48 protein-coding genes and 1 CRISPR repeat array (1 of these 49 running past the window's edge) are annotated in these 57,671 nt (G+C 61.9%); of the genes, 27 read left to right on the forward strand and 21 right to left on the reverse strand.

The window, feature by feature from the left end:
• The first annotated feature begins 32 nt into the window (after window positions 1-32).
• Window positions 33-1,101: a CRISPR direct-repeat array (repeat unit 29 nt; unit sequence GGGAACATCCCCGCTCGCGCGGGGCAGAC).
• Window positions 1,102-1,145: 44 nt separating this feature from the next.
• From cas2e to cas3, 8 genes are read right to left on the reverse strand one after another with little or no spacing between them, the layout of a single operon-like run.
• Window positions 1,146-1,496 (reverse strand): type I-E CRISPR-associated endoribonuclease Cas2e, encoded by a 351-nt coding sequence (cas2e, locus tag GOEFS_RS19175; protein WP_007319608.1) that lies wholly within the window; start codon window positions 1,494-1,496, stop codon window positions 1,146-1,148.
• Window positions 1,490-2,461 (reverse strand): type I-E CRISPR-associated endonuclease Cas1e, encoded by a 972-nt coding sequence (cas1e, locus tag GOEFS_RS19180; RefSeq protein ID WP_007319609.1) that lies wholly within the window; start codon window positions 2,459-2,461, stop codon window positions 1,490-1,492. Before cas1e ends, cas2e begins: the two co-directional genes overlap by 7 nt.
• Before the next feature lies 1 nt (window position 2,462).
• Window positions 2,463-3,083, reverse strand: coding sequence for a type I-E CRISPR-associated protein Cas6/Cse3/CasE (gene cas6e / locus GOEFS_RS19185; protein WP_245549911.1), 621 nt, complete (start codon window positions 3,081-3,083; stop codon window positions 2,463-2,465).
• Window positions 3,084-3,127: 44 nt separating this feature from the next.
• Window positions 3,128-3,823, reverse strand: a complete 696-nt coding sequence (gene cas5e, locus GOEFS_RS19190; RefSeq protein ID WP_007319611.1) for a type I-E CRISPR-associated protein Cas5/CasD — start codon at window positions 3,821-3,823, stop codon at window positions 3,128-3,130.
• Complete coding sequence (gene cas7e, locus GOEFS_RS19195) at window positions 3,820-4,923, reverse strand: type I-E CRISPR-associated protein Cas7/Cse4/CasC (protein ID WP_007319612.1); 1,104 nt, start codon at window positions 4,921-4,923, stop codon at window positions 3,820-3,822. Before cas7e ends, cas5e begins: the two co-directional genes overlap by 4 nt.
• A gap of 9 nt (window positions 4,924-4,932) precedes the next feature.
• Complete coding sequence (casB, locus tag GOEFS_RS19200; protein ID WP_007319613.1) at window positions 4,933-5,598, reverse strand: type I-E CRISPR-associated protein Cse2/CasB; 666 nt, start codon at window positions 5,596-5,598, stop codon at window positions 4,933-4,935.
• Window positions 5,595-7,223, reverse strand: a complete 1,629-nt coding sequence (casA, locus tag GOEFS_RS19205; protein WP_007319614.1) for a type I-E CRISPR-associated protein Cse1/CasA — start codon at window positions 7,221-7,223, stop codon at window positions 5,595-5,597. The genes casB and casA overlap by 4 nt, the downstream gene beginning before the upstream one ends.
• Window positions 7,220-9,997 carry a CRISPR-associated helicase Cas3' gene (gene cas3 / locus GOEFS_RS19210; RefSeq protein ID WP_138918076.1) on the reverse strand — a complete coding sequence of 926 codons (2,778 nt, stop codon included), beginning with the start codon at window positions 9,995-9,997 and terminating at the stop codon, window positions 7,220-7,222. Before cas3 ends, casA begins: the two co-directional genes overlap by 4 nt.
• 616 nt (window positions 9,998-10,613) lie before the next feature.
• On the opposite strand from cas3, the gene GOEFS_RS23530 reads away from it, so the two are divergent.
• Window positions 10,614-10,784, forward strand: coding sequence for a hypothetical protein (locus GOEFS_RS23530; protein WP_007319617.1), 171 nt, complete (start codon window positions 10,614-10,616; stop codon window positions 10,782-10,784).
• On the opposite strand, the gene GOEFS_RS19215 is transcribed toward GOEFS_RS23530, so the two are convergent.
• Window positions 10,781-11,956, reverse strand: a complete 1,176-nt coding sequence (locus tag GOEFS_RS19215; RefSeq protein ID WP_007319618.1) for a glycoside hydrolase family 76 protein — start codon at window positions 11,954-11,956, stop codon at window positions 10,781-10,783. The two genes, GOEFS_RS23530 and GOEFS_RS19215, sit on opposite strands and share 4 nt — an antisense overlap.
• Window positions 11,957-12,217: 261 nt before the next feature.
• Between GOEFS_RS19215 and rplJ the strand changes: the two genes are divergently transcribed.
• The 16 genes from rplJ to GOEFS_RS19295 all read left to right on the forward strand — a co-directional run bounded on the left by rplJ (window position 12,218) and on the right by GOEFS_RS19295 (window position 35,010).
• Window positions 12,218-12,745, forward strand: coding sequence for a 50S ribosomal protein L10 (gene rplJ, locus GOEFS_RS19220; RefSeq protein WP_007319619.1), 528 nt, complete (start codon window positions 12,218-12,220; stop codon window positions 12,743-12,745).
• 115 nt (window positions 12,746-12,860) lie between these two features.
• Window positions 12,861-13,247 (forward strand): 50S ribosomal protein L7/L12, encoded by a 387-nt coding sequence (gene rplL, locus GOEFS_RS19225; RefSeq protein WP_007319620.1) that lies wholly within the window; start codon window positions 12,861-12,863, stop codon window positions 13,245-13,247.
• 374 nt (window positions 13,248-13,621) lie between these two features.
• Window positions 13,622-14,890 (forward strand): ABC transporter ATP-binding protein, encoded by a 1,269-nt coding sequence (locus GOEFS_RS19230; protein WP_040525637.1) that lies wholly within the window; start codon window positions 13,622-13,624, stop codon window positions 14,888-14,890.
• Entirely contained in the window at window positions 14,887-15,693 is an 807-nt protein-coding gene (locus GOEFS_RS19235; protein ID WP_007319622.1) for an MlaE family ABC transporter permease, read from the forward strand. Before GOEFS_RS19230 ends, GOEFS_RS19235 begins: the two co-directional genes overlap by 4 nt.
• Window positions 15,694-15,698: 5 nt before the next feature.
• Window positions 15,699-16,571 (forward strand): MlaE family ABC transporter permease, encoded by an 873-nt coding sequence (locus GOEFS_RS19240; RefSeq protein WP_007319623.1) that lies wholly within the window; start codon window positions 15,699-15,701, stop codon window positions 16,569-16,571.
• A 3-nt stretch (window positions 16,572-16,574) separates the two neighbouring features.
• Entirely contained in the window at window positions 16,575-17,909 is a 1,335-nt protein-coding gene (locus GOEFS_RS19245) for an MCE family protein (protein ID WP_007319624.1), read from the forward strand.
• Window positions 17,906-18,991 (forward strand): MCE family protein, encoded by a 1,086-nt coding sequence (locus tag GOEFS_RS19250; protein ID WP_007319625.1) that lies wholly within the window; start codon window positions 17,906-17,908, stop codon window positions 18,989-18,991. The genes GOEFS_RS19245 and GOEFS_RS19250 overlap by 4 nt, the downstream gene beginning before the upstream one ends.
• A 2-nt stretch (window positions 18,992-18,993) precedes the next feature.
• The gene (locus tag GOEFS_RS19255) at window positions 18,994-20,151 is read left to right on the forward strand and encodes an MlaD family protein (RefSeq protein WP_007319626.1); all 1,158 of its coding nucleotides are present in this window, start codon (window positions 18,994-18,996) and stop codon (window positions 20,149-20,151) included.
• Window positions 20,151-21,491 carry an MCE family protein gene (locus GOEFS_RS19260; RefSeq protein WP_007319627.1) on the forward strand — a complete coding sequence of 447 codons (1,341 nt, stop codon included), beginning with the start codon at window positions 20,151-20,153 and terminating at the stop codon, window positions 21,489-21,491. The genes GOEFS_RS19255 and GOEFS_RS19260 overlap by 1 nt, the downstream gene beginning before the upstream one ends.
• The gene (locus GOEFS_RS19265) at window positions 21,491-22,813 is read left to right on the forward strand and encodes an MCE family protein (RefSeq protein ID WP_007319628.1); all 1,323 of its coding nucleotides are present in this window, start codon (window positions 21,491-21,493) and stop codon (window positions 22,811-22,813) included. Before GOEFS_RS19260 ends, GOEFS_RS19265 begins: the two co-directional genes overlap by 1 nt.
• The gene (locus tag GOEFS_RS19270; RefSeq protein ID WP_040525651.1) at window positions 22,813-24,057 is read left to right on the forward strand and encodes an MCE family protein; all 1,245 of its coding nucleotides are present in this window, start codon (window positions 22,813-22,815) and stop codon (window positions 24,055-24,057) included. Before GOEFS_RS19265 ends, GOEFS_RS19270 begins: the two co-directional genes overlap by 1 nt.
• A gap of 145 nt (window positions 24,058-24,202) precedes the next feature.
• Window positions 24,203-24,877, forward strand: coding sequence for a hypothetical protein (locus GOEFS_RS19275; RefSeq protein ID WP_007319630.1), 675 nt, complete (start codon window positions 24,203-24,205; stop codon window positions 24,875-24,877).
• Window positions 24,877-25,959, forward strand: coding sequence for a hypothetical protein (locus tag GOEFS_RS22645; protein WP_007319631.1), 1,083 nt, complete (start codon window positions 24,877-24,879; stop codon window positions 25,957-25,959). The genes GOEFS_RS19275 and GOEFS_RS22645 overlap by 1 nt, the downstream gene beginning before the upstream one ends.
• 344 nt (window positions 25,960-26,303) lie before the next feature.
• Window positions 26,304-29,795 carry a DNA-directed RNA polymerase subunit beta gene (rpoB, locus tag GOEFS_RS19285; RefSeq protein WP_007319632.1) on the forward strand — a complete coding sequence of 1,164 codons (3,492 nt, stop codon included), beginning with the start codon at window positions 26,304-26,306 and terminating at the stop codon, window positions 29,793-29,795.
• A 78-nt stretch (window positions 29,796-29,873) separates the two neighbouring features.
• Window positions 29,874-33,830, forward strand: coding sequence for a DNA-directed RNA polymerase subunit beta' (locus GOEFS_RS19290; protein WP_007319633.1), 3,957 nt, complete (start codon window positions 29,874-29,876; stop codon window positions 33,828-33,830).
• A 145-nt stretch (window positions 33,831-33,975) separates the two neighbouring features.
• Entirely contained in the window at window positions 33,976-35,010 is a 1,035-nt protein-coding gene (locus GOEFS_RS19295; protein ID WP_007319634.1) for a hypothetical protein, read from the forward strand.
• 114 nt (window positions 35,011-35,124) lie between these two features.
• Here GOEFS_RS19295 and GOEFS_RS19300 read toward each other — a convergent pair whose 3' ends face one another.
• The 8 genes from GOEFS_RS19300 to GOEFS_RS19335 all read right to left on the reverse strand — a co-directional run bounded on the left by GOEFS_RS19300 (window position 35,125) and on the right by GOEFS_RS19335 (window position 44,867).
• Complete coding sequence (locus GOEFS_RS19300; protein ID WP_007319635.1) at window positions 35,125-36,180, reverse strand: threonine aldolase family protein; 1,056 nt, start codon at window positions 36,178-36,180, stop codon at window positions 35,125-35,127.
• Window positions 36,177-38,267, reverse strand: coding sequence for a DUF6421 family protein (locus GOEFS_RS19305; RefSeq protein WP_007319636.1), 2,091 nt, complete (start codon window positions 38,265-38,267; stop codon window positions 36,177-36,179). The genes GOEFS_RS19300 and GOEFS_RS19305 overlap by 4 nt, the downstream gene beginning before the upstream one ends.
• A 167-nt stretch (window positions 38,268-38,434) precedes the next feature.
• Window positions 38,435-39,658, reverse strand: coding sequence for an MFS transporter (locus GOEFS_RS19310; RefSeq protein ID WP_007319637.1), 1,224 nt, complete (start codon window positions 39,656-39,658; stop codon window positions 38,435-38,437).
• Window positions 39,655-40,986, reverse strand: a complete 1,332-nt coding sequence (locus GOEFS_RS19315) for an LLM class flavin-dependent oxidoreductase (protein WP_007319638.1) — start codon at window positions 40,984-40,986, stop codon at window positions 39,655-39,657. Before GOEFS_RS19315 ends, GOEFS_RS19310 begins: the two co-directional genes overlap by 4 nt.
• Window positions 40,987-41,127: 141 nt before the next feature.
• Window positions 41,128-42,018 (reverse strand): ABC transporter permease, encoded by an 891-nt coding sequence (locus GOEFS_RS19320; protein ID WP_007319639.1) that lies wholly within the window; start codon window positions 42,016-42,018, stop codon window positions 41,128-41,130.
• Entirely contained in the window at window positions 42,011-42,835 is an 825-nt protein-coding gene (locus tag GOEFS_RS19325; RefSeq protein WP_007319640.1) for an ABC transporter ATP-binding protein, read from the reverse strand. Before GOEFS_RS19325 ends, GOEFS_RS19320 begins: the two co-directional genes overlap by 8 nt.
• The gene (locus GOEFS_RS19330) at window positions 42,832-43,905 is read right to left on the reverse strand and encodes an ABC transporter substrate-binding protein (protein ID WP_007319641.1); all 1,074 of its coding nucleotides are present in this window, start codon (window positions 43,903-43,905) and stop codon (window positions 42,832-42,834) included. Before GOEFS_RS19330 ends, GOEFS_RS19325 begins: the two co-directional genes overlap by 4 nt.
• Before the next feature lie 191 nt (window positions 43,906-44,096).
• A complete protein-coding gene (locus GOEFS_RS19335) occupies window positions 44,097-44,867 on the reverse strand; it encodes an IclR family transcriptional regulator (protein WP_007319642.1) in 771 nt (256 codons plus the stop codon).
• 225 nt (window positions 44,868-45,092) lie between these two features.
• On the opposite strand from GOEFS_RS19335, the gene GOEFS_RS19340 reads away from it, so the two are divergent.
• From GOEFS_RS19340 to GOEFS_RS19350, 3 genes are all read left to right on the forward strand, one after another.
• Entirely contained in the window at window positions 45,093-46,022 is a 930-nt protein-coding gene (locus GOEFS_RS19340) for a TauD/TfdA dioxygenase family protein (protein ID WP_007319643.1), read from the forward strand.
• A 164-nt stretch (window positions 46,023-46,186) separates the two neighbouring features.
• Complete coding sequence (locus tag GOEFS_RS19345; RefSeq protein ID WP_007319644.1) at window positions 46,187-47,815, forward strand: acyl-CoA synthetase; 1,629 nt, start codon at window positions 46,187-46,189, stop codon at window positions 47,813-47,815.
• A 63-nt stretch (window positions 47,816-47,878) separates the two neighbouring features.
• Window positions 47,879-48,388, forward strand: coding sequence for a nitroreductase family deazaflavin-dependent oxidoreductase (locus GOEFS_RS19350; protein WP_007319645.1), 510 nt, complete (start codon window positions 47,879-47,881; stop codon window positions 48,386-48,388).
• Window positions 48,389-48,629: 241 nt separating this feature from the next.
• On the opposite strand, the gene GOEFS_RS19355 is transcribed toward GOEFS_RS19350, so the two are convergent.
• Window positions 48,630-49,007, reverse strand: a complete 378-nt coding sequence (locus tag GOEFS_RS19355; protein WP_007319646.1) for a VOC family protein — start codon at window positions 49,005-49,007, stop codon at window positions 48,630-48,632.
• A gap of 231 nt (window positions 49,008-49,238) precedes the next feature.
• Here GOEFS_RS19355 and GOEFS_RS19360 point away from each other — a divergent pair, with 231 nt between their 5' ends.
• From GOEFS_RS19360 to GOEFS_RS19385, 6 genes are all read left to right on the forward strand, one after another.
• Window positions 49,239-50,105, forward strand: coding sequence for a putative endonuclease domain-containing protein (locus tag GOEFS_RS19360; protein WP_040525638.1), 867 nt, complete (start codon window positions 49,239-49,241; stop codon window positions 50,103-50,105).
• A 127-nt stretch (window positions 50,106-50,232) separates the two neighbouring features.
• Window positions 50,233-51,021: a DUF427 domain-containing protein gene (locus tag GOEFS_RS19365; RefSeq protein ID WP_007319648.1), complete on the forward strand. Its 789-nt coding sequence runs from the start codon at window positions 50,233-50,235 to the stop codon at window positions 51,019-51,021.
• Between the two features lie 25 nt (window positions 51,022-51,046).
• On the forward strand, window positions 51,047-52,129 hold the full coding sequence (locus tag GOEFS_RS19370; protein ID WP_007319649.1) for a DNA polymerase IV: 1,083 nt from the start codon (window positions 51,047-51,049) through the stop codon (window positions 52,127-52,129).
• Complete coding sequence (locus tag GOEFS_RS19375; protein WP_007319650.1) at window positions 52,126-53,082, forward strand: esterase/lipase family protein; 957 nt, start codon at window positions 52,126-52,128, stop codon at window positions 53,080-53,082. Before GOEFS_RS19370 ends, GOEFS_RS19375 begins: the two co-directional genes overlap by 4 nt.
• An 82-nt stretch (window positions 53,083-53,164) precedes the next feature.
• Window positions 53,165-53,602 carry an ATP-binding protein gene (locus GOEFS_RS19380; protein WP_138918077.1) on the forward strand — a complete coding sequence of 146 codons (438 nt, stop codon included), beginning with the start codon at window positions 53,165-53,167 and terminating at the stop codon, window positions 53,600-53,602.
• Window positions 53,603-53,609: 7 nt separating this feature from the next.
• Window positions 53,610-54,401, forward strand: coding sequence for an RNA polymerase sigma factor SigF (locus GOEFS_RS19385; protein ID WP_040525640.1), 792 nt, complete (start codon window positions 53,610-53,612; stop codon window positions 54,399-54,401).
• A 50-nt stretch (window positions 54,402-54,451) separates the two neighbouring features.
• On the opposite strand, the gene dps is transcribed toward GOEFS_RS19385, so the two are convergent.
• The 3 genes from dps to GOEFS_RS19400 all read right to left on the reverse strand — a co-directional run bounded on the left by dps (window position 54,452) and on the right by GOEFS_RS19400 (window position 57,147).
• Complete coding sequence (gene dps / locus GOEFS_RS19390; protein ID WP_007319653.1) at window positions 54,452-54,988, reverse strand: DNA starvation/stationary phase protection protein Dps; 537 nt, start codon at window positions 54,986-54,988, stop codon at window positions 54,452-54,454.
• A gap of 43 nt (window positions 54,989-55,031) precedes the next feature.
• The gene (locus GOEFS_RS19395; RefSeq protein ID WP_007319654.1) at window positions 55,032-55,640 is read right to left on the reverse strand and encodes a flavodoxin family protein; all 609 of its coding nucleotides are present in this window, start codon (window positions 55,638-55,640) and stop codon (window positions 55,032-55,034) included.
• Between the two features lie 193 nt (window positions 55,641-55,833).
• Window positions 55,834-57,147, reverse strand: coding sequence for a glycosyltransferase (locus GOEFS_RS19400; protein WP_050949975.1), 1,314 nt, complete (start codon window positions 57,145-57,147; stop codon window positions 55,834-55,836).
• Window positions 57,148-57,262: 115 nt separating this feature from the next.
• Between GOEFS_RS19400 and GOEFS_RS19405 the strand changes: the two genes are divergently transcribed.
• Window positions 57,263-57,671: the 5' portion of a ChaB family protein gene (locus GOEFS_RS19405; RefSeq protein ID WP_007319656.1), read on the forward strand. The gene runs 11 nt beyond the window's last position; only the first 409 of its 420 coding nucleotides appear in the window; it begins with the start codon at window positions 57,263-57,265; its stop codon lies beyond the right edge, outside the window.

A 57,671-nucleotide genomic window follows, 5' to 3' on the forward strand; every position in this document is an offset into this window, starting at 1 on the left:
ACTTTCTCCAACAGTTGAAGATCGCCGCCATGGGGAACATCCCCGCTCGCGCGGGGGCAGACCGATTCGGCGATCTTCGTCGGCTTGCTCTGACACGGAACATCCCCGCTCGCGCGGGGCAGACCTTCGTGTGACACGATTTGCAGATCACGAATGGGGAACATCCCCGCTCGCGCGGGGCAGACAAACCAGGCGAGCATCCCATGACACCGACGCGAGGAACATCCCCGCTCGCGCGGGGCAGACGACGACGTGCCCGACGAGTACATCGCGAAGGTGGGAACATCCCCGCTCGCGCGGGGCAGACACCTGCATGGACCCAACCCTGAGCGCTGGCCTGGGAACATCCCCGCTCGCGCGGGGCAGACTAGGGGAAATTTGGGCCGGGGTCGGTGTGGTCGGGGAACATCCCCGCTCGCGCGGGGCAGACAGCGGTTGAATCGGGCGTTAGAGTTGGATGATGGGAACATCCCCGCTCGCGCGGGGCAGACACTGACGCCCCCCTGCCGCTCATTCCTCCGCTCGGAACATCCCCGCTCGCGCGGGGCAGACCGGGGCTGTCCGCGGGATTTCTTGGCGACGTCGGGAACATCCCCGCTCGCGCGGGGCAGACCATCATGAGCGGCCATCACTGCCCAGGCTGCGGGGAACATCCCCGCTCGCGCGGGGCAGACAACTGCGGCACGCAGCGGCGGTACTCGACGAGGGGAACATCCCCGCTCGCGCGGGGCAGACTCTCACTCGTCGCGGGCGCCGAGGCATGGAACGGGAACATCCCCGCTCGCGCGGGGCAGACATTTCGTAGCTGTCCGCCTTCGACCAACTGCTGGGAACATCCCCGCTCGCGCGGGGCAGACGACGTCGGCGCACCGCACCACCGCGAGAGGCTGGGAACATCCCCGCTCGCGCGGGGCAGACCCGTCTCGACACAGGATCGCCAGCTCTTGATGGGGAACATCCCCGCTCGCGCGGGGCAGACTATGACTCGGGCGGTATGGCTACCGGGTTGGGGGGAACATCCCCGCTCGCGCGGGGCAGACCCATGTTGGCACCCTTGGCGGATGCCTCCGCTGGGAACATCCCCGCTCGCGCGGGGCAGACACTAACTGACCAGGAATGTTAGCGAGCGTATTCGCGTTCTGGAACTACTTTCGCCGCCGCGCGCGTCGCATCTTCGACGCATTGCTCCATCCGCTGCGAACTCGGTCCCGCGTCACCGCATTGTTGCTCGGACGTCGCATCAGCATGATGCCATCGAAGTCGACTGGCTCCCACTCGTGCCGATGCGTGCGGAAGGCCAATCGCTGTTCGCCTTGAGTGCTGTGAATCATGATCGCCTTGCCGTCCTTGACCAACTCGACTACCTGTAGCCACAGCAGATCACGTACCCGGGCCGGAATGTGCCCGACGTAGACACCGGGGCTTACCTCAAGAAGCCACCGCGTCAAATGCCCCCGCAGCTTTGCCGGACACGCCGTCAAAACGATGACTACCACGGGACCTCATCCTCGTAGTTCGTGCCGCTGGCGACTGCCGATCCTGACTCATCCCAAAGCTCGATCACGTCTGCGTCGGGCAACTCGTCACCGACGGTCGAATCACCAGGCAACAGCAATGAGTGGAGATCACGTACGCATCTGGTGAGTATCGCGCCGGATTTGATCACGTCACGCACGGCTCGCCGCGTCACCCCGCCGATGTCATCATCGGGTACTTCACCGTCGAGTACGCGGGCCGCGACGTCGAATGCGACCGGGATCGTCACCTCGGCTTTGTAAAGATCGGCGATGTCGTACACCAGCGATCTGTCGTGGCCGGTGTGCACAAAGCCGAGTCCAGGACTACAGCCCAGCGCTACGACCACTGCGTGAACCACCCCGTACAGACATGTGTGCGCGGCAGACAACGCCTGATTGATTGCGTCGGAACCTGCGAAATCGTCCGGGTTGTAGTCGCGACGTTTCCACTCGACGTCCGTGCGGTCAGAGTGTTCCCGATAGAGCCGACGAACACGGGCGCCCTCTCGCCCACGAAGCTGGTGCATTGAGCAGTGGGACACGTCTTCGTCGGGAAACCGCATCGCATACATCTGCCGGGCAACCGCAATACGCTCACGTGAGTTTGAAACGGCCCGCGCCTGCGCATCAAGCAGTCTCGTAGTTCGCCCCAGCGGCCGCCCGTGGGCGTAGTAGCGGACGCCGTGCTCGCCCACCCACACCGCTGTCGAACCCGAGTCCGCCATCAACACCATTGCCTGATGTGTCACGCGAGTACCTGGCCCGAGCAACAATGCGCCGAGCGTGGCCGCTGGAATGTGGACCACGCCGTCCTCGGTGGTCGCCGTGACAGCGCTATCGTCGCGTCCGATCGTGGCCCGTTCCACGTAGACGAAGGAGAATCGGTCTTGGGCTCGCACCAGCTCGCTTGGTCTGCTTGGGCGGGTGCCTGGAATCTCTTTCATCTCATGAGGCGTTGACCGGGAGCAAAGTGAGTAGGCCGCATCCGTATCCTTTGCCGCGACCGATTCCGTGACATAGGGCGCGGCGCAACGCATTTGGATCGGTGACTTTCAATTCTCCGTCGAATCGAACCGTCGTGAGCCTTACCTCCGAACTCTGTCGACGGAACTGTTCGACGCCGCGTTCACTCAGTTCCAGCGCCAGCGCGTCCGGGTCAGCGCTCGACGTGACGACCTCAAAACCGTTTGTCACTCCCTTATCGACGAGCCATTGACGTTGGTGCGCCACGGTCTGGTGACCGACTACCCGCTTCCCCTTGTCGTCGGTCAGGGTGCGAGTCGGATTGCCGGTTATGCGAAAGGCGTACGAGGAGTCGGCTTCGACTGATTCCAGGAACGCCGTGTAATCCCTTGTCGCCCATTGGTTTCTCGTTGTCCAGCCGGCCTGCTCGGCCAGATGTTGCAAACAAGGCTCCGCGGGACTCACGATAAGTAGGTTGACCTCTTCCTGGTCTCGATCGATCCGCCAGAGCGTCCGGCCGTCCTCGCCCTCAGTCGGTGTGCCGGGCGCGAACGACGACATCACCGCGGCGTGCATCGCATGGCGGCTGGTCAGTAGTTTCATCGCTCCTCGCCGCCGCCGGTTGAGCGCGATTCTCGACATATACATCAGCTACCTCCCAGCGCGGACAACCAGTCGTAGCCTTTGGACTCAGACTCTGGGTTAGGGACTTGCACGATGTCGTGGACGACGTTGCGCCAGGTGTACTTCCGGTCCGTCGGATCGAAACTCGCCGGAGTGTCGCGGATCGTTTCCTGAGTCGGCTCGCCAGGAAGTGCATCTCGCACGATAGGCAGACTCACTCGCCGAGCCTGCTTTGTCCGGTGATAGCTGGATGCGATCCACGGCGCTTCCTTAAGTGCTTGGGGCAGAGCAATATTCGTGATCGAGGTCTGCACCGGCCCCGAGGGCGGGCATGAACGCCGCCCTAGATACAGTGGGAACGTTGGGCGCCGCAATGCCTGCGCAACCCCCGAAACTAGTTCGTCCTCTCCTTCGACGGCCGCCACGAATTTCGCGTCCGCCAGGTAGTAGCGAACTGACAAGGGCTTGGATTTACCTGTGCGCCAATCGATTGCGGTCTGGAAGTCGCGAGTCAATTCGCCAGGTTGGTCGGTCCGGACGCCGAACGTAAGTCCCAGGAGATCTTCGATCGGGTCGATGCGACGACGTCCCAGAGCTGCTGCCAGCAGTCCGAGCACTCCGCTTTTGGTGGGCTCAGGTCGAGTCTTACGCTCGGTAAACCGACTGGAATCACCCCAAGACTGCATTGGCGCCGCCAGGTTGATCAACAGCGTCGTCATACCGCGGCCCCGGCCCGAGAGCGTACCTGATTGCCAAGAGTCGCAACGAGTTCAGTGAGCGTTGTACGGGTACCAAGGTCACTTGCATTGGCGTCGTCAGTCGCGATCACGAACGCGGTCACCGGGGGAGTGAAGGTTTCGTGAATCACCTGTGCTTTAGCGATGATTCGAGACGCCGCTTGGGCGATTCGGTCTCCGGCATCATCGACGGCTGACTCGAAAGCCCCGGACAGGTTTATCGGCTGGTCATCGCGTACGGTGACGAGTACGAATTCAGGAAGAGTTCGATTGGCAAAGGTGTTTTGCTTACCCGTGGGCATCGACGTGATGAAGGAACGGGTAAACGCTTCGACGGCACGGGCGGCAGCTTCAACGTCTCCCAAGTTCTTCTCCAGCGCCGAAACATTCACTGTCGCATAGCGATACAGTGTCGAAGCGTTGAACTCGACCGTTCCGATCATGCCGGCGCCAGCATTGTCATCGGGTGCTTTGTCATCTACGGCGGTGAAATAGTCAAACTCGGGCACAACCGAGTGCACGCCGATCGCGTGAGCGACTTGTGCGGCCGCATCGACCTTCAGGTCAGGTGAATCGGCCACCATTCTTCCGAACAAGGCCAAGTCGATCGAATTGCCCTTGGTAAGAACAGCTTTCGCATCCTTCTTCTCGGGCTTTCCCTCGGAGCTGATTGCAAGTTCGGCAAGTGCATCGATCTGGGGATTACTCAGGAAAAGAAGAGCTCCCGTCTTCTGATAATCCTCGGACTCCTTGTCGTTCCGGGCTTTGTTCCTCTCAACCTTCATGCCGGCTGCGGTGAGCGTTGCGACCGCATATTCTTCTGCGGATTCCTTCAGCGAGTTATCGGCATCAATGATTCGGGCTTTGATCTGGTCCACGATCCGAAGTGAACGCACTCCAAGGTCAGACGCGTCGAGATGATTCTCGAAGTCGCGGCGGATAGCGCGCTTCCACGCTTGACTGGACACGCGGGCGCGGCGTTTGCCGCCAAAGACAGTCGTCTTGGGACTGCCGTCCTCGTCGCGATTGATGTTGGCTGGAGGCACGGTTTGGATGGCGTGGAAATCGATGAAGAGACTCATGGGTATGTCCTAACTGTTGTCAGAGTTGGTGTTTGGTGGAGTGGAATCGGAAGATTCGGGTGGTTTTGGAACACGACTGAAGTCGCGTGACCACTTAAGGCGAACGCCGGAGCGTAGGTCGGAGTTCTGCCACCGGTTCAGGTCGTCGGCGAGTTGGCCATAGTCGAGAGGAATGGAGCTAGCACGCAACTGTCCGATGAGCGATCGCAGATGCCGGATGATTTCGTCGAAGTTGTCGGCGGTCACCAAGGCGTTGAATCGGCGTACCGTCGCATCGCTGGGACTCGACTCGCCAACTGGCTGTGCGAGTTGGCGTATCGAGCGTCCAAGGGAGAACTTCCATCCCAGTTTGTGCATGTGATTGTCGCGTGACTGCTGGTGGATGGCGAATAGGCAGATTGCTGAGTATGCTGCGGTCTCAATGGGATTCGGCCACGGTTGGTCGGGTTGGTTTGGGAAGCCGTCGAAGACGATTCGCCACACAACGGGATCACCACCTGGCGGGGCGTCGAGGCTGCGACGCAGCCTGGCGAGATCGGCTACGGGCTTAGCTCGGTTGGCAATTGCTCCGCTTTGCAGTGTCCCCGCCAATTTCGCCACATGGATGGAGAGCTTCGACTGGGCTGTCTCAGCAGGGGTGTTGGCGGGTTCAGCGGATTCGGTGGTAGTAGTCACCGGGCCTCCTTCTGTGGTGGTTGCGGGTCGAGTTGATCGAGTTGATCGGGGTCTATCGCGGTGTCGCCGAGAGCGTCATGCAGGTTCTTTAGGAACCAGAGGGATGCCGAGCCCGCAGATACGGTGCGGCCCTTTACTTCTCGAACAGCAAGCGCTGAGGGAGTTGCATTTTCGACGAGTTGGCTTGCGGCATTGGAGATCTGGGTGCGGATCACTTCGGTCCACACGACGAGACGTTCTTCGGCGTTATCGTCGGTAACGCTAGGCAGCCACACGCGAAACAGTTGGCCCATGATGGTGTACGCCTGCTCACGCGCGATGCTCCGGGCAGGCTCAAGATCGCCGCCAGAAGCGAGCGCGATGTCGCCGCCGAGCGATCCCAGGGCCCGCGCGACATTGTCGGCTCTCGTCAAAGCGTCTTCGACATACTGGCGGGTTGGACTGTCGGGACGAGCGAGTGTCGGGTGGAAGGTAAGTCCGTCGGAGAACAGCTCAGCGTAGACGCTGTTCTGTGCTCCGTACTGGATTCCAGTGGCACGCAGATTGACGGCATACCCCGAAATAGTCTGAAACACTGAGCGATTGGCGAGGGCATCTAAGGAACTCGACGGCAGCAACTGCGGATCGCCGTCTTTGGTCTTATCCCCGCGTCCGCCGTCGGGGAGGATTGTGCTCAGCGATCGCCAAAGAAGCCGTGCCGGATCGTGTTCTCGCGCCATATAGATCGGCGATCCGCGCTTCTTCGTTTGGGGTTCGCTAAAACGCCAGCCCGACATCGGTTCGGAGGTGCGCTGACGCCAGTACGGAACGGGGTCGCCATTGCTGATCAATACGTCTGACACCGCATTGTTATTGGTGTGCAAGCGAATTCGGCGGATCGGCCAGGTGAACAAGCCAATCGGTCCTTCAGGCTCAACACCCTCGCGGACGGCGGGTGTCAACGGTTCGTGCTCCCAAATCGGCCGATCGTCCGGAGTCTCGTTCTCGGGCGGCGCGAAGTTGTGAATCAAAGTCTCTCGGATTGTCCTACCTTCGATGGTCAGCCCGCCAAGCCAACCGCACCAGCCGATCCCGATTGGGTAGCCTTTGCCCCCTTTCGCTCTGGCGTCGCCAACAGCGCCGGGCTTGATCCCGCTGATGTCGAAGGCATGGCAGTGAATTAACCACCGTGCGGCCTCAGCAGGAGAAAGCGATTCGATGTGCTGCTGCATCGTGAAGAGCGCTCCCTCGCCGGGCGACCCCGCGACAAGGGCTGTTAAGCCCGACGTCTTGCCCGATGCGGTCGCAAGATCAGGGACTTGCATAAACGGCTGTTTGTCATCGAATAACTCGAAGCGATGCCGCCACGTATCGAGATAGTGATCGATCTCGTCAAGGGGAAGCGAGTCCGCGTTCCAGAGTTCCGCGATGTCAATGTCGTCGTAGGTCTCATCGCGAAGCCACAGGACTCGGTAGAACACCGCCAGCGCGATGCGTAACACCGCGAAATCTTGCGTGGGGAGGTCGCCGGCGATCCGAGTGAGGTCGTCGGCGCGGCGGAAGAACTCGCGCAATGAGACGGTCGCCGGCTCGTCGTCAGCGGTGCGGACGTCGATCCACGGATCGTCCACGAGATTGAATTTCATTGTGCCTCCGCGTAATCGACGACGAGACCAAGTTCGATGTCGTAATTGATGGAATGTCCTGCGATGACGGCGTTTCCGTTCGGATCTAAGATGAGCGGGAGCATCCCGCGTAACCACCGCGACTGTTGCCAACAGTCGATGCCGCCCCCCTCCAATTCTTCGATGATCGCGTCGCCTTGTGGCCCACGCCCAAGGTACGACGGGAGTCTGACAACTTCGCGGGCAAGCTTGCGGGCGAACTGGTTGTCGACGGCTGGGCCGAGGTTGACGTCGGTCTCCGAGTCGATCTCCGACCATGGAGATGGAAGGAGGCGACCGGTCGGACTGCGTTGGATCACGACTACCTCGATACTGTCTTCGCTGTCGCGGACTCGCGCGGCGCCCTGCTCCCCGCCGTTGGCCCCGACTTGCGCGAAACCGGTGAGCGGCCCCTTCTTGGGCCGTGGAAGTGCGAATTCGCTGGCGCACCTTCTACGTTCGTTCTCATCTCCGCGTCGGGAAGCTTCTGCAGCGGACCAAGCGCTCTCCCACCCCGGGGGCGGGGACAGGGCCTCGTCGTAGGCAGAGGTGACCAATGGCGCGACGTCGGCTGGCGATCGCAGCGGCCCCACCGCGTCGCGATGACGGTCGAGGACTGCGATGGCACGCAACAGGGCGGCCGCGCCGTAAACGAGTGCGCATCCACGATCGAGACGCGGGGCCGAATCTGCCGATCGTTCGAAGCCGGTCAGAATCAGCCTGGGCTCGCGAAGAGCTGGCGCGCGTTCCTCCGCTGGGCGGCTATGTCGGTGCAGACGGCCGGCACGCTGGATGATGAGGTCGACAGGTGCGATGTCGGTGAACATGATGTCGAAGTCGAGATCGAGGGATTGTTCGATGACCTGAGTGGCGACCACGACCAGACGCGTTGTGCTGGAACGAGTTACGGATGGTCCGAGCCGATCACGAAGGGTCGTCTCAAGGCGCAGCCGGTGCGGCAGAACGAAGCGAGAGTGCAATAGGACTACCTCGACGTCGCTGCCCGCCGCGACCCACAACTCTCGGTAAACCGCCTGCGCGCGAGTAACGGTATTGCACACGACGGCAGCATGTCCGCCGTCGACAATCGCAGTTAACACTGAGGCGACGACTTCGGTTGGGCCACCCGATAATTCATCGACGGTGACCGACGAGGCGCGGCTCGACGCCGGAAATTCGAAGTGGCGAGCGCCGTCGTGGCTGGTGTGGGTCAATAGAGGATAGGCGAGGGTGGTGAGTTCGGTTGAACGTCTCTTCCTTCCCTTGTTGTAGGCGTCGACCAGCGATCGTCGATGTGCTGGCGGAAGTGTTGCGGTCAACGCGATTACGGGAACGCCGAACGCGCCAAGCCAGGTAAGAACGGACTTCAGATATTCCGCCATAAACTCATCGGCCGCGTGCACTTCGTCGATGATGACGACCTTGCCGGCCAGTCCAAGTTGGCGCAGCACAACATGTTTCGCCTGCAGGGCGGCCAGCAGGACTTGGTCAATGGTGCAGAGGACGATGCTGGACATCGTCGCCATCTTGCCGCGACCAGATAGCCACCAGTGCGCGATGGCTTCGCCAGCACAGGTGTCGTCGCCGCTCTCGTAGACGTGACTTGAGCGGGGAATTTCGGCGAACTCGTCGTTGAATTCGGCTGCGCCGTGGACCAATGCGACCGAGGTGTCGCCGGAATCCAACGTCGTCGACAACCATTTCTTGGTCGTCGTGAAGATCGCGTCGGAAGTCGCTCGGGTTGGCAACGCGAACACCATGCCGCCCAAGCCGAATCGATGTGCGAGGATCTCGGCTGCAACCAGCGCAGCGGCGGTCTTTCCCTCTCCGGTAGGGGACTCCACAACGATGAACTCGGGCTGATCGATACTCCACGCGAGGTCGGTGAGGGCTGATTGCATCGGTCGTGGATTGTCGATCTCAAAACGCGTGCGGAAGTGATCGGCGGTAGCCGTCGGGGGCGTAGGACTCCAGATACCAGGCAGCGCAAGATCTTCCATCGCCTGACGTACTCGATCGGCCTGTGATCCAATTCGCCGAAAAGTGAAGAAGTCAACGTTGGATGCGATCCAATCGCCCATGATGACGAGTCCGGTAATCGCGATGGCTGACGGTTGTGTAAGTGGTAGGTGGGCAAGCAGCTCGAAGTCGTCTGCGCTCAATCCGGCTAGATCGGCGCAGTAGTCGGCGAGTTCGAATTGAACTGTCCGCCAAGCGCTGTCGCCCCAGAGTCGGTCGGCGGGTGGTTTGAGATCTGCGGCCGACGCGTACCGGCCGTGATGCCCGCCCGGGATTGCGGCGAACGAATGAGCAGTCGGCAAATTATGGTCGAAACGCTCGGTGAGCCAAGCGCTCAAGATAAGCTCCGAAACAACAGAGTGGGGAAGTCCACGTCGCTCGGAGGGGGTGATCGAGTCGCTGATCGGCAGACCCGTAGAACAAATTTTCTCCATGAGAGTTCGGGTGCCGTGCGCGTGGTTGAAAACAGGCGATGCTTTGCCCAAGTCGTGGGCGGCGGCCAGCCAGGTCACCATTCGGCGTGTCAACGCGATATCTCCACCGACGTCGACGGCAACTCGCTCCTGCAGATGTGGTGCGCAGAGGTGATCCCACAACCATTCGGTGACCCCGGCCGCGTCTGCCATGTGCTGGTGCAGCGGCATCGAATCGTCTTCGCTGGCCTTGGCCCATAGGGAGCGGGCTTGGGGGGATAAGGACTCGGCGGGGTTGTCGGTGGGTGCTGGTGAACTAGGCACTCAACAACAGTGCATGTTTCTGATCACGAATACTAGTCCCAAAAAGGGGGACACCAGAAAGTGACCTTTCACTGTATTCTCGAACGAGACCTTTCTCTGTTATGTCGCTGCTGAAATTGTCAAAAAGTGAACTGCCGGCCTCTTCCCCGCTCGCGCGGGGCGAACGCGCCAACTTTGGCGCCGAGTGCGACCTGTCACTGGGGTCATCCCGAACTCGGGAAGGCCGGCAGCCCACGGCACATCGTGCCGAAAACGAGGAGATATGTCGATTGACGACACCGATGAGAGACAGTGCGGCCGACTGATGCTGCAGCGTATAGTCGGCTTTGACTGATTAGGCGAGATGACGACCGTCCTTCTGGAGGTGACGCCACCATGAGCCGTTTCGTTGATGACCGTCCATTCCTGAGCGAACCCTCCGGTCCGCCACGAACCCTGGCGGTCCTTCTGAACAGACTGAGCGTCGAGTTTAAGTCGGAAGATGTGCGGCGCAAGTCTGTTGATGCCTGGCTGTCACACAACGTGCCCACCCCTCGCCTAGAGCGAGAATTGCGCGCCGAACACCTCTTGCGTTGAGCCCTCACCTAGCCCGAGATTGAATCCTCGAGGAGTCACAATGAGCGCATTGACCGACGAGATCCTTCGGGCTGAACTAATCGTGCACAAGACGCCTCAAGAGGCGACCGACGCCCGACGTCGGGGCGAGAAAGCGGTCGGGCGCCGCTTGCCGGTCACCGAGCATGAAGCCAAGCTCTATGGCGCCGCCGGCCTCACCCCGCCCGACTAACCCCCAACCTCTGCCCGCCCCAACTCAACCGCCGCGGCCGCCTCCAAAACCATCCAGCCACTGAGTTGAACCGAGAGATCCCGCTCGGGAATCTTTGACGAATGCACTGCGCCCTCGACAAATTCGGCGTCGCCGCCACTCGCCGTCGGAATCTGCGCTGGCTTCGCCCAATCCGGACCGAAGAAGATGCGGCCCGACGCGTCGACGGCCCGATTGGCCCATGCGGCATCAGCATTCGCGCGCGCGATCGTCGCCGCCCGCTCGCGCAGCGCGGGAATGTCGGGGTGATCGCCGCGTAGGTCCGTTGCGACCAGCGCCAAATACCGCGCGAAGACTCCGCTGAATAGTCCGCCATCCCCGCCGCCCGACGACGGAATAATGTTTTCGCGCAAATGATGGTGCTCGACGGCGTCGAGCAGCCGGGCGATCCGCTCGACGTGCCGTGCCTCTCCGGTCAGGCGGTACGCCTCAACTTCGGCGCCCAGCACCACGCCTTGGCAGTAGCTATAGATGGCGGTGACGTGCTCGAATTTCGAAGTGTCCGAACCGGATTCGGCAGTCGGTTTGATTCCGTCGATGACCAAATGCGTCGTCGGGTCGATGAGATTGGCGTCGAGCCAGTCGCACATAGCAACTGCCCGCTCGGTATGTCCGGTGCGCGCCACCAGGATCGCGGCCGGGCCATTCGCCGGTGCGTTGAAGAACAAGTCCATTGTGCGCCAAGGGATTCCACCGCCACGCTGCGGAATCCACGACCCAAGCATGCGGTCGGTCAGTACGCGGACCGCCCCCTCGCGGCCGAGCTGGAAATGCCGCTGCGCACGTTCGGCTGCCAGGCCGAGCCAAGCCATGTCGTCGTAATAGTTATTGGTCCAGCGACCGAGGTTGCGAATCCTGATGCCGCGCAACATGCGATTGACGGTGAGCGCACCGTCGGGGGAGGGGCGATGCAACTGCGCGTCGATCAGCAGATCGGTGAGATGGGCCTGCCACCAGTAGTGCCACATGCCTTTACGCTGTCGATACGCGGGCATCGGCCAGGCGATCCGGCTGATCCGGGTCAGTGGAAGTCCGAACGCTCGTGCCAGGTTACGGTCGACTATCGACTCCTGAGCAAGTGCGGCACGTTCGTTCGCGGTGGGCTCTGACGACGATTTGGATACGTTACCCATGGTCGGGTAGCCTATCTCCTTGCTGCGTCACGCATCCGCGTGCCGCTGCGGGTTCACCAAAGACCGTTGGTCAATAGATCTCACGATCTATACGAAGGTTCGGCAATGCCGACGACCCACGCAGGATGAACGAGGACTCGCGATGGATTCATCGCCCACGCCCCGTGCCTTCTGCGCATGGGGCGTTTTGCATTTCGCTTCCTTCGGGCGCCGACAGTATCTGGCGAACCACTCACTTCGAGATATGAGAGGAGGCGAAGTATGGCCAAGTCCGAAAAGGTCACCGCGGTTGCGGAGATCACAGAGCAGTTCAAGGGATCCACGGCAGCAGTCGTCACGGAATACCGTGGACTGTCCGTTTCCCAGATCAGCGAGCTGCGCCGGTCCCTCGGCGAGGGCGCAACCTACTCCGTCGCCAAGAACACCCTCACCAAGCGTGCCGCCGCTGAAGCGGGCGTGGAGGGACTCGACGAGCTGTTCACCGGCCCGACCGCGATTGCCTTCATCGAAGGCGAACCGGTGGTGGCTGCCAAGGCGATCAAGAACTTCGCCAAGGAGAACAAGGCTCTGGTCATCAAGGGCGGTTATATGGACGGCCGCGCGCTGTCCATCGCCGAGATCGAGCAGATCGCCGACCTGGAGACCCGAGAGGTTCTGCTGGCCAAGCTCGCCGGTGCCATGAAGGGCAACTTGGCCAAGGCCGCAGGGCTGTTCAACCAGCCCGCATCGCAGGTCGCGCGTCTCGCCGCGGCTCTGCAGGACAAGAAGGCGGCTGCGGGCGAGGAGTAATTCCTCACCTAGTCATCTGCCACCACAAACCCACATCCCCGCTCCGCGTGGGGATGACTCCCCAACAAGGGGAATCACCACCGCCCTGTTGGGGCACTAACGGAAGGACGCCACCATGGCGAAGCTCACCGCTGACGAGCTCATCGATCAGTTCAAGGAACTGACCCTGCTGGAGCTCAGCGATTTCGTGAAGAAGTTCGAAGAGGTCTTCGAGGTCACCGCAGCCGCTCCGGTTGCCGTCGCCGCTGCCGGTGCTCCGGCTGCCGGCGCTGAGGCTGCCGCTGAGCAGGACGAGTTCGACGTCGTGCTCGAGTCGGCCGGCGACAAGAAGATCCAGGTCATCAAGGTCGTCCGCGAGGTCGTCTCGGGTCTGGGCCTGAAGGAAGCCAAGGACCTCGTCGAGGGTGCTCCGAAGGCTCTCCTGGAGAAGGTCGACAAGGACGCCGCCGAGGCTGCCAAGACCAAGCTCGAAGAGGCTGGCGCCAAGGTCTCGCTCAAGTAAGACCGAGTTCGTCAGAACTTCTTTGCGGGAATGCCCGCAGCTACGCCCCGACTGAATCAAATTTGATTCAGTCGGGGCGTAGTGTTTTCTAGTAAACCTGCAGTTCACGAGCGGTTTTGAGATGCCGCCGTTGGCAAATGTTCCCATTCGTCATTGTGAGCTTGGTCGTACGGCGGACATGGGTTAGTCTTAGGCCGCGTTAAGGTGCTACCCGCGAGTAATGTCATCCGACGGCGGTTGCGCACTTTACCGAAGTTAAGTATTGGCGAGGTGCGCCAGTGGGCTAGAGTGACTCCAACCACAATGGTTCATGCATTCAAAGTGCACCACACTCAGGACAATGGTCCCGGGGAAGATCGTCTGGAGGAAAAGCAGTGGGTGTTGAGGTCAGCGTTACTGGGCTAACGAAATCGTTCGGGTCGCAGAACATTTGGCGGGATGTCTCTCTGACAATGCCGGCAGGAGAGGTGAACGCGTTGCTGGGCCCGTCGGGTACCGGTAAGTCGGTGTTCTTGAAGACCCTGATCGGTCTGCTACACCCCGAGCAGGGCTCGGTCTTCATCGATGGCACCGACATCACCAAGTGTTCGGCCAAAGAACTGTATGAGATCCGCAAACTGTTCGGTGTGCTGTTCCAGGACGGTGCCCTCTTCGGTTCGATGAGCCTGTTCGACAACATCGCTTTCCCGCTTCGTGAGCACACGAAGAAGAAGGAAACCGAAATCCGTCGCATTGTGATGGAAAAGGTCGAGATGGTCGGTCTGCTCGGCGCCGAAGACAAACTGCCCGGTGAGATCTCCGGTGGTATGCGCAAGCGTGCCGGCCTGGCCCGCGCCCTGGTCCTCGACCCGCAGATCATCCTCTGCGACGAGCCGGACTCCGGTCTCGACCCCGTGCGTACCGCCTACATCTCCCAGCTGCTGATCGACATCAACGCGACCATCGACGCGACGATCCTCATCGTGACGCACAACATCAACATCGCTCGTACCATCCCGGACAACATCGGCATGCTCTTCCGCAAGGAACTGGTCATGTTCGGTCCGCGCGAGGTCCTGCTGACCTCCGAGCAGCCCGTCGTCAAGCAGTTCCTCGCCGGTGACCGCTTCGGCCCGATCGGTATGTCCGAGGAGAAGGACGAGGCTGTCGCCAAGGCCGAGGCCGAAATGCAGGCCGCCGGTATCTCCGGTGGTGGTACCCAGGACGACTTCTCCGAGATCATCGCCCAGGTACAGCCCAACCCGGGAATGCCCGTGCGGCACGCGGCGGTACGTCACCGTCGCAACGTCGAGCACATCCTGCATACGCTGCCCCACAACGCGCAGGAAGCCATCCGCGGCTCCTTCGCGCAGGATGAGGCCGACGTCGCCAACGGCGTCGCATCGTCCACCACGGCTGCCGCAGTCGAGGCGTCGCGTAACGGGTATGCCGAATACGGCGGCTTCGACGTTCCGGCGATGTCGGTGACCGGCAACGCCGTCGAAACCGTTCCGCATCAAGAGCCAGTCCACGCGGGTGCCGGCCAGCAGCAGGCGGTCGCCCCGTCGGAGGCTAATACCGAAACCTGGGTTACCCCGGCCGCAAACGACTCACCGACGCAGCCCATCTCCACCACCAAGGACACTAGGGGTTCTCAAGGATGACCAATGCCACCACGCGTGGTATCGACAAGGTCGCGAAAGCGGGCAGCGGAGCGCTCGAGCAGACCGGCAACATTGTTCAGTTGTTTGTCGATGTCGTACGTCAGTCTGCCGTGCGCCCATTTCAATGGCGCGAGTTCATTCAGCAGGCATGGTTCATCGCAAGTGTGACCATCCTGCCGACCGCACTCATCGCGATCCCGTTCGGCGCGATCGTCTCACTGCAGACCGGCTCACTGATCAAGCAGATCGGTGCCGAGTCCTACACCGGCGCGGCCAGCGTGCTCGTCGTCATCCAGCAGGGTTCGCCGCTGGTGACGTCGTTGCTGGTAGCCGGAGCCGCCGGTTCGGCGGTCGCCGCCGATCTTGGTTCACGAACCATTCGTGAAGAGATCGACGCGATGGAAGTACTCGGCATCAACCCGATCCAGCGGTTGGTTGTGCCACGCGTGTTGGCTATGGTTCTGGTCGCCATCTTGCTCAACGGCCTCGTCGCCGTCGTCGGTATCGGTGGTGGTTACTTCTTCAACGTGGTGGTGCAGGGCGGAACGCCGGGCGCCTACCTCGCCTCATTCGGATCGCTCGCCCAGCTACCCGACCTGTACATTTCGACGATCAAGGCAGCCATCTTCGGCGTGATCGCCGGCATCGTGGCAGCCTATAAGGGCCTACACCCGCGGGGTGGCCCGAAAGGCGTTGGTGACGCGGTCAACCAGAGCGTTGTCATCACGTTCCTGCTGCTGTTCTTCGCAAACCTGATCATCACCGCGGTCTACCTGCAGATCGTCCCGGCGAAGGGATCGTAGACTTCATGACCGGAGGCGCGACAATCGCGAAGTCTCGGTCCGAATACATCGGATACGAGGCGAAGAAACAGCTCGGCAAACCACTCAAGGTGCTCGACGGTGCCGGCGAGCAGATGTCCTTCTACGGACGCGCACTGCTGTGGATTCCGCGCACGCTGACCCACTACTACCGCGAGGTCCTACGACTTCTCGCCGAGGTGGCGTTCGGTTCGGGCGGCTTGGCCGTGATCGGCGGCACCGTCGGTGTGATGGTGCTGATGTCGGGATTCACCGGCGTCGTCGTCGGACTGCAGGGCTATGCGGCCCTCGACCAGCTCGGTTCCCAGGCATTGACCGGCTTCCTGTCGGCGTATGTGAACACTCGTGAGGTCGCGCCGCTGGTCGCTGGCTTGTCGCTGTCGGCGACCGTTGGCTGTGGTTTCACCGCGCAGCTGGGCGCGATGCGGATCTCCGAAGAGATCGACGCGCTCGAAGTGATGGCCGTGCCGTCGGTGCCGTACCTGGTCACCACTCGTGTGATCGCCGGTTTCGTCGCCGTCATCCCGCTTTACGTGCTCGGTCTGCTCGCGGCCTACCTGGCGTCGAGAACCATCAATACGGTCTTCAACGGGCAATCCAGCGGGTCCTATGACCACTACTTCAACCTGTTCCTACCGCCCGAGGACGTCTTATGGTCCTTCGGCAAGGTCCTCATCTTCGCCTTCGTGATCATCCTCGTGCACTGCTACTACGGCTACTACGCCTCCGGCGGTCCCGCCGGCGTCGGCGTGGCGGTCGGCCACGCGGTCCGTACCGCGCTGGTGCTTATCGCAGTGCTCGACTTCTTCCTCGGTCTCGCGATCTGGGGAACGTCGACGACGGTTCGGGTGGCGGGCTGATCTATGGCGCTTTTCCGACGCAGACTTCTCGGCCTCGCGTTCTTCGTGGTCATCGCCCTGTTCCTGGGCGGCACGATCATGAAGTTCCAGGGCACGTTCACCTCGACCGACGATGTGACTCTCAAGACCGACTCGGCGGGCAACTCGCTCTCGCCCAACGCCGATGTCAAGGCGCGCGGCATGGTCGTCGGCACGGTGAAGGAGATCAAACAGTCTCCCGACGGCACCGTCGACGTGATCTTGGCGATCAACCCGGACAAGATCTCGCTGCTGCCCGCCAACACGACGGCGCGCGTCTTGCCCAAGACCCTGTTCGGTGAGCGTTATGTGGCCTTGCAGGTTCCGCAAGACACCTCCTCGCCCGCACTCACCTCCGGCTCGATCATTCAGACCGACGCCAGCGGCAACGCCAAGGAAGTTCAGGATCTGTTCGATCGACTGCTGCCGTTGCTCGAAGCCATTCCGCCGCAAGACCTCAACGTCACGCTGACGTCGCTCTCGCAGGCATTGTCGGGACGTGGCGAACAACTCGGCACGACCTTCGAAGAGCTCAATCAGATCTTCTCGAAGATCAACGACAACACCGACGAACTGCAAGGCACCCTGCGTGGGCTGGCGAGCTTCTCGCAGACCTACTCCGAGGCACTGCCCGACGTTATCGACGGCCTGGACAACCTCCGGATCACCGGCAACACGCTCGTCGAACGGCAGGGAGACCTGCGGACCTTGATCGCGACGCTGGGTGTCGCGGCCACCGACACCACGAAGTTCTTGCGTACCAACAAGACTGACCTGATCAATCTGTTCATCGGTTCCAAGGACTATCTCTGGGGCCTGGCGAATCAGTCGCCGGTCTTCGGCTGCACCTTCAAGAACTTCGCGACCCTCATTCCCGAGTCGCGCAAGATCGTCGGCGAGGGCACGCCCAATCCGGGTGTTCGCGTGGGACTGCAATTCGTCAACCCACGTGGCCGGTACCTGCCGAACCAGGATGAGCCGCGCAACTTCGAGGTCAACCGCGGTCCAACCTGCTACCAGCCGCCGACCAACGGTCGTCCGTTCCCGCAATACCCCGGTGGCGGCCTGGCCGACGGCTCGTACCAGCCACCGTCGCGTAACCCCGGACCACGTAACGTCCCCGGCATGCCCCGGGCCCAGTTCTCGACGACTCCGATCGGGAACATCACACGGTCCAACGCGTTCGACGACCCCGCCTACCGCGCGCAGCTGCAGTTGATCTACGGCGGCACCACTGGCTATGCACCCGGCAAAGTCCCCACCTGGGTCACCTTGATCGGCGGCACCGTTTTGCAAGGGGCGGAGGTCACCATCAAATGAAGTCCCTATTTTGGCCGCTTTTCAAACTGATCACCTTCGCGGTGATCACCGTGCTGGCGACGAGTGCGCTCGCGCTGACCATCGCCAATTCCGGCGCTGGCGGCGACAACGACTACAAGGCTGTTTTCAGCGAAGCTCAGATGCTCAATCCGGGCGACGACGTCCGGATCGCCGGTGTCCGCGTCGGCCAGGTCAACGACGTCGCGGTATATGACCGCAATCGGGCGCTGGTCTCGTTCAGCATCGACCGCGACAACTTGCCCGACGGCACCCAGGTCTACATCCGCTACCGGAACCTCACCGGCCTGCGGTACCTCGCGCTCGAAAAGGGCGCGGGTGACGCGAGCAAGACACTGGCCCCCGGCCACACCTTCGGCGCGCTGCCCGGCGAGAACGACACGCATCCCGCGGTGAACCTCACCGAGCTGTTCAACGGCTTCAAACCGCTGTTCCGTCAACTCCAGCCATCCGACGTAAATAAGCTGGCGGACTTGATCATTCAGGTTTTCCAAGGGGAGAGCGGATCGATCAGTTCACTGGTGTCCAACACCAGTGAGTTGACCAACGCGCTGGCCGACAAAGACAAGGTGATCGGGGATCTGATCACCAATCTCACTACGGTGCTCGACACGGTCAACACCCACGATCAGCAGTTCACCGATCTCCTCGTCAACACCGAGAAATTGGTGACCGGCCTTGCCGCACAACGTGGTTCGGTTGGCTCGGCGATCAGCTCGGTATCTCGACTCACCTCGGTGACCGGTGACATCCTGTCCAAGACTCGCCCGGCAATCCAGGGCGATATCGCCGGACTGAAGTCACTGTCGGATCAGATCACCGCACGTGACAAGGATGTCGAAGCGATTCTTACCAACTTGCCGGTCAAGCTCGAAAAGATCGGCCGCGCAGCGACATTCGGCTCGTGGTTCCAGTTCTATCTCTGCGGCGTCGACGTGGTGGCCGGCAACGGTAAGTCGACGTTGCTGACGCAGCCGCTGGTACCGCTGCCCGATATCAACCATGTCCTCTACACCAGTGCGGCGACTCGCTGCTGGCGTAACAACGACCGACCGGGAGGGTGAAGATGAGCGATAACACACCTTCGCCCGACGACGCGACCGCGCCGATCGAGATTCCCTCGAGCAGCACCGCGGCCACGTCGGGTACACCGCAGAACGAAACGCCGGAACAGGAAAACGTCCCACATAAGAGCCGACGTTTCGGCGGCCGGCGCAGCCCGGTCAGCGTTGGCGCGATGGGCATCATGATCCTGCTGATGGTCGCGTCGGCGTCGTTCTATCTGACGCAGCTGCCCATCGTCGGAGCCGGCGCTCGGTACACCGCGAAGTTCACCGAGGCTGCCGGGCTCAAGTCGGGCAACGAAGTCCGGGTCGCCGGAATCAAGGTCGGCGACGTGGAAAGCGTCAGCCTCAACGGCGACCGCGTCGATGTGAAGTTCCGCGTCTCCAACACCTGGATCGGTAATCAGACCCAGGCATCGATCCAGATCAAGACGGTCCTCGGCCAGAAGTATCTCGGACTCACCCCGCGTGGCTCCAAGCCGCTCGACCCGGAGGATCCGATCACCGACACCGTCTCGCCCTACGACGTCATCGACGCGTTCTCGGACGCCTCGGATCAGATCGAAGAACTCGACACCGATCAGGTGGCGAAGTCGCTGACCACGCTGTCCGAAGCGTTTTCCGGCACCGCCGGTGACATCGGGCCTTCGTTGAAGGGCATCAGCCGACTCTCGCAGACGATCGCCAGCCGCGACCAGGAAGTCCAGAAACTGCTCGGCGCGACCAAGAAGACCTCGCAGATCCTGGCCGACCGCAACGAAGAGTTCACCCGGCTGATCGCCGGCGCCGGCCAATTGCTCGACGAGCTGAACAATCGGCAGCAGGCGATCTCCACACTGCTGTCGTCGACGACGACGCTGAGCACGGCGCTGTCCGGAATCGTCAAAGACAATCAGGCGCAGATCGGTCCGGCGTTGCAATCGGTGCAACAGGTGGCCGCACTGCTCACTAAGCAGAATGCCAACTTGCGCAAGACAATTCAGTACATGGCGCCGTTCTATCGCATCTACGCGAACGTGCTCGGAAACGGCCGCTGGTTTGAGTCCGCGGTCACCAACCTGCTGCCGCCGGCGTTGCCGCAGCAGAATACGACGCGTCCGCCGAATATGAACAAGTCCGGCGCACAGCAGCAGAACAACGGCGGAACGGCGGCCGGATAATGACTACTCCCGACCTGACCCAAACGCAGGGCCCTGGCCGTTGGTTCACGCCGCGGCACATCGTGATGCTGGTAATCGGACTGATCGTCGCGCTGGTGGTTGCCTCGGTCCTGTGGTGGCTCTTCAGCGGCCTCGGCACCACGAAGATCAACGCCACCTTCAAACGCGCCGTCGGCATCTACGCCGGCTCCGACGTCCGGGTTCTCGGTGTGAAAGTCGGCAAAGTCGACGAGGTCACCCCCGACGGCGACGTGGTGCGGGTGAAGATGACTGTCGATCGCGGCGTGAAATTGCCGACCGACGTGCGCGCACTGGAAGTGGTGCCGTCGATCGTCGCCGACCGTTTTGTGCAGCTGGCTCCCGCGTATTCCGGTGGCGAGCAGGCCGGTCGCGAGATCACCCTGACCAAAGACCAGACCATGGTTCCGGTCGAGGTCGACGACCTGTACGCGAATCTGCAGAAGCTGTCCAACTCGCTCGGACCAAACGGGGTCAACAAGCAGGGCGCGCTGAGCGACGTCGTCAAGACCGGTGCGGACAACCTCAAGGGCAACGGCGCACAGCTCGGTGAGGCCATCACCAACCTGTCGAAGGCATCGACCACGCTGAGCGATTCGCGCGGCAACCTCGTCGACACCATCAAGAACCTCAACGTCTTCGTAGGTGCGTTGCGCGACAACGACACTCAGGTTCGTCAGTTCAACTCGCAGATGGCGTCGTTCAGCTCATTCCTCGCCGGTGAACGTCAGCAACTGGGGCTTTCGCTGAACAAGCTGTCGATCGCGCTCGGCGATGTCGCCGGGTTCGTCGAAGACAACCAGCAGGCCCTGGGCGACACGGTGCGTTCACTGCAGCCGACCACCAAAGCGCTGGCCGACAACAAGGAACACCTGAAAGAAATTTTCACGGTGCTGCCGGTCACCATCAACAACCTGATCAACGCGTACGACGCGGAGTCGGGAACGTTGGCCATGCGGTTGACCCTGACCGACCTGCAGGACCTGATCGGCGCTCAGTGCCGCCTGCTCGACCTGGGCAAGCTGATGCCGGGTAACCCTGCCTTCACCCAGTTCAGCAACACCCTGCGGCCGCTTATCTCGCAGTGTGAGGCGATCGGGCAACAGATCAACAAGGGTGTCTTGCAGCCGCTCTTGCCGGTCCTGCCGTTCGGCATTATGAGCAACGACAAGACTCAGCGGTATCCGGTGCCGGGCACCCGGGGTTCTAACCCCGATCCGAGCCTGAAGGTCGGACCGGGTTCCCCGAAGACGCCGTCGGCATCGACGACGAAGGCCCCGACCTCGACTACACCGAAGCCCTCGCAGCGAGGTGGAAACTGATGCGCACACGCCTAATCGCCCTCATCGGCGCGTTGACGGTCGTCGCCGTGGTTGCCACCGGTTGCGGCGGAATTCAGTCGGTCCCGCTGCCCGGCGGCGTCGACACCGGGTCCAACCCGCGTACCTATCTGATCAAATTCGACGATGTGCTCGACCTGGTTCCACAGTCGACCGTCAAACGCGACGGTGTGACCGTTGGCCGGATCGTCGACATCTCGATCCCCAAGGATCAGTGGCAGGCCATCGTCAAGATCGAGGTCCGCAACAATGTCGACCTATCGAATCAAGCACACGCGGCGATTCAGCAGACCGCCCTGCTCGGCGAGAAGTTCGTCGGCCTGAGCGAACCGGCCGGCTCGGCCGGTTCGCCGCGTCAGGACGAGTCGGTGCCGATCAGTGGACTCGACGACAAGGGGCAACCGCGAACCCGCACGGCGACCGACATCGAGCAGGTTCTCGGCGCGTTGTCGATGCTGCTCAACGGCGGCGGCCTGAATCAGCTGGAGCCGATCGTCCGCGAGCTCAATAAGGCGATGGGACATACCAACTCCTATGGCGGCGACGACAACGGCAAGAACAGCCTCAAATCGCTGATCGGCAACGCCGACCGGCTGATCGCCAACCTGAACAAGCAGCGTGACGATATCGTTTCGGCCATCGACGGACTCGACAAGCTGTCGGGTCGTGCGGCCAATCAGAAGGCGCAGATCAGCCGCATTCTCGAGCAGTTGCCGGCCGCGGTCGCGGTGCTCGAAGAGCAGCGTCCCCAGTTCGTCGATCTGTTGACCAAACTCGACAAGCTCGGCCAAGTCGGCGTCGACGTTCTCGGCAAGTCGCGTGATGCGATCATCGCCGACCTCAAGGCGCTGCGTCCGATTCTGTCGTCGTTGACCAAGTCGGCTCCCGACCTCATCACGGCCGCGCCGCTGATGTTGACCGTGCCGTTCCCGGACTGGCTGACTCCTGCCGCGCACGGCGACTCGGTCAACCTGTTCATGACGCTCGACCTGCGGTTGCTCAATCAGCTCGAAGCGCTCGGCGTAGGACAGGGCAATCCGGTCTACTCGCCGCCGAAGTCGAAAGACATCCCGGTCAACGGCAATAACCCGTACTACAAGGGCAACGGTCCCCGGTGGGGCTGGCCGACGATCAGTCTGCTGCCGCCCGCGCCCAATTCGCGGCCCGGGCCTAATACGCCACCGTCGGGCGGACGTTACCCAGCGGCGGCCAAGAAGAAGCAGCAGTACTCGTTGCTGCCGCCGCCGATTCCTGGCCAGACCTACCTCGACGGCCCACTCGCGATGATCGGAGCGAGCCGATGATTCTCACTCGCTTGGTGAAGATTCAGCTGATCGTGTTCGTGATCGTCGGTATCGTCACCCTCGTCTACGTGGCTGGTAAATACGCCAAAGTCGATCGTCTGACCGGCTTTAGCGAATACACCGTCACCGCGCAGCTGCCCGAATCGTCTGGCGGCATCTTCACTAACGCCGAAGTCACCTATCAGGGTGTGCCGGTCGGCCGTGTGTCGAAGTTGGAGCTCACCAAATCGGGTGTGAACGTGGTGATGCGGCTCAACAAGCGCGGACCCGACGTTCCGGCGTCGGCCGTCGCGGTGATCTCCAACCGTTCGGCGATCGGCGAGCAGTTCGTCGACCTCCAGCCGACGTCGGCGACGGGGCCTTATCTCTACGACGGATCGGTGATCACCAAATCGTCGATCCCGCCCCCGCTGGAAGATGTGGTCAACTCGGCCCTTGACTTCGCCGAATCGGTGCCGGTCGAAGACCTGCACACCGTCATCGTCGAGCTGGGTAAGGCGTTCAACGGGCAGGGGGAGAACCTGACTCGTCTGGTGACGTCGTTGGGCAATCTATCCAAGGCCGGCGTCGAGTCTTTGCCGCAGACCATCTCGCTGATCCAGAACTCGAATGTCGTACTGGCGACGCAATCTGAACAGTCCGACCAGATCCTCAGCTGGGCGCGCAACCTCGACCTGGTAACCGCGACGCTGGCCGCCGCGGACCCCGACGTCCGGCGGTTGCTGACCACCGGTACCGCGACGTCGACGCAGCTGTCCAACCTGCTGCAAAAACAGGGCGCCGACATCACCAAGGTGGTGCACGACCTCGGTTCGACGTTCAAGACCATCGAACCGGCGGGTTGGTCCACCAACGCCGCGGTCGCGATGCTGTCCGCGCTTTCGGCCGGTTCGCATTCGCCGGCGCGCGGTGACGGGCAGATCCACTTCGGCATCGTGCTGGAAACCAACAACCCGGCCGCGTGTACTCAGGGGTATGAGAGCACCCAGGCGTTGATCGCGAAGATGAAGGCCAAGAACCCGAACTTCGACATCAATAACGACGACTTCCCGTTCAACACCAAGGCCGAATGTACTGTGCCGCAAGGTTCGCCGACCGGCGTACGCAGTGCGCGGCGTGCGGCGTTGGCTAATCCGGACTACCCGCAGCCGTGGGATAACAAGCCGAAGAAAGATCCGGATAAGTTGAACCTCAATCCACTCGCTACCCAATTGGCATTCCTGCTGGGGGTCCACGCGAAGTGACAGATCCGATGGGGGCCGGGGCGAGTATGTCGGCCGACGCTCCCATCGGTAGCAGGTTGGCGACCTGTGATTTTGACAGTGACCGGTGCTTGGCATCGGTCAGCGATTCGACCCGGGTTAGCTCGGGTCGCTACAGTGGCGGCCGATGAGTTCAGCAGAAAAGAAGACCGCGCCAGTAAAACGGGCGAAAAAGTCTGTCGATGGTGCGAAGGTCGGTTCCGCGCCGATCACGGTAGTTATAGCCTTCTCCCTCGCGATAGTCGCGCTGGTGGCGGCGGTCGGAGCGGTCGGCGTCTTCGGGTATCGCGCCTACGACGTCTATTTCAACGAGAAGCCGAGTCAATCGGCGCGCGAGAATGCCGTCGACGCCGCCGAGACCGCGATTCTCAACGTGCTGACCATCGATCCGCGCGATCCGGGCGCCTGGCAGCGTCGCATCGATTCGTCGATGACCGGCGAAGCGCGTAAGCAATTCACCGTGCAGGTCGTCAACTCGTTGCGGGAGCGGCTGAGCAAAGCGGGCGACAACGCCGCCACGATTACCGCGCGCATTACGCGCAGCGCGGCCACCGAGGTCAACGTAGACGATCAGACCGGTTCGGTCATCGTCTACGCGGCGGCAACCCCGAAGCGCAATGGCAAGGCAGAGGAGTCGACGCCATTCGGGTTCCTGGTGACGGTTGGTAAAGAAGGTGGCGACCACTGGCGAGCCACCAATGTCACCCCGCTGGACTCGATGGCATTACAGGAACCGGCTACCGGCGACACCCAGCAACAACCTGGTGCCACGACGACGCCGGCTCCGAGCGGAGGTAACTGATGGCTACCCGTCGTCCCAACAAGGGCACCCCCGCGCGACCGGTACGCAAGCCGACGGTCGCCGGCCGTAAACGGACGAGCAGTGCCGCCGATGTCGCGGATACCGGCAAGGTTGAGGCGGTTGAGACGCCCAAACCGGTTGAGGCTGAGCCGATAAAGGCTAAGCCGGTCGAGACTGAGGCGGTTGAGGCCAAGCCGGTCGAAACCGAGCCCGTCGAAACCAAGCCGGTCGAAACCAAGCCCGTCGAAACCGAGCCCGTCGAAACCAAGCCGGTCGAAACTAGCCCCGTCCAGGCGCCGAAGACCTCTCTGACGAAACCCGACGACGACTTCGTGTCCGTCGACGACGTGCCGCGCGATGCCGACGCGACGTCGGAGAGTATCGAAACCGTCTCTGCGACAACGGAATCCGGCGTCAAGGCCGACTCGGATGCCGACACCGAGGCAGACCCGATCAAACCGTCCGGAAAATCCCGACGGCCGGTATCTCGGGTGTCGACGATCAAGGCGGGCGCGGCGTCGAAGGCCGAGCCCACGGTCGGACAGCAACAGCAGCAGGCGGCGCGCAAACGGTCGTCGTTGGTGGCAACGGTCGTTACCTGGCGGACGACGAAGATCGTGGCGGCGGTCGCGGTGCTCCTCGGCATTGTGGCCGCGATCCTGGCGTGGACACCGGGCGCGACGATCGGCGATAACAAGGCGTTCGTCGACAAGTCAGCGACCACCGAGGTCCTGACGCAGGGACGTAACCGGTTATGCGCGCCCCTCGCTTACGAGGTCAAGGGTTATGACAAGTGGGTGCAGAACGGTCGCCTGGCGCTGACCGGTCAGGCGCTCACCGAGTTCAACAAGACCGTCGAGACACAGCGGAGTGTGGTCGAACAGGCCAACTCGAGCACTCTGTGCCGAATCGACACCGTCGGCGTCCAGACGCTCTCGGGCGACCGCGCCGCGCTGATCGCCAGCCTGGTCCTCAGCCGCGATGTCAACGGCTCGGTGCTCGACAGTCAGGTCATCCGAATCCAGGCGGATATGGTCAAAAAGGGCGACAACTGGCTGATCGAGAACCTCGCGACGCTGTAAATGAGCAGGGAATTTCGGTAAAAACTGCGCGTAGCGCTTGACGCGGGGCGCTCGGGGGGCCACGCTATTGCCAGCGATGTGTTGGGTCCGCATCCGTTACCTCCGAGGCCGCCAGCCTGGGGTACACATTGATACGTAACGGGGCTTGGTGTTCCCGTCTATTTTCTGATATCGTTGGACGTTGCGCTGGCTGCCTCCTGTCCAAACTACCGATCCGCCACTTCCGGCCACTGTCGTGTGCTGCGAGATGTGTTTCGCCTTAGCAGGTTGCCACCAGCCAAACTGATGAGCTACGAGCGAGACGTTCGCAGCAGTAGACACCATAGTGTTTGGAAGGACGCATCTTGGCACTCGACCGCCAGTCCACCTCAGCCACCATCCCCGGCGCGCCTACCCGCGCATCGTTCGCAAAGATCAGCGAACCTCTGCCCGTTCCCGGTTTGCTCGATTTGCAGCTGGATTCATTCCAGTGGCTGATCGGCTCGTCGGAGTGGAAGGCAAAGGCCGCAGCCCGCGGCGTCGACAACCCCACCGGTGGTCTCGAAGACATCCTGCACGAGCTGTCCCCGATCGAGGACTTCTCCGAGTCGATGTCACTGTCGTTCTCCGATCCACGCTTCGACGAGGTCAAAGCCTCCGTCGATGAGTGCAAGGACAAGGACATGACGTACGCGGCTCCGCTGTTCGTCACCGCCGAGTTCATCAACAACAACACCGGCGAGATCAAGTCGCAGACCGTCTTCATGGGCGACTTCCCGATCATGACCGACAAGGGCAGCTTCATCATCAACGGCACCGAGCGTGTCGTGGTGAGCCAGCTGGTGCGTAGCCCCGGCGTGTACTTCGACGCCTCTATCGACAAGGCCACCGAGAAGACCCTGCATTCGGTCAAGGTCATTCCGGGCCGTGGCGCATGGCTGGAATTCGACGTCGACAAGCGCGACACCGTCGGTGTGCGCATCGACCGCAAGCGTCGTCAGCCGGTCACCGTGCTGCTCAAGGCGCTCGGCATGACCACCGAGGAGATCACCGAGCGTTTCGGTTTCTCCGAGATTATGATGTCGACCCTGGAGAAGGACAGCACCAGCAACCAGGACGAGGCGCTGCTCGAGGTCTACCGCAAGCTGCGTCCGGGCGAGCCGCCGACCAAGGAGTCGGCCGAGGCGCTGCTGGAGAACCTATTCTTCAAGGAGAAGCGTTACGACCTGGCCCGCGTTGGTCGGTACAAGGTCAACAAGAAGCTGGGTCTCACCGAGAACCCGATGAACGGACCGTCGGTGCTGACCACCGAGGACATCATCACCACGGTCGAGTACCTGGTCCGGCTGCACGACGCCGACCCGCATGTGCTGACCGAGATGACCGGCCCCGGTGGGGTATCGGTGCCCGTCGAGTCCGACGACATCGACCACTTCGGTAACCGTCGCCTGCGTACCGTCGGCGAGCTGATCCAGAATCAGATCCGCGTCGGCCTCTCGCGTATGGAACGTGTCGTGCGCGAGCGCATGACCACCCAGGACGTCGAGGCGATCACCCCGCAGACCCTGATCAACATCCGTCCCGTCGTGGCGGCGATCAAGGAATTCTTCGGAACCAGCCAGCTGTCGCAGTTCATGGACCAGAACAACCCGCTGTCGGGTCTGACGCATAAGCGTCGCCTGTCCGCGCTCGGACCAGGTGGTCTGAGCCGTGAGCGCGCCGGCCTCGAAGTGCGCGACGTGCACCCGAGCCACTACGGCCGCATGTGTCCCATCGAGACTCCGGAAGGCCCGAATATCGGTCTGATCGGTGCGCTCTCGGTATACGCGCGGGTCAACCCGTTCGGCTTCATCGAAACGCCGTACCGCAAGGTCATCGACGGTGTGGTCTCCGACGAGATCGAGTACATGACCGCCGACGAAGAGGACCGTTACCTCATCGGCCAGGCCAACACGAACTACGACGCCGACGGCACCATCACCGACGAGCGTGTTCTGGTTCGTAAGCGTGGCTCGGAGGTTGAGTTCGTCTCGTCGTCGGATGTCCAGTACATCGACGTCAGCCCGCGCCAGATGGTGTCGGTCGCGACCGCGATGATCCCGTTCCTCGAACACGACGACGCCAACCGTGCCCTGATGGGTGCCAACATGCAGCGTCAGGCGGTGCCGCTGGTCCGCAGCGAGTCGCCACTGGTCGGTACCGGCATGGAGCTACGTGCCGCGGTCGACGCCGGCGATGTCATCGTTTCCACGAAAACTGGTGTGGTAGAAGAGGTTTCGGCCGACTACATCACCGTCATGGATGACGACGGCACTCGCGAGACCTACCGGATGCGCAAGTTCGCGCGCTCGAACCACGGCACCTGCGCCAACCAGCGTCCGATCGTGGACGAGGGTCAGCGCGTCGAGGCCGGCCAGGTGCTGGCCGACGGTCCGTGCACCGAAAACGGTGAGATGGCGCTGGGCAAGAACCTGCTCGTCGCGATCATGCCGTGGGAGGGCCACAACTACGAGGACGCCATCATCCTGAGCCAGCGGCTCGTGGAGGAAGACGTACTCACCTCGATCCACATCGAAGAGCATGAGATCGACGCCCGCGACACCAAGCTTGGTGCCGAGGAGATCACCCGGGATATCCCGAACGTCTCCGACGAGGTCCTCGCCGACCTCGACGAGCGCGGCATCGTGCGAATCGGTGCCGAGGTCCGCGACGGCGACGTTCTGGTCGGCAAGGTCACCCCGAAGGGCGAAACCGAGCTGACCCCGGAAGAGCGTCTGCTGCGTGCGATCTTCGGTGAGAAGGCTCGCGAGGTTCGCGACACGTCGCTGAAGGTGCCGCACGGTGAGACCGGCAAGGTCATCGGCGTGCGTGTGTTCAGCCGCGATGACGACGACGATCTGGCTCCCGGCGTCAACGAGCTCGTACGCGTGTACGTGGCTCAGAAGCGCAAGATCCAGGACGGCGACAAGCTGGCCGGCCGCCACGGCAACAAGGGTGTTATCGGCAAGATTCTCCCCGCGGAGGATATGCCGTTCCTGCCCGATGGCACGCCCGTCGACATCATCCTGAACACCCACGGTGTCCCGCGTCGTATGAATATCGGCCAGATTCTGGAAACCCACCTCGGGTGGGTCGCCAAGGCCGGTTGGAATATCGACGTGGCCGCGGGTGTGCCCGACTGGGCGTCGAAGCTGCCCGAGGACATGTTCTCGGCCGAGCCCGACACCAACACGGCAACCCCGGTGTTCGACGGTGCCAGCGACGACGAGCTGACCGGACTGCTGTCCTCGACGCTGCCCAACCGCGACGGCGACGTCATGGTCAACGGCGACGGCAAGGCCACGTTGTTCGACGGTCGCTCCGGCGAACCGTTCCCGTACCCGGTGTCGGTCGGCTACATGTACATCATCAAGCTGCATCACCTCGTCGACGACAAGATCCACGCTCGTTCGACCGGTCCGTACTCGATGATCACCCAGCAGCCGCTCGGCGGTAAGGCCCAGTTCGGTGGCCAGCGCTTCGGTGAGATGGAGTGCTGGGCGATGCAGGCCTATGGTGCCGCCTACACGCTGCAGGAACTGTTGACGATCAAGTCCGACGACGTCGTCGGCCGCGTCAAGGTGTACGAAGCCATCGTCAAGGGCGAGAACATCCCGGAGCCGGGCATCCCCGAGTCGTTCAAGGTGCTGCTGAAGGAACTTCAGTCGCTCTGCCTGAACGTCGAGGTGCTGTCCTCCGACGGTGCCGCCATCACGATGGCCGACAGCGACGACGAGGATCTGGAACGCGCAGCGGCCAACCTCGGCATCAACCTGTCGCGCAACGAGTCGGCCACCGTCGACGACCTCGCCAACTGATTGCGCGGGGGCCTTTACCGGCCCCCGTGCTCGCCACCAACTTTCTACTTTTCATAGAGTTCCTCAGGAAGGCATCGAGTGCTCGACGTCAACTTTTTCGACGAACTGAAGATCGGTCTGGCTACGGCCGACGACATTCACAACTGGTCCTACGGCGAGGTCAAGAAGCCGGAGACCATCAACTACCGCACGCTCAAGCCAGAGAAGGACGGCCTGTTCTGCGAGAAGATCTTCGGACCTACTCGCGACTGGGAGTGCTACTGCGGTAAGTACAAGCGCGTCCGCTTCAAGGGCATCATCTGCGAGCGCTGCGGCGTCGAGGTCACTCGCGCCAAGGTGCGTCGTGAGCGGATGGGTCACATCGAGCTGGCCGCTTCGGTTACCCACATCTGGTACTTCAAGGGTGTCCCGTCCCGACTGGGTTACCTGCTCGACCTCGCGCCGAAGGATCTGGAAAAGATCATCTACTTCGCCGCGTATGTCATCACCACGGTCGACGACGAGCTGCGCCACAACGAGCTCTCGACGCTGCAGGCCGAGATGGAGGTCGAGAAGAAGACCGTCGCCGACCAGCGCGACGCCGACCTCAACGAGCGTCAGCAGAAGCTCGAAGCCGACCTGGCCGAGCTGGAGGCCGAGGGCGCCAAGGCCGACGCGAAGCGCAAGATTCGCGATGCCGGCGAGCGTGAGATGAAGCGCATGCGCGACGCCGCGCAGCGTGAGATCGACGCCCTGGAAAACCTCTGGGACACCTTCGTCAAGCTCAAGCCGCGCGACCTCATCATCGATGAGCGCGTTTACCGCGACCTGCAGGATCGTTACGGTGAGTACTTCACCGGCGCGATGGGTGCCGAGTCGATCAAGAAGCTCCTGGAGACCTTCGACATCGACGCCGAGGCCGAACTGCTGCGCGAGACCATCCGTAGCGGCAAGGGCCAGAAAAAGCTGCGCGCGCTCAAGCGACTCAAGGTCGTGGCCGCGTTCCAGCAGTCGGGTAACTCCCCGCTGGGTATGGTCCTCGACGCCGTGCCGGTGATCCCGCCGGAGCTGCGCCCGATGGTTCAGCTCGACGGTGGCCGCTTCGCGACCTCGGACCTCAACGACCTCTACCGTCGTGTCATCAACCGCAACAACCGCCTCAAGCGACTGATCGATCTGGGTGCGCCCGAGATCATCGTGAACAACGAGAAGCGGATGCTGCAGGAGTCGGTCGACGCCCTGTTCGACAACGGTCGTCGTGGACGCCCGGTGACCGGACCGGGTAACCGCCCGCTCAAGTCGTTGAGCGATCTGCTCAAGGGCAAGCAGGGTCGATTCCGTCAGAACCTGCTGGGTAAGCGCGTCGACTACTCGGGCCGTTCGGTCATCGTCGTCGGTCCGCAGCTCAAGCTGCACCAGTGTGGTCTGCCCAAGCTGATGGCTCTGGAACTGTTCAAGCCGTTCGTGATGAAGCGTCTGGTCGATCTCAACCAGGCGCAAAACATCAAGTCGGCCAAGCGCATGGTCGAGCGTCAGCGCCCGGCCGTGTGGGATGTCCTCGAAGAGGTCATCGCCGAGCATCCGGTTCTGCTGAACCGTGCGCCTACCCTGCACCGCCTGGGCATCCAGGCCTTCGAGCCACAGCTCGTCGAGGGTAAGGCCATTCAGCTGCACCCGCTGGTGTGTGAGGCCTTCAACGCCGACTTCGACGGTGACCAGATGGCCGTGCACCTTCCGCTGAGCGCGGAGGCGCAGGCTGAGGCCCGCATCCTGATGCTGTCGTCGAATAACATCCTGTCGCCGGCGTCGGGCCGCCCGCTCGCTATGCCGCGTCTGGATATGGTGACCGGCCTGTTCTACCTGACCTCCCAGAAGGATGGGAAGGTCGGCGAGTACACGGCCGCAACCAAGGACGACGTCGAGCGCGGTGTCTACAGCTCCCCGGCCGAGGCCATCATGGCCGTCGATCGCGGCGCGCTGACCGTGCAGTCCAAGATCAAGGTGCGGCTGACCGATCAGCGTCCGCCGGCCGACGTCGAGGCCGAGTTGTTCCCGGATGGCTGGAAGTTCGGTCAGCCGTGGGATGTCGAGACCACGCTTGGTCGGGTGCTCTTCAACGAGCTGCTGCCCGCCGAGTACCCGTTCGTCAACGAGCAGATGCCGAAGAAGCGTCAGGCCGTGATCATCAACGATCTGGCCGAGCGCTACCCGATGATCGTCGTGGCGCAGACCGTCGACAAGCTCAAGGACGTCGGCTTCTACTGGGCTACCCGGTCGGGTGTCACCGTCTCGATGGCCGACGTGCTCGTGCCGCCGGCCAAGGCGGAGATCCTCGAGCGTTACGAGGAGCGGGCCGACGGCTTGGAGCGCAAGTTCCAGCGTGGCGCCCTCACCCCGGACGAGCGTCGCGACGCATTGGTGGAGATCTGGAAGCAGGCCACCGAAGAAGTCGGTAAGGCGATGGAGGAGTACTACCCCGAGGACAACCCGATCACGATGATCCCGAAGTCGGGTGCGACGGGCAACATGACCCAGGTTCGTAACCTGTCGGGCATGAAGGGTCTGGTGACCAACCCGAAGGGTGAGTTCATCCCGCGTCCGATCAAGTCCTCCTTCCGTGAGGGCCTGACCGTTGCGGAGTACTTCATCAACACGCACGGTGCCCGTAAGGGTCTGGCCGACACCGCGTTGCGTACCGCCGACTCGGGTTACCTGACCCGACGTCTGGTGGACGTCAGCCAGGACGTCATCGTTCGCGAGACCGACTGTGGCACCGAACGCGGCATCAACGTGCCACTGGGTGAGAAGCAGGCTGACGGTTCGATCATCCGCGACGCGCATGTCGAGACTTCGGCGTACGCCCGCACCTTGGCCGCCGATGCGGTCGACGCCAGCGGAAACGTCGTCGTCGAGCGTGGTCATGACCTGGGCGATCCGGCCATCGAGGCACTGCTCGCAGCGGGTATCGACCATGTCAAGGTCCGTTCGGTCCTCACCTGCGGCACCGGCACCGGCGTCTGCGCCATGTGCTACGGCCGTTCGATGGCGACCGGCAAGCTCGTCGATATCGGCGAGGCCGTCGGCATCATCGCGGCTCAGTCGATCGGTGAGCCCGGTACCCAGCTGACGATGCGTACCTTCCACCAGGGTGGCGTCGGTGACGACATCACCGGTGGTCTGCCGCGTGTCCAGGAGCTGTTCGAGGCCCGTGTCCCCAAGGGCAAGGCCCCGATCGCCGAGGTCTCCGGCCGGATTCGTCTCGAGGACGACGATCGGTTCTACAAGATCACGATCATTCCCGACGACGGCTCGGACGAGGTTGTCTACGACAAGATCTCCAAGCGTCAGCGTCTGCGTGTCTTCAAGCACGACGACGGCAGCGAGCGGCTGCTCGCCGACGGCGACCACGTCGAGGTCGGGCAGCAGCTCATGGAAGGTGCTGCCGATCCGCACGAGGTCCTGCGCGTGATGGGTCCCCGTCAGGTCCAGGTTCACCTGGTCAACGAGGTCCAGGAGGTCTACCGCAGCCAGGGTGTGTCGATCCACGACAAGCACATCGAGACCATCGTGCGTCAGATGCTGCGTCGCGTGACGATCATCGACTCCGGTGCCACCGAGTTCCTGCCCGGCTCGCTCACCGAGCGTGCCGAGTTCGAGGCGGCCAACCGTCAGGTCGTGTCCGAGGGCGGCGAGCCCGCGGCCGGACGTCCGGTGCTCATGGGTATCACCAAGGCATCGCTCGCGACCGACTCGTGGTTGTCGGCGGCGTCGTTCCAGGAGACCACTCGTGTGCTTACCGATGCGGCCATCAACAGCCGCAGCGACAAGCTCATCGGTCTCAAGGAGAACGTCATCATCGGTAAGCTCATCCCGGCCGGTACCGGTATCAACCGCTACCGCAACATCCAGGTGCAGCCGACCGAAGAGGCTCGGGCAGCGGCGTACGCCGTCCCGAACTACGACGACACCTACTACAGCCCGGACGGCACCTTCGGTGCTCCGGCCGGCGCTGCGGTGCCGCTCGACGACTACGGTTTCAGCAACGATTACCGCTAGTTTCTAGCTGAACTCGGCCCCGACACCCATGTGGTGTCGGGGCCGAGTCGCGTTTGGCGTTGATCTTGTGGGAGGGGACGGTCGGGAGGTTCGGCCGTGCTGCTAGCTTCATTGAGTATTCGCCAACCTAACGAGGGGGATTGCTATGACCATGCGAGGCGTCGGAGGAGTCGGTGCGGTATTGCTCGCGGCCGGCCTGGTGGTGTCGGGCTGCGGTGGCGGGGACAAGGGGGACGAGTCGGCTGCTGGCGGTGGCGCGCTGAAAAGTGACTGCAGCGTTGCCTACTCGACTGCGACCGCGGTTGCGGGACAGCTGGTTTCGTATCGCTCGATGGGTGACGCGAGCAAGTTGCCAGTCAGCGGCTCGGCGATTAGCGGAGCCACGCTTCCGCTCATCAAGGACGCCAAGGTTCGCAAGATAGCCGACGAAGGTCAGGCGAACGCTAAGGCGTTCAACGACGCGCTCGCGAAGAATGACGCAACCGCACGCGACAAGGCGATCGTCGCCGCCAAGCCGATCTTCGCCCGGTATAAGGACGCGTGTTCGGGCGCCGTGGAGGAGGAAACGAAGAAGGCCTTCGGAATCCTCGATGAAGCGCTGGCCCCCGGTACTTTGCCCAAGCCGCTCGGTGGAGCTGCCGCACCGTCGGTATCGATCCCGACGTCCGTGGCGCCGTCGTCGAAGGCTAAGCCGAAGCTGCCAACGGTGACGAAGAAGGGGGCCACGGTCAAGGTCGGTCAGCCGGTCGTGTTCGTGATGGAGAAAGACGGTAAGAAGACCTACATCGAGCTCAAGGTGACCAGCATCGATAAAGCTTCCGACGACGACCTGAAGGGGGTCAGGAAGGACTCGCTGAAGGACACCAAGGCGGTGTACTTCGTGCGGGCCGAGGGCAAGGAGATCCACCCCGAGGGCATCGAGTGGGACATGAACGCACCATCGATCCATTCGTTGTACCCGGAGTTCGAGATCGCCACCGCCGATGGCACCCAGTGGACCAAGATGATCATGATCGGTGACTTCGAGCCGTGCGAGGACAAGGACGACGATCTAGTCCGCAAATTCTGCACGCCATTCGCGATTGGTTCGGGTTCGACTGACGTACGGGTTGCCGGTCTAACCGGTATCGAGACCGGAAAGACCGATTCGAAAGACCCGCTCTACATCTGGACCAAGTAGACCCCCCCTCGCAAACCCGACCTACCTCGCAAACCCGACCCGGCAGGACATTCCCGACCCGAAAATGGTGTCGGGAATGTCCTGGCGAGTTGGGTTTGCGAGGCAGCGCGGGGGTTAGGACCCCAGTTCGGCCCGCACCAGCTCGACGAACCCGCGCACGTCTTCCTCGGTGGTATCCCATGAGCACATCCACCGCACCTCGCCGCGCGTCTCGTCCCAGAAATAGAACGGAACCTGCTTCATCAACCGCCGCGACACCTCGTGGGGCAGCGTTGCGAATACGGCATTGGCTTGCACGGTCTGGGTCACTTCGACGCCGGGCAGCTCGCGCACTGATTCGGCCAGCAGCGCCGCCATCGCGTTCGAGTGTCGCGCTACCCGGAGATACAGGTCGTCGTCGAACAATGCCAAGAACTGTGCGGCCATGAACCGCTGCTTAGATGTCAACTGCATCAACGTCTTTCGCAGATACTCGACGCCGCGTACCGCCTCGGTGTTGAGCACTACCACCAGCTCGGCGCCAAGCAATCCGCTCTTGGTGCCCCCGACGCTGAGCACATCGGCCCCGACGTCGACGGTCAATTCGCCCAACCCGACGTCGAGATGCGCTGCCGCATTTGCCAATCGGGATCCATCGATATGCACCGACCACCCGCGGCCATGCGCGTAACTGGCCAACTCCGTCAATTCGGCGACCGAATACACCGTGCCCAACTCGGTCGCCTGTGCCACCGACAGCACGCGCGGCTGCGCCCAGTGCTCATCGCCCGCTCGGTCCGGAACCGCGGCCTCGATGGCGGTCGGCGTCACCTTTCCATCCGACGTCGGGACGGTGAACAGCTTCAGCCCGGATACCTTCTCCGGTGCGCCGCCTTCGTCGACGTGGATATGCGCCGACTCCGCGCAGACAACCGCCTCCCACCGCTGTGTCATCGCCGACAGTGCGAGTACATTCGCGCCAGTTCCGTTGAATACCGGAAATGACTGTGCCGCAGGCGAAAAGAGTTCGCGCACTCGTCGTGTCAATGCTTCGGTGTACACATCCGCGCCGTAGGAGGACTGGTGCCCGACGTTCGCTACGCTGATGGCTTCGAGCACCTCGGGCAGTACGCCCGCGTAGTTGTCGCTCGCGAACCCGCGACGTTGTGTGTCGTGTAGCTGCTCGATCATGCTGCCTCCGAGGTGATTCCACGTGTCGAGTCGATGACGGGCTGCATCTTCCGTTTCAAGGCTTCGTAGAAGACGTTGAGTGGGAACTCGTCCGGTGCGACATGATCGACCAGTTCCCGGGGCGGGCCGCCCAGTGGCAGTTCACCTTTCGCCCAGGCCGAACCGGCCGCGGGCTCCACATAGGAGCTGACAAATCGATAGGTCTGTAGCCATTGGCCGACCTTCGATCGATCGATGCCGCTGCGGTACAGCTCCTCGATCTGAGTACCGAGTGAAATCACCTGTGGTCCAACCTCTTTCCAGTCAAATGACAATCGATTATCGCGCCAGTGCAAACTTCCGTTGCGATGCAAGTAGCCAAACAGGAGTTGTCCGCCGAGTCCGTCGTAGTTGCGGACGCGGTCCCCGGTGATGGGGAAGCGGAACAAACGGTCGAAGAGAATTGCCAACTGGACCGGCTGTCCGTACGGATGCCCTTGTCGTTCAAGTTCACTCGCGATACGGAAGGTCGACAGGTCGCAGCGCAGCTCCTCCAGCGAGTACAACCAGTACGGCATGCGTTGCCGGATCATAAACGGGTCGAAGGGCAACTCGCCGCGGCTATGCGTCCGATCGTGCAACAGATCCCACATGGCGAAGGTTGACTGCGCCAGCGTTTGGGACCCGACCAGCCGCTCCCCGAACGGTGGTAGCTGTAGTGACAATATCTCCGACGCCGCACCGACGACCCGTCGAAAGCGGGCCGCCTCTCGGTCACAGAATATTGCACCCCAATGGAATTCGGGTTTGTCGGCTACTGACACAGTCTCCGGGAACAGGACAGCCGAGTTGGTGTCGTAACCCGAGGTGAAATCCTCGAACAGTACCGGGAGAAATTGCCGATTGTCATATGACGATTCGACGTCGGCGAGCCACTGCGGCCACATCACCCGCAGTAGCACAGCCTCGAATACGCGTCCGGCGTGACCGTTCTGGGTGTACATCGGAAATATCACCAGATGCTCCACGCCGTCGACGCGCTGCAGGTCGGGGCGGAAGGCGGCCAGCGATTCGCCGAAGTCGGGTTTTCCGAAACCTCCTGCGGTCCAGCGTTTTATGTCCTTACGCACCGCATCCAGATAGTCGGCGTCATGCGGAAATAGGGGAGTGAGACTGCTGATCGCGGTGTCGATCCCGTCGCATAGCGAGCCAGCCTGAGGCTGCGACGCAGCGTCGCCGATACTGCCGTCGTCGGCTTGTAGAGCGCGTAATTGCTCCACGGAAGCCTTGAGCGACAACCATTCCGGTCGGGCGGCGGCCGACGCGACACCGCCGGTGTGTGTCTCGTGTCGTGTCGCGCCACCACCCGCCCAGGTAACCACATTCGTCCACAACTGCCGATGGTCGAAGTCGTCGATGGAGTCGTCGCCGAACAGGTCGGAGTCGGCGAAGATCACCACCCGGCCACGGCCGGCACGAACAGACACCGCGAGCGCGGCACCCGCCGGCCACGCCGACCCACTGGTGCGCGCCAAAGTCGTCGCGTCGGTGCCTTCTGCGATCTCCACTACGCCCGTGCGATAGAAACACGCCGACTCCACCGCGGCGAGGATGCCCTGATCGTTGTCGAGGTCGGCGAGTACCCAGGTCGCGTTCCCGCGCACGCGTCGTTCGCCAGGCGACTCCTGCACCACAAGCGACTGAATCGTGACTCCGAACCGTGCGGCCACGTCGGCGAGATTATTGCCCGACGTCGCGGTATCGCACTCGGCGAGGATCACCAGCCCGCCGCCGTCGCGGACAAAGCCTTCGATCGCGTCGAGCTCATCGACCGAGTAGGTCGGCGGCAGATCACGGGTCACGTACTCGACGCCGGGCGCTGCGAGATGCGGAATCACGTAGACGTCGATGTCGTCGAGGGTGTCGCGCGTCAACGCGGCCGGCTTTGAATCTCGCACCGACATCCCCCGCCGTCGAAGGACGTCGACGGCCGCTGCCATCGACGAATCTCCGGGGTTCACCGGCGACATCTCCTGGGCCCGGGCAATAGTCGTAGCCCACGCGCAGCTACGGGCTTGTTCGATCAGCACCACCGGAAAATTCGACATCGCGCCCTCCTGACTCGTGCTGCCATTGTCCCCCGCACGCGGTGATCAGCGCAGGACAGCGCGCCCGATTCCGCCGGAAAATCGTCCGAATAGGTGCGTACCAAGGGCACATTGCCCTTGATACACACCTATTTGCCTGATTTTCCGGAAATGGCGAAGCGTCGCTGCTACGACGTCAACCGTGCTGGCCGCTTCGTGTACGCCGGTACATACTTCGCCAACACCCCGGCCCCGATGCCAGAGATCCCGGCGACGGTGAAAACCGCTGTGGCTAACGGGAACAACGCCGCCGCCAACGAGATCGACAATGGTCCGGCAAGGAAGCCGGCATCGTGGGTTAACCGCCACACGGCGAGGAACTCCGCGCGTCCGGTCGGTGGTGCGACGTCGGCGCCGATGGTCATGATGACCCCATTGCCGAATCCGTTGCCCACTCCCAGGACTATCGCGACGACGGTGAACGTGATGACTGTCGCGGTGAACGGGAGGATGAGATATCCGACAGCCAGGACCACGATCGACGGCACCGCCACAGAGGTCCGCCCGAATCGATCCATCAGATGACCGGCCGGGTACGCACAGAGCACATCTGCGGCGGCGCCCACCCCGAATAGTAGACTCGACGTTGCCGGTGACAATCCAATGTGATTGGCCCACAACGGAAGAATCGCATCACGCGTGCTGCGTGCGATACCCAACAACAGTGAACCCGTGCCGAGGGTGGCGAACAGCCGAGCATGGTCGCGGCAGATGGTCGATAGGCTCAGTGGGGATGCGACTGCCCCGGCACCGGGCGGGTCGGCCAACCGCGCCATCAAAGATCCCGCGACCACGATCGCGATCAATTGAACGACGAATCCGCCGCGAGTACCGATCGCCACAATCGCCGCCGCGCCGAGCAGCGGCCCGACGAAGAATCCGAATCGCATGGCGCCGCCGAATAACGACATCGCTCGCGCCCGCCAGGCGAATGGGACGCTGAGCGATAGGTAATTCTGCCTGGCCAAGCCCCACACCGCGTTTGCGAGGCCGACGGCGAAGATTCCCGCGCACAGGATCCAAATAGTCGGAGAGACAAGGCAGGTCAGCGATCCGACGGCTGCGAGACTGCTTGCGACGATGATAGATCGGCGTTCGCCGAGCCGGGCGACGATCTGGCCCGAGCAGGTATCGCCGACCACCTGCCCAAGCCCAATCAGTGCCACCGTCAAACCGGCCAGCGCTGGCATTGCGCCCAAATTTAGCGCGGCCAACACCATGACCGGAGCGGCGGCGCCCTGACCGACGCCGTATGCCGCCGCGGGCAGGTATACGGTGCCGATCAGGGAACGTAGCGGATGGTCAGCTCCCGCTTGGGCTTTCTGGTGTTGTTCGTCATCGACCGTCGTCATGCGGTCGCGGGCACTGCTTCCGCGTGATGCGCTGGCAACTTGATGCCGTAGTGGCCACGCAGGGTCGATGCCGAGTAATCCGTGCGGAAGCGACCGCGTTCTTGCAGGATCGGGACCACCTGGTCGACGAAATCTTCAAGTCCCCCAGGGAGATACGGCGGCATCACGTTGAAGCCGTCTGCCGCTCCTGCGTCAACCCAAGCGATCAGATCGTCGGCGATCTCCTCGGCGGTGCCGGCGATGGTGCGGTGACCGCGCCCGCCGCCCAGTTTGCCCAATAGCTCGCGGGTGGTCAGGTTGTCATGTGCCGCAAGCTGACGCACCAGCGTGGAACGACTCTTCTGACCCTCGATTTCCGACTCCGGAGGCAAATCCGGGAGCGGAGCATCGAGCGACAAATCGGTCAGGTCGACGTTGAACACATGTGAGAGCTGACGTAGTGCGTAGTCAGGCGAGATCAGTTCGGTGAATTCCTGTTCCAGCGCAACGGCTTCGGCGTGCGTCGCGCCAATGAACGGGACGATACCCGGCAGGATTTGCAGGTCGTCGATATTGCGGCCGAACCCGGCAAGACGCCCTTTGAGGTCGTCGTAGAATTCCCGACCTTCAACGATTGTGCGTTGCGCGGTGAACACGACCTCCGCGTGCCGGGCCGCGAGATCCTTACCAGGTTCGGACGATCCGGCTTGCACCAGTACCGGGCGCCCCTGCGGAGAACGCGGTGAATTCAGCGGGCCGCGAACCGAAAAGTGTTCTCCCACATGGTCGACCGTACTGATCTGATCGGCGTCGGCGAAGATCGCTCGCTCGACGTCGAGTACGACCGAGTCGTCACCCCAACTGTCCCACAGTCTGTTGGCGACGTCGACGAACTCCTGGGCGCGTCGGTATCTCCCGGCGTGGTCGGGGATCGAGTCATAGCCGAAGTTCGCAGCTTCTTCTTTACCCGCGGAGGTGACGATATTCCATCCGGTACGACCGCCACTGATGTGTTCAAGCGACGCGAATGCGCGCGCCAATGTGAACGGATGGTTGTATCCCGTTGATGCCGTGGCGATTAGGCCGACACGACTGGTCCCACCCGCGATGGCGGCGAGCAGGGTCAGCGGTTCGAAGATGGCCGCGACGTTGCGCCGTGGATTAGGCCCAATGGCCAACGTGTCGGCGAAGAACACCGAGTCCAGCTTCCCGCGTTCGGCGATCTGACCAAGTCGGACAAAGTGATTGACGTCGAGCACCGCGTGTTCATCGGTACGCGGGTGCCGCCACGCGGCCTCGTGATGTCCAACGCCCATCAGAAAGGCATTGAGGTGTAATTGCCGAGCCATAGTGATTCCTTACGTTGATAAACAGATCGTCATATTCCGTTGAGCCACCTCAACCTCGATCGTCGAGTGCCGTCGTCCGAGCTTGCGAGGTCGCCGGTGTATCGAGACGCGGTGACCCGATCTCGATACCCGGCCACGGCGTCAGTCCTGCACCCGCCACCGCGAGAACCGCTTCTCAATCGTCACCAGCACCAGATTGAAAACCAGCCCTACCAGCGCGATGGTGACGATCCCGGCGTACATCTGCGGGATCTGAAAGTTCAACTGGCTGGCCATGATCCAGTACCCCAACCCCGACCGTGCCCCGACCATCTCGGCCGCGATGAGTACGAGAATCGACGCGGCGGCGGCTAGTCGGATGCCGGTGAAGATCGTCGGCAACGCGGCCGGAAGAACTACCTTCTGAAAGAGTCGCCACGACGGAAGTCCAAGTGAGCGAGCCGATTTGATGAGCAGCGGGTCGACATTTCGCACGCCGGAAATGGTGTTGAGCAGGATGGGGAAGACGCAGGCGTAAATCACCAAAGCCACCTTCGACGTCTCGCCGATGCCCAGGATCAACACGAATACCGGCAACAGTGCCAGCGCGGCCGTGTTGCGGAACAGCTCGAGCGCTGGATTGAGGTACTGCGCAACAGGTTTGTACCAACCGATGGAAATGCCCAGCGGCACCGCGATGATCACCGCCACCACGAATCCCTGCAACGCACGTGAAACGCTTGCCCAAATATGTTGCTGCAGTTGACCGCTGGCAGCAGCATCACCCAATGCCCCCAGCACCGAAGAGAACTCGGGCAGGAAGGTCCGGTCAACCAAACCGATCCGTGGCGCGATCTCCCAGAACACCAGCAGGGCGGCGAGGACAATCGACGACCGGAGCAGCCACTTGCCCGACTTACCCACGCGACCGACAAGCGCGCGTCCTCGACGATTCGTCGACCCCGCAGCTACGGGCGCCTCCGAGGCCGCCGGTGAAACACCCTTGGGTTCAACGACAATCGAACTGGGTGGTGCCAGTGTGCTGCTAGACATGGGTCGCTCCGATCAATGTGCCCGACGTTGAGGTCTCGGAATCAGCGACGGCTGCGCCCGGGCGCAGGGACAGCCAGATGCGATGACGGTATTCGCGGAACTGCTCCGACGAGCGCAGGTCTTCGGTGCTCTCGCGGTCGATCGCGATGGGCAGTACCTCTTTGATCCGACCTGGGCGCTCGGACAGTACCGCGACGCGATTCCCGAGGTAGATAGCCTCATCGATGCCGTGTGTAATGAACAGGATCGTCTTGCCGGTTGCTTTCCAGATTCGCAATAGTTCGTCCTGCAACGACTCCCGTGTCTGAGCGTCGAGTGCGGCGAACGGTTCATCCATCAGCAAGACCTCGGGGTCATATGCCAAGCTGCGGGCAATGGCGACGCGCTGCTTCATGCCACCAGACAGTTCATGCGGATAGTGGTCGCCGAACCCGTTCAGACCCACGAGTGCCAGATACTCGTCAGCCACCGTACGACGTTGCCGTCGAGCGATACCCTTTGCCTCCAAACCGAATTCGACGTTGCCGCGTGCGGTTCGCCAGGGGAGCAGGGCGTATTGCTGAAAGACGACGCCGCGATCTAGCCCCGGACCGGTGATCGGCTCGCCATCGAGCAGGATCTCGCCCGACGTTGGCGTGGTCAACCCGCCGATAAGATCGAGCAGCGTCGACTTTCCGCTTCCGCTGGGTCCGACCAGGACGAGGAATTCGCCTTCGGGGGCCGAGATGGTGATGTCGTCAATCGCGACGAGGTCTGGTTTCCCATTGGCGGAGAATACTTTTCGGACATTTCGCAGCTCCAGTTTCGGCGTGGTCATGATGCCGCCTTCGCGGGCTTGCCATCTGGCCCCGACGTCGGGGGATAGGTTCCGTTGTCGAACGGGTTGTATTCGTTGGTATACAGATCGGCAGGTTTCAACTGCCCCGACTTAAGTTCGCCATTGCGTACCAGCCAGTCGATCCACAACTGGAATTCGGCGGCCTTGATGACGCCACCGGGTGTCGGGATGGACGAACTCTTCCAGTAATCGGCCAGTGCGGGGTCTTCACCACGCCCGCGCGAGCTCAGGATCTTCTTGAACCGAGCGACCACCTGGTCCCGCGGCGTGACCTGAAGCCATCTGATTGCCCGCGCGGTGCCCTGGGTGAAATCCTTGACCTCGGCCGGGTGTTTGGCGATGAAGTCGTTACGCACTACGACGGTGCCGTAACTGAAGTCGCCGAAGACCGCGTCGGTAAACAGTACCCGCAGTCCGCCCTTTGCCAGTGCCCGATCGCGGAAGATTCCGCTGAACGCGCCGACGTCGATCTGCCCTTGTCGCAGGGCGGATTCCGCGTTGATCGGCGGCACTACCAGAAGTTGCACCGACGCGATCTCGTCTTTGGACAGCCCCTCGCGCGAAAGCCATTCGCGGATCACGAATTCGCTGTGTGCACCGAGTGTATTGATGCCGACTTTCTTGCCAATCAGGTCCCGCGCCTTGCGAATTGGTGAGCCGTCGAGGACGTAGAAACCGTTGAATGTTTGCGAATCGGCACCGTAGGAGTCGACGACCGCTTTGATCGGTGAGCCGGCGGAGGCGAGTTTGACGATCGCCCCGTTGAAGGCCGCGCCGAAGTCGGCATCGCCGGTCGCGGCTGCTTGTATCGACGTAGGACCGCTGCTGGTCTCGCCGACCGACTTGAGCGCCACCTTGGTGAAGTAGCCGAGATCAGCAGCGAGTTCAGGCGTCGTGACAACCGACGGCTGACTCAAATAGCGAAGTTCGGTTTTCCCGTCGGCAGTTACCGTGGTTTCGTCAGACGAGCCGCAGGCTGCGATCGTCGTCGCCAGGGCAAGTGCGAGGGAGGCGGCGGCATACTGGCGCCACCTGCGGGTGGTCTTCATAGTTTCCTCTCGAGTGGTGAGAATGCGGGGCTGAGTCGAAATAGATATTCGTGAATTCTTTGAACCGAGCCTCTGGCATTAATTTGAATGCGACCTAGATCCGATCAGTCATTGATCTGATGGCATCTATTATTTGAGCGAGGGGCTCGGTCTGCTAAGACCATTCCACAATGTGAAAAACCCGGCGGTGATTAAATCGTGGCGGGTAAAACTGCTGATTCCACGGATGATTCGATGTCTGCGACATCACGAAGAAATTCTGCGGTATGTCGCATCAGCGGGTGAATAGCGCTTATTAGGTTTTGGTTGAGGCGCACACTACGGGCCTGCACACCGATGGACGCACGCACCTGACCATCGGCCCCGAACACCGGCACGGCGACTGCGGTGACGCCGTCGGCGGTGGCCAACGAATAGCCGCGCCGTCTTGATTCGGAGATGTCGGGCAGGGTCGAGAATTGCCGTTCGCGACGCTGCCCGAATGCGATGATCGCCTGTCCCATCGCACTGTCCTCGATGGCCGTTCGTCGGCCCGGCAACTGATGGTCGCAGAACATCGACGGCGGTCGCGCGGAGTAGACGGTGACCGCTTCGTGGTCTTCGACCACGCCCAGACTCGCGGTGATCCTGATTTCTGACGACAATATATGCAGATGAGGGGCCATCGCATCGATATCGACACGGCGTGCTGCCGCGTGCGCGAGGGCCGCGATGCCGTCGCCGATGAGATAGGAATTGTGGCCGTCGCGGGCAAGTAGCCGCCCGCGGACGAGTGCCTGGGCGATGCGGTGCGTGGTGCTCACCGGGAGCCCGACTCGACCGGCCACCTCGCTGATGGACAGCGAGCGGCTCTCACCCTCGAACGCGTACAACACGCTGATCGCCCGTTCAACCGACTGCGAGCCGGTGCGCGGCGGGCCATCGACTCGTGGTGTCCGCTCGGAGCTGTGCGGAATGGTCATGGGGAGTCCTCCGGGGACGGATGCAGATTGTCGAGGATGATTCCCGACGAGCGACAAAGCGCCTATATTTCGACGCGCGCTGAACGTATCTCCGATTGAGTCGCTGCGAAGAATCGTCAATTCGTCTGGAGATTTCACATTGTGGAACTGAATGTTGCGTCGAGTTACTGGTGCTGATGATCATTTCTCGGGTCAGCCCAACTCTCGAAAAGGACATTGTGAAAAATGACTATCGCCGATCCCATCGCAACTGATCTGACATTCGCCCCTGTCGCCGGTTACATAGGCGCCGACGTTCGCGGGGTCGACCTGCGCGAGTCGTTGGATTCCGAACAGGCTCAGGCCATCATCGAGGCGCTGCACCGCCACAAGGTGTTGTTCTTCCATGATCAACAGATCGACCACGCGCAGCAGATCGCGTTTTCTCGGATCTTCGGCCCGGTGACCGCGTCGCATCCGTATGACGACGACGCGCCAACCGAATTCCCGGAGATCCTGCAGATCGACAACCGGAACTATGAACGCAAATTCGGCGTTAAGGCGGCCAGCTACACCAACCACTGGCATACCGACGTGACACCACTGGTCAATCCGCCCGCGGTAAGTGTGTTGCGCGCCAACGTAGTTCCCGACTTCGGTGGTGACACTCAGTGGACGAACCTCGCCGCTGCCTACAACGGTTTACCTGACTCACTCAAGGCGTTGGTCGAAGGGCTGCGCGCAGAACACCGCTTCGGTGGGCGGAACCCGATCTTCAAGGCGGACAGCAGTTATGGGGAGAAGATTCGGAAAGCCCCATTGGTCAGTGAGCATTCGGTGGTGCGGGTACATCCGGTCACGGGGGAGCGATTGCTTTTTGTGACACCGGGTTTCACCAGCCGGATCGTCGGCTACTCGCAGCGCCAAAGCGACGCGCTGCTCGACCTGCTCTTCGACGAAGTGGCCACTCCGGCCTACACGGTCCGCTTCCGCTGGCGCGCGGGAAGTATCGCGGTGTGGGATAACCGGGCCACCGCACATCTGGCTCCCGGCGACATCAACCATCTCGACGTGACCCGCACGCTGTTCCGGACCACCGTCGAGGGCGAGGTGCCGGTCGGAGTCGATGGCCGCCCGTCGGTCGCGGTCTCTGGTGAACAGTTCACCGGCAAATAGCCGCCCCGCCCGTCGTGAGATTCGTCCGAATAGTTCCGTAGCAAGGGCATATTGCCCCAGCCGGCGAACTATTCGGGCGAATTTCTCAGCTGACGGCGGCCCCAGCGCATACTCTGAGACAATCAGACAACCGATGTTCTCAGACTTGTGGAGGGCGCACGCCGATGGCGATTCGCGATGCATTCGAAATGGTTTCCGACGCGGTCGGCGCGATTAAGGTCCTGCAACACTCCGGGGCCATCGACCTGCGACGACCGCTCGAGGTAGCCCAGGCCGCCAAACGCGCGAAGACGATCGGCCCGGCTTCGACGGTGATTTTGCATGGCGCACAGACCTATCCGGATGCACCGGCCCTCACCGACGAACGCGGCACGCTGTCCTTTAGTGAAGTCGATCGGCAGTCAAATGCGCTTGCCAACGAACTACTGGCCTCCGGCCTCAAACCCGGCGACGTCGTGGCGGTGCTCGCCCGCGACCACCGGGGGTTGATCATCGCGCTGAGTGCGACCGGCCGTGCGGGCTTTCGGCTGGCCATGATGAACACGGGATTCGGCAAGACGCAGTTCGTCGAGGTAGTTGAGCGCGAGCATGTCCGTGCCGTCCTGCACGACCAGGAGTTCGGCGAACTCGTCGATGGCCTGCCCGCGATGCCGCGGATCCTCACCTGGATCGATGACGAGGGCGCCATAACCGACGGGGGCAGCACGCTCGACAAGATCGTCACCGACGGCGACACATCGATGCCGCCGACTCCAAAGACCTTCGGCGGCTTCGTCATCCTCACCAGCGGTACCACCGGTCTACCGAAGGGTGCCCAGCGGTCCAAAATGTCGCCATTCACCAGCGCTCTGCTCTTGGATCGTATTCCGTTGCCGCAGAACGGAACTATGGTCATCGTCTCGCCGATTTTCCACTCCACGGGTTTCGCGGTGTGGGGTGTCGGCACGGCGTTGGGCAACCAGACGGTGGTGATGCGGCGTTTCGACGCCGAGAAGACTCTAGCTGCTCTCGCGGAGCATCGAGCACAAACCCTCGTCGCGGTCCCGACGATGTTGCATCGGATGATCGCGCTCGGCCCCGACATCATCGCGAAATATGATCTGTCCGCACTGAAGATCATTGTCATCGCGGGATCGGCGCTCTCGCCGACGTTGTCCGAAGCGGTACAGGACACCTTCGGTGATGTTCTCTACAACATGTACGGGTCAACCGAAGTGGCTGTCGCGTCGGTCGCACAGCCGCATGAGTTACGACAAGCGCCCGGGACCGTCGGCCGGCCACCGGTGACCAGTCGTCTTGCCCTGTATGACGACAACGATCAACGGATCTCCGGAATCGATGTCCGCGGAAGGCTTTTCGTACGCAACGGCGCGCCGTTCGAAGGGTATACCGACGGACGCAACAAGCAGATCATCGACGGCTATATGGCCACCGGCGACATGGCGCGTTTCGACGCGAACGGTCTGATGTTTATCGAGGGCCGCGACGACGACATGATTGTCTCGGGCGGAGAGAACGTCTATCCGCTCGAAGTAGAGAATCTACTCGCCGAACATCCCGGGGTCGCCGACGTCGCGGTCATCGGCGTCGACGACGAGCAGTTCGGAAAACGCTTGCGCGCCTTCGTTGTTCGTAATCCCGAGGCGGACCCGCAGGCCGACGAACTGCGACTGCACGTCAAAGTACATCTCGCGCGGTACAAGGTTCCGCGGGATGTGGTGTTCGTCGATGATCTGCCCCGCAACCCAACCGGCAAGCTGGTACGTCGCAAACTTCCGACGGGTCCGTTATGAGGCGTTAGACCTGATCGGCGCGAAATCCAGGCTACAAGCGGGAGCCGAGGCTACCGTGAAGAGGTGACTTCTCAACGCCCGTTTCCCGATGTTCGCTGGGGTAGCGAATCCAGCTTTCTGCGTACGCCGCTGATTAAATTTGCCGCCACCGCACCCGGTTCGGCGACGATCCGCGCACTGGCTCCCGCTGACCGATGGTTGCTGAATAAGACTCGTGGCCGGCTGACCGCGCTCGGGCCGATCGGCGCTCCGACGCTGCTGCTGGCGTCGACCGGTGCGAAGTCGGGGGCCCGTCGTGTGCAGCCGCTGCTCTATTACCGGGAGGATCCGGATATTTTCGTGATCGGATCTAACTTCGGCGGCGACCATCATCCGGCGTGGACTCACAATCTGTTGGCCGGCGGCCCGGCGTCGGTCATCATCGGCGACGAAATTCCAGTGACCGCAACGCTTCTCGACGGCGACGAACGCGAACGAATCCTCGCCGAGTTCATCAAGATGGTCGACGTCTACCAGGCCTACCTGGGTCGCACCGACCGCAAACTACGCATCTTCCGCCTCTCCGCCGCGTAGATCGACCGGTTGATCGACCACGGCGAGCGTGCCCACCTCGGATGGTCGAGTGCCGTTCGACGAGCTCGCGAGACGAACGGTGTATCGAGACCTCGCAACCTGACGTCGAAAACGTTTGTGCGGCACTGTCTCCGGGGTCTCGATACACCTCGTCGCTAGCGCTCCTCGGCACTCGACCATCAGGGGATGAAGCGAGTCGGCGTATCGAGACCTCGCAACCCGACGTCGAAAATTACGCCCGTCAGCCTTCGCCGTACCGGTACGGCAAATACTGAACCGACCACTGGTTCTCATCGGGGTCCGCGAAGTACACGAAATGGCCCCACGCCTGGGTGTCCACCTCGCTGACGTCGACGCCGGCGGCCAGTAACTGATCGCGGGCCGCATTGATGTCGGACACACAGACGATCAGCCGACCGTTGGTGCCAGGTTTGGCGTCGGTGAGCCCCTTGCCGAAGGCGATTGAACAGTTCGACCCGGGCGGGGTCATTTGTACGAAGCGAACCTCGTCGCTGACGGTGTGGTCATGATCGGCGTTGAATCCGATCGACTCGTAGAAGGCTTTGGTGCGGTCGACGTCGGTGACGGGCAAGATGGCAACTTCGATGGTCCAGTCCATAACTACCTCCGTGGTGTTGGGATGCGGGTGTTTCCCATTAGTTGTAGCGGTTCTTTAGGTCGGTTCTTGTCCGGTTTGCAAAATTCGAGGCAATTGAGATTCACCGCAGAAATTTCGGCCCCCTGAGCTGGGTCGGAGGGCAATATGCCCTCGAAACCCATTGAGGGGGAAGATATTTCACGGCAATGACGCCGATGAAACCGTTTGGCTGCCCGCTGCGTCCAACAGAGTATGACTTCGGACTCCGGTGTTTACACACTCCAGGAACTGCTCGCGATGGGCTGGTCGATGGATCAAGTCAAGCTTGCCAAACGCGGCGAGATGTTGATTCCCGTCGCGCACGGCTGGTTGCGATCAGAAGATGCCGATCCACGCGTCGTCGCGGCAGTGTCAGCTGGTGGTGCGCTGACCTGTGTTTCCGCATTGGGCTTCCATAAGCGCCACGGTATCTCGACGATCTGGATCCCTCCGGGACATCGGCACACCCACGTTCGTCTTAGCAAGTACAAGAAGACGCAGGCGCATCCGGCCGGGCCATTTCGCTGGTGCCAAGGATTCGGCCGGCCGTTGCCGGTGGTGACGGCGGTCGACTCGATTCCCGTGGCACTCGCGTGTGCGGCCCGATGTTTGCCGCCGGAGGAATGGATTGCCATCGTCGACTCCATCCTCAATTCGATGTCGATCACCATCCCGGACATCCAGGCGGATATGGGCGTAGTGGCCAAGTCAGTCTTGGCGATGTTCGGCCGATGTGATGCCCGATCGCAGTCGGGCACCGAGACTGTCGCCCGACTTCGCCTGGTCGCAGCGGGATTCAACGTCATGGTCCAACCGGAAATCACGGCACACCACCACGCGGATCTACGAGTGGGTGCATTGTTGATCGAGTGTGACGGGCGGCTCTACCACTCAAACGAGAAGTCCTATCGCGAGGATCGGGCCCGCGACCGCGTGACGCTTATCGATAGGTGGTTGACCATGCGGCTGACCTACGACGATGTCCTTTACGACTGGGACCGAGCGCTCGAGGACATCCGTGCTATCACTCGCCCGGACCGCCATCGCATCCGTCGCAAGAATGATCCGCGGCTGACGTGAAATATCGTCCCCCTGAGTGTGATCAAAGGGCAATATGCCCTCGGGCCCTGCTCACGGGGATGAAAATTCATCAGTACTGAAGAAGTCGGCGGTTGCCTGCCGCGCTGGTGACGCGGAGGATCACCATATGGCCACCCAACTCGACAGTTTGCTCCGTCTCGCGCTCGGCGATACTCGATTCCAGCCGACACGCAAACGCGTGCGCGTGGTACTCGACGGCGAGAATGTCGCTGACGGTCTGGGCGTACTGGTCTGGGAGCCCAGGCGTGTCGTGCCCACCTATGCGCTGCGCGAGTCCGACGTGAGCGCGACCCTGCGACCGGTCGACGCGGTGCCGGTCGACGTCGACCGGCCGATTCTCTATCCGAGCGATCCGTTCAGCGCACATACGTCGGCCGGCCATTCGCTCGACGTCGTCACCGGCGCGGGGCGGCGCGAGGCAGCGGCGTTCGCGTTGACCGATCCCGATGTCGCTGGTCTCATCGCCTTCGATTTCGCCGCGTTCGATTGGCTGGAAGAAGACGACACGATTGTTGGACATCCACGAGATCCCTTCCATCGCATCGATATTCGACGTAGCTCACGGACCATCCGGATCGAAGCGGCCGGAACGGTTCTCGCGCAGTCCACTCGCGCGCGGGCACTATTCGAAACGTCGATACCCGTTGTCCGGTACTACTTTCCGCCCGATGACGTGATCGTTGGACTCACGCCCACCGACACTCATACGTACTGCGCCTACAAAGGCCGGGCATCGTATTTCTCCGCGACCGTGGGTGGCGCAGAGCTACCCGACATCGCGTGGGCGTATCCCGAGCCGCTCTCCGACGCGACGACGATCGATGGTTTAGTGGCTTTCTACCAGGAGCGACTAGAGGTATTCATCGACGGTCAACCGCAAGGCGACGTCGGCTGAGCAGTCGCCCGACTACCCTGTCATCGTGACTACCGCTCGACGCTTCGACGCCATTCTGCACGTGGACCTGGACCAATTTCAGGTTTCCGTCGAGCGTCTGCGGTCCCCGGAACTCGCCGACGTGCCGGTGATCGTCGGCGGCAATGGCGACCCGACCGAGGCCCGCAAGGTCGTCACCTGCGCCTCATATGAAGCACGTGCCCAGGGAGTTCGGGCCGGGATGCCGCTGCGGGTCGCCTACCGGAAAATGCCCGAGGCGGTATATCTTCCGCTCGACGCCCCCGCCTACGACGTCGCCTCCGCCGATGTGATGGATACTCTGCGCAGCTTCGGGCATCCGGTCGAAGTGTGGGGCTGGGACGAGGCATACCTGGGCGCCGACGTTGACGATCCACGACTATTGGCATCGCAGGTCATCGCCACGATCGCCGACCGCAATGGTCTGCGCGCGTCAATCGGGATAAGCGACAACAAGCAGCGCGCCAAGATGGCGACCAATTTCGCGAAAAGGCAGGAAGCGAAAGGTGCCCAGACGCAACGCATCTTCCGCCTCGACGCCGACAATTGGATCGACCTGATGGGTGATGGTCCCACCAAAGAGCTTTGGAGCGTCGGCCCCAAGACCGCGAAGAAGCTCTCGGCCAACGGCATCGACACGGTGACGCAACTGATCGCCGCGCCGAAGGAATCATTGATCGAGATATTCGGTCCGCACCAAGGCAATTGGCTCTATGTGCTCTCGCGCGGGGGCGGCGATTCCACCATTACCGCCGAACCGTGGCTCGCGCGTTCGCATTCCAAGTCCCGGACCTACGCCACCGACATCTCCGATCGCGACGAACTTCATTCCGCCATCTCCGAACTCACCCGTGAAGTTCTCGAACAGGTCCTCACCGAGGAGCGCGTAGTCTTTCGAATCGGAATTACGGTGCGTACCAAGACTTTCTATACGCGAACCAAATCGCGCAAGCTTCCCGCGCCGACGATCGCACTCGACGACATCGAGCCGGTTTGTCATGCGTTGCTCGATCAATTCGAACTCGATCGACCCGTCCGGCTGCTCGGGGTGCGGCTCGACCTGGTCACCGACGACGAGGGTGCGAAATGAGAATTCTGAAAACCGTTGCCGCCGTGCTATTCAGCATCCTCGCCATGTCGGGATCGGCACATGCGACTCCAACGCAAGCGGCCCCTGTCAAACTCCCGGTGACCTACAGCTTCCTATCCGGCATCGATGCCGAACTACGCAACCCCGGAGGCTCACTGCCGGGCAGCAACGACTACTCATGTCGCCCGTCGGTCGCACATCCGCGCCCGGTGATCCTGGTCCACGGCAGCGGCGGTGGGCGACAAACCAATTGGGGCACCTTGGTGCCGGTGCTGCGCAACGAGGGGTACTGCGTATTCGTTCCCGCTTACGGTGCGTTGACTAACGTGTGGCCGGCATCAGCTATCGGCGGAATGGGGCCGAAACTCGCAAGTGCTTGGCAGATAAAGTATTTCGTCGGCGATGTGCTCGAACGTACCCACTCCACGCAGGTGGATATCGTCGGGCACTCGCTCGGTACCGAGATCCCGACGTATTGGATCAAGTACCTCGGCGGGAAAGGCAAAGTCCGGCATTATGTTTCGTTAGCACCGTATTGGAAACAGGCTGCCGACGAGGACGATGTCCGTAGTGACTTCATCTCGTCGATACAGAAGCGACTGGGTATCAGCCAGCCGCCGACGTCGTGCGCTGGCTGCCGCAAACCCGGCGCGAACCTGAATTTCAACCAGGCGGTTCGCCGACCGACGCCGTATCTCGACGACATCGCCTACACCAATATCTCGACTCGCGACGACGAGGTCGTGACGCCCTATTCGGTCGGCCAACTCGCCGGGCCGCCGGGAACAAACGTCACTAACATCGTTGTGCAGCAGGGATGTCGGTTGGATCGGTCCGATCATGCGTCGATCACGTCGAATAGACGCAGCGCCGCTCTGGTACTGAATGCTCTCGATCCCGCTCAGCTCAGAGAGGTGCCCTGCGTTCCGGTGGCACCATTCACTGGTGGCTGAGCCTGCGCGAGGAGACCCAGATCGACGATCTGAGGTTTGAGAACTTAGACAACTGGGTAGCCTAGGGCGGCAGAAACGATTCGTGGGCGAGGTACCAATGGAGAACGTGAACCACCGGGGCAAGACGCAGCCCCAGGTCAAAGCCGACATCGTCAACGTTGTGGAGTTGGTGGTGGCGCCCAGAGTCGATCGCCTTCCGATTGTGCGCGGGTTCATCGAATACACGCTGCTGACCGACGATTTCAGCCTCGACACGGTCGCCGACCTGAAAGTGGGCGTTGACGAATCGTGTACCGAACTCATCGCTCGAGCGGCGGATGACGCGAGCTTGCATATCATCGTGACGACGACGCCGGAGAATGTCCGGATCGTGGTGCGGTGCAAAGTGAGCGAATCAGTTGATACCACGGGTTTCGGCTGGTACGTGATCGAATGTATCGCTGACAACGTCAGCGTTGCCTATATCGGTGCCGGGGAAGGTCGAGAGGCCCATATCACTCTGACGACACTGAGGGACTGACTCCTGCGTGCCAGCAAAAGCTAACTCCCCGGCGCCTGGCGAATACAGTGTCGTCGCCGGCATCCTCGCGAAAGCAGCGGCGTGCGACGATGCTGCCCAAAGTGCTGAATTACGAGACGAGGCCATCGAACGGTGTCTTCCACTCGCCGAACATGTGGCACGACGGTTCGCTGGTCGCGGCGAGCCGTTTGACGATCTGGTGCAGGTCGCGCGGATCGGCGTGGTTAACGCCGTCGACCGGTTCGATCCAGAGGTCGGTGCGGAATTCCTGTCGTTCGCCGTGCCGACGGTGATGGGCGAAGTGCGCAGGCATTTCCGCGACAACACCTGGTCCATTCGAGTAAACAGACGCGCGAAAGATACCGCGCAGGCAATCGCCCGCGGCACCGACGATCTGATTCAAACGCTAGGCCGATCCCCGAAACCAAGCGAACTGGCCGCGCATTTGGATCTCCCGGTGGAAGATATCGTCGATGGTCTGATCGCGCGGTCGGCTCATACCGCCTCATCACTGGATTCTCCGCAGGCGGACGGCGATGAGGGCCGCGCACTTAAAGACACTCTCGGCGACGAGGATCGGGAGATCTCGCGAATCAACGATTTCGTCACCTTGCGGCCAGCAATCGACGCGTTACCGGACCGGGAACGTAAAATTGTGGCGTTACGGTTCTTTGAGTCGAAGTCACAGAGTGAGATAGCAGCGGAGGTCGGCATATCCCAGATGCATGTCTCGCGTTTGCTTTCCAGCACGCTACGAAAATTGCGTGAATCGGTACAGGGAGATTCGCCGGGAGCATGAAACGAGGGCGGGCCCAACCTACTGTCGGATCCGCCCCCGCTCATTAGCCGTCAGCTCGCGGCAGCCGCTGCCTGCCGTTCGGTGTGACTGTCCGCGTGGGGCAAACCGCCCGACGCACTTTCGAGGTGCGCACGCACGAACCACTGGAACTTCTCGAGTTCGGCGGTCTGGCCGATCAGAATGTCCTGCGTGACCGGGTCCAGGGCTTCGGTGGACTCGATCGCTGATCGATGGGAGGCGACGAATCCGTCGTAGACCAGATCCAGTGCGGCTAAATGTGATTGGACGTTGTCCCGGCCGATGGAATAGTCATCCCAGGTCCGTTCGTCCTCAATCGCGCGGGCGGTTCCGCGCGGTGAACCACCAAGCGTGGCAATACGCTCGGCGAGAACGTCGGCGTACCCGCGCACCAGTGTCACCTGCGGGTCGATCATCTCATGGACGCCAATGAAGTTGGGGCCCACAACATTCCAATGGATATGCTTGAGCGTGAGGTGCAGGTCGTTGAGCCCACTTAGTCTTTCCTGCAGAATCTTGATGAGCTCCTTCGCGTTGGCGTCGGAGAGTCCTGGTGCGGTGAAAGTCATAGTCGTGCAATCCCTTCCATCATTTCGGTAGCGGTTTCTTTCTTCAGGACGGATACCCCGGAAACGGGGACCCGGCAAGTATTCCGGCGAGGTGGGCGGCGTTTCGAGCCGCGGAGTCGGTGGTCCGTGCGACCGCCTTGGGGGTGCCGTCGAGGTCGGAATAGTCGCGGCCACCCATCGCTTCGTCATTCCAATAGGTCGACCCCTGCGCGCCGATGGTGAAACCTATGTCGTTCAATCCCTGGAACACATCGGCGATGATCTTGTGCGCGCCGTCCTCATTCCCGACGACTGCACACATTCCGACCTTGCCGACCATCAACGGTCGATTCTCTCCATCGGTCTGTGACAGTTCGGCATCGAGCCGTTCCAGCACGCCTTGCGCGACACTCGACATGTGCCCGAGCCATGTCGGTGTCGAGACCAGCAGAATGTCGGCAGCCTCGACGGCGCCGGCAATGCGCGGCCACTCGTCATCGCCGCCCATATCGCGTTCGATACCGGGTGTGACGTGGTGGTCGACGACACGGATCACGTCGCCGCCGACGCCGTAACGTTCCAGTGCGTCGAGCACCTGACGCGCGAGCAATTCACTACTCGACGGCGCCGGGGACGGTTTGAGGGTGCAGACAAGTGCGAGTGCTCTGGTCATGGGAAACGAATACCCAGCAAACCTCGCCGCTAAACAGCGGATGGACATCCCGCCGAAACCCACCGTGCGACCCGCAGCGGAATGCCGACCCACCGACGATCGGCTAACAAAACGACACTGGCGCCTTGGGCCCGCTGGTCGAGTGCCGGGGTGTCGAGACCCCGCACCCAACATTACTACCGCACAACACTTTTCACATCACCACGTCTCGACGCTCCACGCGCCTCGCTCCGATCGGCAAGTGCACTCGATCGACCTTTTGGGCACTACTCGCACCAACCGGCGTTCGTGCCGCGCGGCGGTCGCGGGCATCGTCGAGTATCCGCCGGTAGAGCCGTTCGGTTTTGAGCGCGACGTCCGACCACTGGTAGTGCTGCCGAATTCGCTCACGGCCGATCCGGGCGTAGGAGCGCAGCTTCGCTTCGTCGGCGAGTAGCGACGTCAGCGTAGCCGCAAGGGCGCCCGCATCACGGGCCGCGACATGTTCGCCGGTTACCCCGGGGATGACGGTGTCGAGCATTCCGCCCACCGCGGAAGTGACCACCGGCGTGCCAACCGCCATTGCCTCGATCGCGACCATGCCAAACGATTCGTACCATGGAACATGGGCGACGATATCAGCACTGCGAAGTAGCGCGGGTATCGCCTCGTGCGGAATTGATCCTAGGAAGGTGACTCGGTCTTCGACGGAATGAGATGCGGCACAACGCATTAGGCGTTCGAAGTAGGGATCGTCGCTGAACTCGCCGATCACTGGCCCCCCGCTGACGATGAGCTCCGCATCTCGAACGCCGGCTATCGCTTCGATAACCGTCTCAATTCCCTTGCGCGGCAACAAGGAGCCAGCGACTGCGACGCGATACCGCTGCTTACGCGCGGGCACGGCATTCGGCCAGGCGGTTGTGAGATCGCCGAAACGATCGATGTCGACGCCACGCGGAATTATCTTGATCCGCTGGGTCGGAACCCCCATTTCGTGCAGGTTGCGGACTTCGTCGGTGCATGTCGCCGCGATTGCGGTCGCCCGTCGGCCGGCGACGGTCTCTAGTGGAATCCGTTGGGTGGGACCGATATCCGATGTTTCGGCATACTTCCGCTCGATACAGCCGAGGCTGTGGTAAGTAACCACGACCGGTAGCCGTTCGGGAAATGCCGCGAGCTCGGCGGCAATCGCCGACATCCAGAAATGAGCATGCACGATATCGGGTCGATCCGCTGCGAGGGCGATCGACAAACCGTCGGTGAGTTCGTGCAGGTAGTTGTAGACCTCGTCCCTCGGAATCGGAACTGGCGGGCCGGCGTCTATTCGGACCACGCGGTAGCCAGCGTCGGCGACGCGCTCACGAGCGCCATGGGCACAGGCGCGGCGCGTATAGACCGTTATGTCATGGCCGTGACGAGTCAACGCCGACGACAATTCGGCGATATGAATGTTCTGCCCACCGCTACTAGGCCCGGAAGTATCCGCAAGCGGGTCGGCATGCGCGGAAACCATTGCGATTTTCATGCCTGGAAATACCCGAAAAACGAGGGCATCAAACGTACCGGCGAGAAATGTTTGGCGCTACCTCGCGACGGGAATCCGCAACGCGGAAGCAGATTCGGCTAGAAAGGGAGCAGCCATGCCCAAGACAACGCAAAGCGGTGCCGCCAAGAAATCGGAGCTGCCGTCAACAATCGCCCGATCGCCGAAGAAGGCGCAACGTACCTACGCGAAGGCTTACGACTCGGCAATCGAGGAGTATCAGGACGAAGAGCGTGCCCATCGAGTGGCCTACAGCGCGTTGAAGCACTCATTCGAGAAGGTCGGCGACCGTTGGGAAGCGAAGGATCATAAGGGGCCATCCGACGAACGGGCCCGTAGCGGAGGACCAAATCCGTCCGGGTCGAGTGCCGAGGGGGTCGACGCCGAAGCCACCAAGGAACACCTTTACGGCGTTGCCCGCAAGCTCGATATTCGCGGTCGCTCGCGAATGACCAAGGCCCAACTCGTATCCGCCATTAAGGCGGCCAACCGCCGCCGGACCGCCA

Origin of the sequence: Gordonia effusa NBRC 100432 (assembly GCF_000241305.1) — a bacterium.
GTDB classification, from domain to species: Bacteria; Actinomycetota; Actinomycetes; order Mycobacteriales; family Mycobacteriaceae; genus Gordonia; species Gordonia effusa.

Bases quoted from the DNA above. Each gene is read 5' to 3' on its own strand.
- cas1e (WP_007319609.1), bottom strand. From the start codon at position 2,461: ATGAAAGAGATTCCAGGCACCCGCCCAAGCAGACCAAGCGAGCTGGTG.
- cas6e (WP_245549911.1), bottom strand. From the start codon at position 3,083: ATGAAACTACTGACCAGCCGCCATGCGATGCACGCCGCGGTGATGTCG.
- cas5e (WP_007319611.1), bottom strand. From the start codon at position 3,823: ATGACGACGCTGTTGATCAACCTGGCGGCGCCAATGCAGTCTTGGGGT.
- cas7e (WP_007319612.1), bottom strand. From the start codon at position 4,923: ATGAGTCTCTTCATCGATTTCCACGCCATCCAAACCGTGCCTCCAGCC.
- casA (WP_007319614.1), bottom strand. From the start codon at position 7,223: ATGAAATTCAATCTCGTGGACGATCCGTGGATCGACGTCCGCACCGCT.
- GOEFS_RS23530 (WP_007319617.1), top strand. From the start codon at position 10,614: ATGAGCGCATTGACCGACGAGATCCTTCGGGCTGAACTAATCGTGCAC.
- GOEFS_RS19215 (WP_007319618.1), bottom strand. From the start codon at position 11,956: ATGGGTAACGTATCCAAATCGTCGTCAGAGCCCACCGCGAACGAACGT.
- rplJ (WP_007319619.1), top strand. From the start codon at position 12,218: ATGGCCAAGTCCGAAAAGGTCACCGCGGTTGCGGAGATCACAGAGCAG.
- rplL (WP_007319620.1), top strand. From the start codon at position 12,861: ATGGCGAAGCTCACCGCTGACGAGCTCATCGATCAGTTCAAGGAACTG.
- GOEFS_RS19235 (WP_007319622.1), top strand. From the start codon at position 14,887: ATGACCAATGCCACCACGCGTGGTATCGACAAGGTCGCGAAAGCGGGC.
- GOEFS_RS19240 (WP_007319623.1), top strand. From the start codon at position 15,699: ATGACCGGAGGCGCGACAATCGCGAAGTCTCGGTCCGAATACATCGGA.
- GOEFS_RS19245 (WP_007319624.1), top strand. From the start codon at position 16,575: ATGGCGCTTTTCCGACGCAGACTTCTCGGCCTCGCGTTCTTCGTGGTC.
- GOEFS_RS19250 (WP_007319625.1), top strand. From the start codon at position 17,906: ATGAAGTCCCTATTTTGGCCGCTTTTCAAACTGATCACCTTCGCGGTG.
- GOEFS_RS19255 (WP_007319626.1), top strand. From the start codon at position 18,994: ATGAGCGATAACACACCTTCGCCCGACGACGCGACCGCGCCGATCGAG.
- GOEFS_RS19260 (WP_007319627.1), top strand. From the start codon at position 20,151: ATGACTACTCCCGACCTGACCCAAACGCAGGGCCCTGGCCGTTGGTTC.
- GOEFS_RS19265 (WP_007319628.1), top strand. From the start codon at position 21,491: ATGCGCACACGCCTAATCGCCCTCATCGGCGCGTTGACGGTCGTCGCC.
- GOEFS_RS19275 (WP_007319630.1), top strand. From the start codon at position 24,203: ATGAGTTCAGCAGAAAAGAAGACCGCGCCAGTAAAACGGGCGAAAAAG.
- GOEFS_RS22645 (WP_007319631.1), top strand. From the start codon at position 24,877: ATGGCTACCCGTCGTCCCAACAAGGGCACCCCCGCGCGACCGGTACGC.
- GOEFS_RS19295 (WP_007319634.1), top strand. From the start codon at position 33,976: ATGACCATGCGAGGCGTCGGAGGAGTCGGTGCGGTATTGCTCGCGGCC.
- GOEFS_RS19300 (WP_007319635.1), bottom strand. From the start codon at position 36,180: ATGATCGAGCAGCTACACGACACACAACGTCGCGGGTTCGCGAGCGAC.
- GOEFS_RS19305 (WP_007319636.1), bottom strand. From the start codon at position 38,267: ATGTCGAATTTTCCGGTGGTGCTGATCGAACAAGCCCGTAGCTGCGCG.
- GOEFS_RS19310 (WP_007319637.1), bottom strand. From the start codon at position 39,658: ATGACGACGGTCGATGACGAACAACACCAGAAAGCCCAAGCGGGAGCT.
- GOEFS_RS19315 (WP_007319638.1), bottom strand. From the start codon at position 40,986: ATGGCTCGGCAATTACACCTCAATGCCTTTCTGATGGGCGTTGGACAT.
- GOEFS_RS19320 (WP_007319639.1), bottom strand. From the start codon at position 42,018: ATGTCTAGCAGCACACTGGCACCACCCAGTTCGATTGTCGTTGAACCC.
- GOEFS_RS19325 (WP_007319640.1), bottom strand. From the start codon at position 42,835: ATGACCACGCCGAAACTGGAGCTGCGAAATGTCCGAAAAGTATTCTCC.
- GOEFS_RS19330 (WP_007319641.1), bottom strand. From the start codon at position 43,905: ATGAAGACCACCCGCAGGTGGCGCCAGTATGCCGCCGCCTCCCTCGCA.
- GOEFS_RS19335 (WP_007319642.1), bottom strand. From the start codon at position 44,867: ATGACCATTCCGCACAGCTCCGAGCGGACACCACGAGTCGATGGCCCG.
- GOEFS_RS19340 (WP_007319643.1), top strand. From the start codon at position 45,093: ATGACTATCGCCGATCCCATCGCAACTGATCTGACATTCGCCCCTGTC.
- GOEFS_RS19345 (WP_007319644.1), top strand. From the start codon at position 46,187: ATGGCGATTCGCGATGCATTCGAAATGGTTTCCGACGCGGTCGGCGCG.
- GOEFS_RS19355 (WP_007319646.1), bottom strand. From the start codon at position 49,007: ATGGACTGGACCATCGAAGTTGCCATCTTGCCCGTCACCGACGTCGAC.
- GOEFS_RS19360 (WP_040525638.1), top strand. From the start codon at position 49,239: ATGACTTCGGACTCCGGTGTTTACACACTCCAGGAACTGCTCGCGATG.
- GOEFS_RS19365 (WP_007319648.1), top strand. From the start codon at position 50,233: ATGGCCACCCAACTCGACAGTTTGCTCCGTCTCGCGCTCGGCGATACT.
- GOEFS_RS19375 (WP_007319650.1), top strand. From the start codon at position 52,126: ATGAGAATTCTGAAAACCGTTGCCGCCGTGCTATTCAGCATCCTCGCC.
- dps (WP_007319653.1), bottom strand. From the start codon at position 54,988: ATGACTTTCACCGCACCAGGACTCTCCGACGCCAACGCGAAGGAGCTC.
- GOEFS_RS19395 (WP_007319654.1), bottom strand. From the start codon at position 55,640: ATGACCAGAGCACTCGCACTTGTCTGCACCCTCAAACCGTCCCCGGCG.
- GOEFS_RS19400 (WP_050949975.1), bottom strand. From the start codon at position 57,147: ATGAAAATCGCAATGGTTTCCGCGCATGCCGACCCGCTTGCGGATACT.